This window comes from Streptomyces roseoviridis, assembly GCF_039535235.1.
Classification (GTDB): Bacteria; Actinomycetota; Actinomycetes; order Streptomycetales; family Streptomycetaceae; genus Streptomyces; species Streptomyces roseoviridis.
The window spans coordinates 5,124,109-5,178,982 of record NZ_BAAAWU010000001.1 but is presented as its reverse complement, the minus strand read 5'-3'; the positions used below and the strand labels follow the sequence as shown (position 1 = coordinate 5,178,982).

Genomic DNA, 54,874 nt, shown 5'->3' with positions numbered 1-54,874 from the left:
GTGCGGCTCCTTGCGGGCCTCGGCGAGGGCGACGCGCACCGAAAGCTCGGTGATGTCGGGCAGGAACTCGTGCAGCGGCGGGTCGAGCAGGCGGACGGTGACGGGCAGGCCGTCCATCGCCTCGAAGAGCTCGACGAAGTCCTGCTTCTGCAGCGGCAGGAGGGCCTTCAGCGACGCCTCGCGCTCCTCGTCGGTGTCGGCGAGGATGAGGCGCTCGACGTACTGGCGGCGCTCACCGAGGAACATGTGCTCGGTGCGGCACAGGCCGATGCCCTGGGCGCCGAAGCGGCGGGCGCGCGAGGCGTCCTCGGCGTTGTCGGCGTTGGCGCGCACCCGCAGGCGGCGGACGCGGTCGGCGTAGGCCATGATCCGGTGGACGGCCTGGACCAGCTCGTCGGCGTCGTCGGCGCCGGCGTGCATGCGGCCCTCGAAGTACTCGACGACCGGGGACGGTACGACGGGTACCTCACCGAGGTAGACCTTGCCGGTGGAGCCGTCGATGGAGACGACGTCGCCCTCCTCGACGACCACGCCGGAGGTGGTGGTCATGCGGCGGCGCTTGGTGTCGACCTCGAGCTCCTCGGCGCCGCAGACACAGGTCTTGCCCATGCCGCGGGCGACGACGGCGGCGTGCGAGGTCTTGCCGCCGCGGGAGGTGAGGATGCCCTCGGCGGCGATCATGCCGTCCAGGTCGTCCGGGTTGGTCTCGCGGCGGATGAGGATGACCTTCTCGCCGGAGCGGGACCACTTGACGGCCGTGTACGAGTCGAAGACGGCCTTGCCGACGGCGGCGCCCGGCGAGGCGGCGATGCCGCGGCCGATCTGCTCGACCTTGGCGTTCTCGTCGAACTTGGGGAACATCAGCTGGGCGAGCTGGGCGCCGTTGACGCGCTGCAGCGCCTCGGCCTCGTCGATGAGGCCCTGGTCCACGAGCTGGGTGGCGATGCGGAAGGCGGCACCGGCGGTGCGCTTGCCGACGCGGGTCTGGAGCATCCAGAGCTGGCCGCGCTCGATGGTGAACTCGATGTCGCACAGGTCCTTGTAGTGCGTCTCGAGGGTCTCCATGATCTGCATGAGCTGGTCGTACGACTTCTTGTCGATCGACTCCAGCTCGGCGAGCGGCACGGTGTTGCGGATGCCGGCGACGACGTCCTCGCCCTGCGCGTTCTGCAGGTAGTCGCCGTAGACGCCCTGGTGGCCGGAGGCGGGGTCGCGGGTGAAGGCGACGCCGGTGCCGGAGTCCGGGCCGAGGTTGCCGAAGACCATGGAGCAGACGTTGACGGCGGTGCCGAGGTCGTGCGGGATGCGCTCCTGGCGGCGGTAGAGCTTCGCGCGGTCGCCGTTCCAGGAGTCGAAGACGGCCTTGATGGCCAGGTCCATCTGCTCGCGCGGGTCCTGCGGGAAGTCGCGGCCGGTGGCGGCCTTGACGATCTCCTTGAACGTGGCGACGAGCTTCTTCAGGTCGGCGGCGTCCAGGTCGGTGTCGCTGGCGACCTTCTTGGCGGCCTTGGCCTCGTCGAGGGCGTCCTCGAAGAGCTCGCCGTCGACGCCGAGGACGGTCTTGCCGAACATCTGGATGAGGCGGCGGTACGAGTCCCAGGCGAAGCGCTCGTTGTCGGCCTGGGCGGCGAGGCCCGCGACGGAGGCGTCGGAGAGGCCGATGTTGAGGACGGTGTCCATCATGCCGGGCATCGAGAACTTGGCGCCGGAGCGGACGGAGACGAGCAGCGGGTTGTCGGCCTGGCCGAGCTTCTTGCCCATCTTCCGCTCGAGCGCGTCGAGGTGCGCGCTGACCTCGTCGCGGAGCTCGGCCGGCTCGGAGCCGCTTTCGAGGTAGGTCTTGCACGCCTCGGTCGTGATCGTGAAGCCGGGAGGAACCGGGAGACCGAGGTTGGTCATCTCGGCCAGGTTCGCGCCCTTGCCACCGAGGAGGTCCTTGAGGTCCTTGTTCCCCTCGGTGAAGTCGTACACGAACTTCTGATCATTGTTTTCCGACACGGGTCTCGACTCCTCGACGACTCGGTTGGCTGCCCTGACGGCGAGGAACATACCCAGATCGAAGGCTTCTGGGGAGGTACGCCTACCGGTCACCCGGTCTTAACCACCCATCCGCCAGCGCATCGAAAGTAACTGAGCGGTAGCTTCCGCTTTCAGACCCCGAAGGGCGTTTGAGTCAAAGCAGGGCTTCCGCGCTCACCTGAGCGCCTAAAGCGGCATCTGCGTTCAAGTCTTGAACGCAAAAAGGGTGGCACCCAGTGCCACCCTTCAAGCGGGAGACGGGTCCGTAACCTGCTCATCTGAGCACACCCTCTATCAGGGGTGGCGAGAATCACTCGCCAGGAAGGGCCCGAATCTCACCCGCCGGACGTGTCCAGCTCCGCGTCCTCGCTGATCCCGGCACAGTCGTACGGGTCCTTCAACCAGCCGTCCGGCAGGACGACCCGGTTGTTTCCGGACGTACGGCCGCGCGGTCCGTCCGCACCCACGGGCCACGGCTGGTCCAGGTCCAGCTCGCTCAACTGAGCGCGCAGTTCGTCCAGGGACGAGGTGATCGCGAGCTTCTTGCGCATCTCGGAGCCCACCGAGAAGCCCTTCAGGTACCAGGCCACGTGCTTGCGGAAGTCGATGACACCGCGCGACTCGTCGCCCAGCCACTCACCGAGCAGCCGCGCGTGCCGCACCATCGTGTCCGCGACCGTCCGCAGCTCGGGCTTCGCGTACTCGCCCGTGCCCTCGAAGGCCGCCACGAGGTCACCGAAGAGCCACGGCCGGCCCAGACAGCCGCGGCCCACGACCACGCCGTCACAGCCCGTCTCGCGCATCATCCGCAGCGCGTCGTCCGCCGACCAGATGTCGCCGTTGCCGAGCACCGGGATCTCCGGCACGTGCTCCTTCAGACGGGCGATGGCGTCCCAGTCCGCCGTGCCGCCGTAGTGCTGGGCCGCCGTCCGGCCGTGCAGCGCGATGGCCGTGACGCCCTCCTCGACGGCGATCCGGCCGGCGTCCAGATACGTGATGTGGTCGTCGTCGATGCCCTTGCGCATCTTCATCGTGACCGGCAGGTCGCCCGCGTTCGTCACGGCCTCGTGCAGGATCGCCCGCAGCAGCGGCCGCTTGTACGGGAGGGCCGAGCCGCCGCCCTTGCGCGTCACCTTGGGGACCGGGCAGCCGAAGTTCAGGTCGATGTGATCGGCCAGGTCCTCGTCCACGATCATCCGCACGGCCTTGCCGACGGTCACCGGGTCCACCCCGTACAGCTGGATGGACCGCGGCTTCTCGGTCTCGTCGAAGCGGATGAGCTGCATGGTCTTCTCGTTGCGCTCGACCAGCGCCCGCGTCGTGATCATCTCGCTCACGAACAGGCCCTTGCCGCCGGAGAACTCACGGCAGAGGGTGCGGAACGGGGCGTTGGTGATGCCGGCCATGGGCGCGAGCACCACCGGCGGCTGCACGACGTGCGGCCCGATGGCAAGAGGAGTGAACGCGGTCATGGGCCCATTGTCCCGTACTGCGCACGTCGTGAGACAGCCGTACGATCCGCACATGCCCGGTCCCCCGCAGTCCGAGCCCGCCGCGCAGCCGCCCAGCCCCCGCCGACAACGCGTCGTCCTGGCCGTCTGCTGCATGAGCCTGCTGATCGTCAGCCTGGACAACACCGCGCTCAACGTCGCCCTGCCCTCCCTCCAGCGCGAGCTGCACGCCTCCGTGTCCGGCCTGCAGTGGACGATCGACGCCTACACCCTGGTGCTCGCCTCGCTGCTCATGCTCTCGGGCTCCACCGCCGACCGGATCGGCCGCCGCAAGGTCTTCGTCACCGGGCTCGTGCTCTTCGTCGTCGGCTCGCTCCTGTGCTCCCTCGCGCCCAGCCTGGAGGCCCTGGTCGCCTTCCGGATGGTGCAGGCGGTGGGCGGCTCGATGCTCAACCCGGTCGCCATGTCGATCATCACCAACACCTTCACGGAACCGGCCGCACGCGCGCGTGCCATCGGCGCCTGGGGCGCGGTCGTCGGCGTCTCCATGGCGACGGGCCCGCTGGTGGGCGGACTGCTCGTCCAGTCGGTCGGCTGGCGGGCGATCTTCTGGGTGAACCTGCCGATCGGTCTGGCCGCCCTGCTGCTGACCTTCCGCTACGTCCCCGAGTCCCGCGCGCCCCGCCCCCGCCGCCCCGACCCGGTCGGCCAGGTCCTGGTCACGGTGCTGCTCGGCTCCCTCACGTACGCGATCATCGAGACCAGCGCCCCGTTCGCCGGGCTCGCGGGCCTCGCCCTGGTCGGACTGCTGCTGTACGAGCCGAGGCGCCGCGAGCCGCTGATCGATCTGCGCTTCTTCCGCAGCGCCCCGTTCAGCGGGGCGACGGTGATCGCGGTGTGCGCCTTCTCCGCGCTCGGCGCCTTCCTCTTCCAGAACACCCTCTACCTCCAGGACGTCCGCGGCCTGTCCGCCCTGCACGCGGGGCTCTTCATGCTGCCGATGGCGGCGATGACCTTCGTCTTCGCGCCGCTGTCGGGCCGGCTGGTCGGGGCGCGCGGCCCACGGCCCTCGCTGGTGCTCGCGGGCGCGGCGATGGCGGCGGGCGCACTGCTGTTCGCCGCCTTCCACGCGGAGACCAGCACGCCGATGCTGTTCACCGGCTACGTGGTGTTCGGCATCGGCTTCGGCCTGGTGAACGCGCCGATCACCAACACGGCCGTCTCGGGCATGCCCCGCGCGCAGGCCGGGGTGGCGGCGGCGGTCGCCTCGACCAGCCGCCAGATCGGCCAGACCCTCGGGGTCGCGGTGGCGGGCGCGGTCCTGACCACGGGCCTCGCCTCCGCGACGACGTACTCCATGGAGGGCTTCGTGGAGGCGAGCAAGCCGGTGTACTGGATCGTCACGGGCTGCGGGCTCGCCGTGCTGCTCGCCGGGGCGCTGACCAGCGGTGCGTGGGCGCGCGGCACGGCAGAGCGGACGGCCCGGCGCCTGGAGGCGGAGTGCGGCGGCGCTCACGCGACGGCCAGGGCGTCCTCGGCCTGAGGCCGGCACGCACGCGGGCGACGGCCGGGGCGCCGCGCCGGTGTACGGCGAAGCCCCCGGTTCCGGGAGGGGAACCGGGGGCTTCGCCGTGTGGGTGCGTCGTACGACCGGGGTCAGCAGCCCAGCAGGCGGCCGGCCAGGTAGCCCTGGATCTGGTCGAGGGAGACGCGCTCCTGCTTCATGGTGTCGCGCTCGCGCACGGTCACCGCGTTGTCCTCGAGGGTGTCGAAGTCGACGGTGATGCAGAACGGGGTGCCGATCTCGTCCTGGCGGCGGTAGCGGCGGCCGATGGCGCCGGCGTCGTCGAACTCGATGTTCCAGTTCTGCCGCAGGTCGGCCGCGAGGCCCTTGGCCTTCGGCGACAGCTGCGCGTTGCGGGACAGCGGCAGGACGGCGGCCTTGACCGGGGCCAGGCGGTGGTCCAGGCGCAGCACGGTGCGCTTCTCCATGACGCCCTTGGCGTTCGGGGCCTCGTCCTCGGTGTACGCGTCGAGGAGGAAGGCGAGCATCGTGCGGCCGACACCGGCCGCGGGCTCGATGACGTACGGCGTGTAGCGCTCGCCGGTCTCCTGCTCGTGGAACATCAGGTTGGCGCCGGAGGCCTTGGCGTGGGCGGTCAGGTCGTAGTCGGTGCGGTTGGCGACGCCCTCCAGCTCGCCCCACTCGCTGCCGCCGAACTGGAAGCGGTACTCGATGTCGGCGGTGCGCTTGGAGTAGTGGGAGAGCTTCTCCTGCGGGTGCTCGAACCAGCGCATGTTCTCCTCACGGAGACCCAGGCCGGTGTACCAGTTCCAGCGCTGCTCCATCCAGTACTCCTGCCACTTCTCGTCCTCGCCCGGCTTGACGAAGAACTCCATCTCCATCTGCTCGAACTCGCGGGTGCGGAAGATGAAGTTGCCCGGAGTGATCTCGTTCCGGAAGGACTTGCCCATCTGCGCGATGCCGAACGGCGGCTTCTTGCGCGCGGTGGTCTGCACCTGGGCGAAGTTGGTGAAGATGCCCTGGGCGGTCTCGGGGCGCAGGTACGCGACGGAGCCGGTGTCCTGGGTCGGGCCGAGGTGGGTGGAGAGCAGGCCGGAGAACTGCTTGGGCTCGGTGAAGGTGCCCTTGTTGCCGCAGTTGGGGCAGTTGAGGTCGGAGAGGCCGTTCTCGGGGAGGCGGCCGTGCTTCTCCTCGTACGCCTCCTCCAGGTGGTCGGCGCGGAAGCGCTTGTGGCAGGAGGTGCACTCGGTCAGCGGGTCGGTGAAGGTGGCGACGTGACCGGAGGCCTCCCAGACCTCGGTGGCCAGGATGACCGACGAGTCGATGCCGACGACGTCCTCGCGCGCGGTGACCATGTAACGCCACCACTGACGCTTGATGTTCTCCTTGAGTTCGACACCCAGCGGTCCGTAGTCCCAGGCGGCACGCTGTCCGCCGTAGATCTCGCTGCACGGGTAGACGAAGCCACGGCGCTTGCTCAGGCTGACGATGGTGTCGATCTTGTCGGCGGCCACGGTGCTCTCTTCATTACGACGACGAAGTGCGAATGCCTCAGGTTACCGGCGCCCGCACCCCCCGTATCAAATCGGTTCCCCCTCGCCGATCGGGAAGCGGAGGGAAGCGGGGAGGCGGGCGTCGACGGCGGCGACCAGATCACCTCCGGACTTGTACCAGTCTGCCTCTATATCGATGACTCCGCCCTGCTCCCCGAACACCACCCGCCGCCCCGGGGCCACCCCGACGCCGGCGACCTGGTGCCAGCGCACGACGTGATGACACCTTCCGGTCCAGTGGGCGAGCCCCTCGTCGCTCAGGTACATCCGCGCGTGCCGCCCGGCCGGTCCGAAGAGCCTCGGCCGGTACGCGTACGCCTCGTGCAGGTCCTGGCCCGCGGGATCCGGCTCCGGGACGAAGGGGCTGCCCTCGCCCGGCTCGCAGTGCGCGGGCAGGACGAGCAGGGCGGTCGAGGGGTAGGCGGCGAGGGCGGCGCGGACGTCCCCGGGACCGAACGCGGCGAGCCGGGCCCGCAGGATCGGGGTGTCGAGGAAGTCCAGTCCGCACAGGTGGTCGAGGCCCGCCACGAAGAGCTGCGTCCGCCGCTGCTCCTCACCTTCGAGCCGGTCCGACCAGATCCGTTCGACGCGCCGCACCTCCTCCTCGGCGGGACCGTCCGCGGCGAGTTCCCGGAGCAGGCCGTCGAGCCCGTCGGCGACGGCCTGGACGCCCGGCTCGTCGGTCTCGGCGACCAGCCAGAAGAGCATGCGGCCGCCGCCCGTGTACGAGGAGTGGATCTCGACGTCCCCGGTCAGGTTCCCGGCCACCCGCGGATCGCGCAGGGCCCGCTCCCGGGCGAGCTCCGCCGCGACGTGACCGGCGGGCGAGGCGGGCGCCTCGTACGAGACCGCCACGCGCTCGCCCCATTCGTGCGGGGCCTCCAGCCAGCAGCCGGAGGTCCCCGGCAGCGGCGCGACGACGGGCCTCTCGATGCGCGGCCCGTCCGGCAGGCGTGGATCCAGGGCCTTGGGCGGCGCGCCGGTGAGCACCAGCGCCGCGTTGCCGCGGGTGAAGCGCGCGGCGGCCCAGGCGCGGACGTCGTCCGCGCCGATGCGCTCGACGGCCGGAGCGTCCCAGCCGTTCCTGCCGGGCCCGCGCAGCCCGTAGCGGAAGCTCAGTTCGCGCTCCTGGAACCCCTCCCAGCCGCGCTCGCGGTCCCGCCGCGCCCGCACCCGCCGGGCCGCGCCGGCGAGCCCGTCGACCGGGGGTCCGGCGAGCGCGCGGCACAGCCGGTTCACGGCCTCGGCGACGCGCTCGGGCTCCCCGACGATCCGGAAGCGGGTGTGGTCACCGGCCACGGTGGAGTCGAGTTCGTCGACGTCCCGCCCCGCGTCGGCGACCGCGGTCACCGCGAGCTGCTCGACGAGCTCGGTGATCCCGAAGCGCGGGAACGGGTCGTCCTCCAGCCCCGTGCCGACCAGAAGGTGGGCGGTGAAGGGTCCGGGGACGTCGTCCCAGAACAAGGCCGTTCCGTTGATCTCCGCGCGCTGCATGGCCGAACAGTAGCGATCGGCCGTCGCTGTTCGAACACAGTGGCCCGGAACACAGATGCGGCAATTGACAACCGTTTCCAGTTTTGTTGAAAATGAGTGTCATGAACGTACGTCGCCTGATACCCACCACCGCCGTCGCCGGTGCCGTCACCCTCGGTCTCGTCACCCTCTCCGCCTGCTCCGGCACCTCCGACGCGGCGGACCAGCGGAGCGGCGGCAAGCTGGACGTCGTGGCGTCGTTCTATCCCATGCAGTACCTGGCCGAGCAGATAGGCGGCGACCACGTGTCCGTCACCACGCTCACCAAGCCCGGCGTCGAGCCGCACGACCTGGAGCTCAAGCCGAGGCAGATCGGCGAGCTCGGCGAGGCCGACGTCATCCTCTACCTCAAGGGCATCCAGCCCGCCGTCGACGACGCCATCCAACAGGCCGGCGTCGAGAACACCGCCGACGCCGCCGCCCTCACCACCCTCGAAGAGCACGGCACCGAGGCCGGCCACGAGGGCGAGTCCGCCGAGGAGCACGCCCAGCACGCGGAGCACGCCGCCGAGGAGTCCCACGGCGGCCACGAGGGCCACGACCACGGCTCCGAGGCCGGCGCCGACCCCCACATCTGGCTCGACCCCGTGAAGTACGCCGAGGTCGCCAAGGGATTCGGCAACACCCTCGCGAAGGCCGACCCAGCCCACGCCGCCGACTACGAGAAGAACACCGACGCCCTGGTGAAGAAGCTCGGCGCCCTGGACACCGAGTTCCGGACCGGACTGAAGAACGCCTCCACCCGGACCTTCATCACCACCCACTCCGCCTTCGGCTACCTCGCCGAGCGCTACGACCTGGAGCAGGAGGGCATCTCCGGCGTCGACCCCGAGTCCGAGCCGAGCCCCGCCCGCATCAAGGAACTCCAGGAGATCGCGAAGAAGGACAAGGTCTCCACCGTCTTCTTCGAGACCCTGGCGAGCGACAAGACCGCCAAGACCCTCGCGAACGACACCGGCCTCAAGACCGACGTGCTCGACCCGCTGGAGGGAATCACGGAGCGGTCCAAGGGCGATGACTACATCGAGGTCATGCAGTCCAACCTCGCCGCGCTGAAGAAGGCCCTCGGCGCGAAGTGAAACCCAGCATGCAGGAGGCAGCCGTGCGCGACGAACCCGTCATCTCCGTCCGCGGAGCCACCGCGGCCCTCGGCGCGCGGCCCGTCCTCCGGGGCGTCGACCTCACCGTCCACCGCGGGGAGGTCGTGGCGCTGCTCGGCGCCAACGGCTCCGGCAAGTCCACCGCCGTCCGCTCCGTCATCGGCCAGGTGCCGCTGACCGGCGGCAGCATCGAGCTCTTCGGCACCGAGCAGAAGCGGTTCCGCGACTGGGCCCGCGTCGGCTACGTGCCGCAGCGCACCACCGCGGCCAGCGGCGTCCCCGCCACCATCCGCGAGGTCGTCACCTCCGGCCGGCTCGCCCGCCGCCGCTTCGGCTGGCCGACCAGGGCCGACCGCGCCGCCGTCGACCGGGCCATCGAGCTCGTCGGCCTCACCGACCGCGCCAGGGACTCCGTCTCCGCGCTCTCCGGCGGCCAGCACCAGCGCGTGCTCATCGCCCGTGCGCTCGCCTCCGAACCCGAGCTGCTGATCATGGACGAGCCGATGGCCGGCGTCGACCTGGCCAGCCAGGAGATCCTCGCCGCCACCCTGCGCGAGCAGGTCGCCGGCGGTACGAGCGTCCTGCTCGTCCTGCACGAGCTCGGCCCGCTGGAGCCGCTGATCGACCGCGCCGTCGTACTGCGCGACGGCTGCGTCGTCCACGACGGTCCGCCCCCGAAGGCCGTGGGCCAGCACGCGCTGCCCGGTCACGACCACGTCCACCCCCACGCGGCCGACGAGCCGATCCGTACCGGATTGCTGACCTGATCATGGAACTCCTCCAGCTCCCCTTCATGCAGCGGTCCCTGCTGGCCGCCGTGCTCGTCGGCATCACCGCGCCCGCCGTCGGCATTTACCTCGTCCAGCGCCGCCAGGCGCTCATGGGCGACGGCATCGGCCATGTCGCCATGACCGGTGTCGGCCTCGGCTTCCTCCTCAACACCAGCCCCGTCTGGGTGGCCACCGCCGTCGCCGTCGCCGGCTCCGTCGCCATGGAGCTGATCCGTGCCTACGGCAAGACCCGCGGCGACATCGCGCTCGCCCTGCTCTTCTACGGAGGCATGGCCGGCGGCGTCATGCTGATGGACATCGGCAACGGCTCCAACGCCAACCTGCTCTCGTACCTCTTCGGCTCGCTGACGACGGTCTCCCCCGAGGACGTCACCGCGATCAGCCTCCTGGCCGGCTTCGTGGTCCTCGTCACGGTCGGCCTGCGCCGCCAGCTCTTCGCCGTCAGCCAGGACGAGGACTTCGCCCGCGTCACCGGCCTGCCGGTGCGCGCCCTGAACCTGCTGATCGCCGTCACCGCCGCCGTGACCGTCACGGTCGCCATGCGGGTCGTCGGCCTGCTCCTGGTCAGCGCGCTGATGGTGGTCCCGGTGGCCGCCGCCCAGCAGCTGTCCCGGTCCTTCCGCACGACCTTCGTCCTCGCCGTGCTCATCGGCAGCGGCGTCACCCTGACCGGCACCGTCACGTCCTACTACCAGGACGTGCCGCCCGGCGCGACGATCGTCCTCCTCGCGATCGGCGTCTTCGTCGCCATGACCGCGCTCGCCGCGCCACTGGCCCGCCGGCGGGCGAAAGCGGCCGAAGAGGCGTCGGCGGCCTGCGACGCGCGGTGCCTCCCGACGACCCGCCGCCCCTTTGACGACGTGAAGGTGTGACGCCGGTCCGGCATGAGCGCCACGGGGGGCTGGCAGAATGGCGGGGGCACACAAGCATTCAAGGAGGCCCCCGTGGTGACGGCAGGACCCCCCGTACGAGGCCGCTCGACCAAGCAGCGGGCCGCCGTCTCGGCGGCGCTGAACGAGGTGGACGAGTTCCGCAGCGCTCAGGAGCTGCACGACATGCTGAAGCACCGCGGCGACTCGGTCGGCCTCACCACCGTCTACCGCACGCTGCAGTCCCTCGCCGAGGCCGGCGAGGTCGACGCGCTGCGCACCAGTGACGGCGAGACGGTCTACCGCCGCTGCTCGACCGGCGACCACCACCACCATCTGGTCTGCCGCGTCTGCGGCAAGGCCGTGGAGGTGGAGGGCCCGGCCGTGGAGCAGTGGGCCGAGACGATCGCCGCGGAGCACGGCTTCGTGAACGTGGCGCACACCGTCGAGATCTTCGGCACGTGCGCGGAGTGCGCGGCGAAGTGACGTGACGCGGGCGTACGCCAAGGGCCCGCACCGGAAGCGGTTCCGGTGCGGGCCCTTCGCGTACGCGTCACATGGTCGGGCCGGCGGGCGCGGCCAGGAGCAGAGCGACGACCGGCGCCGCCGGCACGGCGGTGACCGGACCCCACCGCCGCAGTGCCCGGAACGAGCCGTGCCGCAGCTGCACCCGCACGGCGTCGACGACGTCCTCACGCGTCGGCGTACGGGCCGGCTCCACCGCCCCCCGCTCCCGCGTCAGCCCTTGTCGAGGACCGCGAGGTCCGCCGGGTCCACGCCGCCGAAGCGGCGGTCGCGCTGGGCGTACTCGACGCAGGCCCGCCACAGGTCGCGGCGGTCGAAGTCCGGCCACAGCACGTCCTGGAAGACCATCTCGGCGTACGCGCTCTGCCAGATCAGGTAGTTCGAGGTGCGCTGCTCGCCGCTGGGCCGCAGGAAGAGGTCCACGTCCGGCATGTCCGGGTAGTACAGGTACTTCTGGATGGTCTTCTCGGTGATCTTCGACGGGTCGAGCCGCCCCGCCTTCACGTCCTCCGCCAGCGCCTGCGCCGCGTCCGTGAGCTCCGCGCGGCCGCCGTAGTTCATGCAGAAGTACAGCGTGAGCCGGGTGTTGTCCTTGGTCTGCTCCTGGGCGATCTGGAGCTCCTTGGCCACCGACTTCCACAGCTTGGGCATGCGGCCCACCCAGCGCACCCGGACGCCGAGCTCGTCGAGCTGGTCGCGGCTCTTGCGGATGAAGTCCCGGTTGAAGTTCATCAGGAAGCGCACCTCCTCGGGCGAGCGCTTCCAGTTCTCCGTGGAGAAGGCGTACAGCGAGATCGAGCCCACGCCCATCTCGATGGCGCCCTGGAGCACGTCGAGCACCTGCTCGGCGCCGACCTTGTGCCCCTCGGTGCGCGGCAGGCCGCGCTGCTTGGCCCAGCGGCCGTTGCCGTCCATGACGATCGCGACGTGCTCGGGCACGAGCTCCGGCTGGAGCTTCGGCGGGCGGGCACCGGAGGGGTGCGGCTCGGGGGTCCTGTACTCCCGCCGCTGGCGCCCGAGGAGTCGTGCGATGGCCATCCGTGGTCTCTCCTAGCTCTTCTCTACGTACCGCAGCGAGCGCAGCCCGCGCTCCAGGTGCCAGTGCAGATAGGCGGACACCAGTCCGCTGCCCTCCCTGACGTGACGCGGCTCGCACGCGTCCGCCGTCTCCCAGTCGCCGGTGAGCAGCGCGCTGAGCAGGCCAACGGCCTCCGCAGAGGGTACGACGCTTCCGGGCACCCGGCAGTCCGCGCAGATCACACCGCCCGCCGCGACCGAAAAGAAGCGGTTCGGTCCGGGAAGTCCGCATTTCGCGCAGTCTTCGAAGCTGGGCGCGTAGCCGTTGACGGCGAGCGAGCGGAGCAGGAAGGCGTCCAGGATGAGGTGGGGGGGCGTGCTCCCCGCGCGCGAGGGTGCGCAATCCGCCCACCAGCAGCAGGTACTGCTGCACGGCCGGTTCGCCCTCGTGGTCGGTGAAGCGTTCCGCCGTCTCCAGCATGGCGGTGCCGGCGGTGTAGCGCGCGTAGTCGGTGACGATTCCGCTGCCGTACGCGGCGATGGTCTCGCTCTGCGTGCACAGCGGCAGCCCGCGCCCGACCAGCTCACTCCCCCGGGCGAAGAACTGCACGTCCACGTGCGAGAACGGTTCGAGCCGCGCCCCGAACTTCGACTTGGTCCGGCGCACCCCGCGCGCGACGGCGCGTACGCGGCCGTGACCGCGCGTGAGGATGGTGATGATGCGGTCCGCTTCCCCCAGCTTCTGGGTGCGCAGCACGATGCCGTCGTCGCGGAACAGGCTCATGGCCCCATTGTCCCGTACGCGGCGGGTGCCCCTGGCGGGTACCGGGCCGTCCGCCCCCGGTGGCGGACCGGGCCGGGCCCGGAAGCCGGAAAAACGCGTTGGCGCCGTCCGTCCCGGACCGTACCGTCCCCGATGTGGACATCGCCTTCAGAAAGCTCCCGGACGACCGGCACGAGATCCTGGTCCGCGACCGCCAGGGCCCCGACGTCCGCCTGCCCGCGCAACCGACCGGTCCGACCATGCCGCACGACCTCGTGCACGCCGTCGTCGAGCACGCCCTCGGCATCGAGGACGGGTTCTGGGGCGCGATGGCGCGCGGCGCCACCTTCCAGGGTTTCGAGCTCGTCACGCCGGGGCGCCACCGCCGGTCGGGCCTCAAGGTCCTGCGCCGGGGCGGCGACGCGGTCATGGCGGCCGAGCTGTCCGTGAACTGGGCCTACCGGGTCTGGCGCGGGCTGCCCACCGAAGGCCGCGGCGTCGGCCGCCCGCCCCTCACCGCGGAGCAGATCGCCCGCACCACGGCCCCGCTCGACGCGGCGGCGGCCCGGTGGCGGGACGTCGCCGAGGGGGACGTCCTGGAGTGGCGGTGGGGCACCGGGCCCCGCTGATCCTCAGGGCACCTCACCCCGGCTGCGGGCGTTCGCGTGCGCCGTGGCGGCGCTCAGCCGCTCGGCGGCGGTGGCGACCCGCACGCCGTCCGGCTCGCAGTCCCACTCCCGGCCGCCACCGATGGGACGGACCTGGAGGTAGGGCCCCTCGTGTCCCATGACGGTGCCGACCTTCCCGGTGCGGATGTCGACGACGTACGCCCCGATGGGCGGTTTCATCCTCGTCCCCCTTCGTTCGTGGGCGCTCCGGCGAGCGCCGCGGCGAGCAGTCGCGCGGTGGCCGGAGTGCAGCACCCGAGTTCGATCAGCGGCCGGGGAGGATCGGCGGCGAGGGTGATGACGTCCAGCCCGAGCGAGGGCAGCGTGATTCCGGCCCGTGCGAGCGCCTCGCGCAATTCCGTCACTGCCTCTCGCGCTTCTTCAGTTTCCTTCGGTCGCATGCTGTCTTCCTTCACCAACGCGCTCCTTTCCGAATCCATTTCCCGCTTTCCGCATCCAGGGTGAGGGCGGCTCCCTAGAATCGACAGACGCGCTGGGGCAACAACTGCGTTGTGACGTACGGGAGTCAAGCTATGGCCAAGGCCAAGCGGCAGGATGCGTGGGAGTTCTTCGGGGAGCTGCTGAAGGAACGCCGGGAGACGGCGGGGCTCTCACGGAACGACCTGGGTGCACGCGTGTTCGTTTCGGGGACCTATATCGGGCTGTTCGAGCAGGGGGTGCGGAAGCCTCAGCTCGATGTGGCGAAGAGAATCGACGAGGTGCTACAAACCGGCGGTATTTTCGAACGGACGTGTAAGAAGCTCATCGACAGTTCGCCGTATGCGTCGTATTTCCACGCGGTGGCGGAGCTGGAGGCGGTGGCGACGAAGATCTGCGAGTTCGCGCCGACGGTGGTGCCGGGGTTGTTGCAGACGCCGGAGTACATGCGCGCGCAGATCCTCGCGATGTATCCGTTCGCAACGGAGGAGTACATCGAGGAGAAGGTCACAGCGCGCCTCGATCGAGCGAGAATCCTTGAGGGCGCTACAAGGCCCGAGTACTGGGCTGTCCTGCATGAGAACACGCTGCTCACACCTGTGGGCGGTCCAGCCGTCATGGCTTCACAGCTGGAGCACATCGCGACGCTTGCGCGGCAGCGGTGGGTTCTGGTCACGGTGCTACCTCGCTCCGTCGGCGCACATGCGCACATGACCGGCACGCTGAAGCTCATGGAGTTCCAGGACCAGCCACCAACCGCCTATACCGAGACGGAGTTTTCGGGCACTCTCCTCGATGATCCGGCTGTGGTGAAGCAGGCGCAGCGCGCCTACGATCTGCTCAGGGTCGCCACGCTGTCGCCGGAGGCGTCCCTCGCACTGATCGAGTCGGCGGCGGAGGACTACAGACGATGCGCGCGTACGACCTGAGCAACGCCCACTGGTTCAAGAGCAGCTACAGCAACGGCGAGGGCGGCAACTGCGTCGAGGTCTCGTACGACTTCGCCGGCGCCGCCTGGCGCAAGAGTTCCTACAGCAACGCCTCCGGGGGCGACTGCCTGGAAGTCCTCGACGGGGTCCCCGGGGTCGTCCCCGTCCGTGACAGCAAGGTCCCGGACGGTCCCGCGCTCGTCGTCCCGGCCGGTGCCTGGGCCGCGTTCGTGGCCGGGGTCAAGGGATGACGGCTGTCTCCACGCCCATATTGCGCGGCAGCGACGGCGCCGTTCTCCGTCATCAGGACGGGGCGCTGACGCTGCGGCGCGGGGACGAGGAGACGCTGATACCGCTGGAGGCGATTCGTTTCGTCGCACCGGACGGCCCGGCCGTGGTCCTCGAACTGCGGGCGCCGGACGGCGCCCAGGGCGTCGGATACCGGGTGGACGGGGTCAACGAGGCCGCGGCCATGGTGTTCGCAACGGCGGTCAACCACGCCGTGGCGGCGCTGCCGGAGCCCGATCTGTCCCTCGACGGCGCCGCGCTGGTGACGACCCGTTCCCTGCGCACGCCCTCCCCTCCACAGCCCGCCCTCAGCGCCGGCGAGAAGGCCAGGGGTCTGGGCTGGGCTCTGCTGGCGCTCGGCCCCGGGCTCGCGGGGTTCATCACCATGAGCGTGCTGGTCGTCGTCAACGGCGAGCCGGGCGCGCTCATCCTCTCCTTCATGGTGGGGGTCGTGGCGATCCTCCTCAACCTCGTGAGCGCCTACACGCTGGAGCGGGCTTTCCTGATGTGGTGGCTGCCCGCACGCGGCATCACGGTGATGGCAGTGCGCACCAGCCCGTACGGCAAGTCGGGGACCTACAGGTACACCGACCCGAGCGGCAAGACCCATAGCTACTCCCGCCAGGCGTACGCGAGCGAGATCGAGATCAGCTACTCCCCGAGCGCCCCGGGGACGTCGATCGGCGTCTACCCCGCCTTCGTCCGTGTGCTGGTGGCGCTCGTGTCCCTGACCCTGTGGGCCGCGACCCTCGGGCTCCTCTATCTGATGATCCTCATGGGTCAGAACGTCTGACCTGACCGGACCGCCGCAGCCAGTCGGCGATCCGCGCCCTGAGTTCCCGTTCGTAGAACCGGTCGGTCCTGACGAGGTACTCCAGGTAGCGCAGGACGTTGTCGGAGCGGGCGGGATCGCGCACCGCGTAGACGTCGATGCCGGTCTCGCCCGTCGAGGCGGAGAGATAGACGCTGCCGTCCAGGGCCAGCATGCCGAAGCCCGGATGGCCGGCGTACACGCCGAGGAAGGCGGACTGAGCGCCCCTGCCCATGACGTCCCACCGCTCCAGGAGCCGGACGCGGGTCCAGACCCAGGGCGCGCCGCCGCCATGGTTCACCTGGTGGATCGCCTTCCGGTGGGTGTGGGTGCCCTGGGGGAGGTACACGAGGAACTCACGGCGGTGGTCGAAGAGTCCGGTGGAGACGGCGAGCTCGTACCAGTCCTCGTTGAGGCGCTCGATGAGCCTCGGGGCGTCGTACGGATGGGAGAAGCCGCCGACGATGTCGTCCCGCCCGTAGCCGATGACGAAGGGGATCGCGGACTCCGCGACGGCCTCCGGGTCCGGGACGACCTCCAGACCGGCGCGTCGCAGCGGCCGGTGGACCTTGCGGTGGCGCTCTTGTCTTCCCATCGGGCCCCATCCCACACAGGCGTTCGGTGCCCCGCAAAGGGAATTCCCCTTGCCGGAGGGGCCGGACGCTGAGGATGCTGCCCGTATGGATCTCGCAGCGCAGCCCCCGCAAGTGATCGAGCTCGACGACCGTCTCACCCTGCGCCGTTTCGACGGCGAGGCGGACGCCCCGGAGTTTCACCGGGTCATCGACGAGTCGGTCGAACACCTGCGTCCGTGGATGGAATGGGTCGCCGACCACAGTCCGGCCGCGACCACGGCCTTCCTCGCACGGCGGGCGGAGCGGTGGGAGGCCGGGGAGGAGTTCACGTACGCGATCGTGCTCGACGGGGCGATCTCCGGCGCGTGCCAGATCCATCGGCGCGAGGAGACTCCGGTCGACGCCTACGAGATCGGCTACTGGCTCCACCCGGCGGCGACCGGCCGGGGCGTGGCGGTCCGGGCCGCGCGGGGCCTGGCGGAGGCGGCCTTCCGGCTGCCGGGCGTCGAGCAGGTCCTCGTGGTGCACGAGCCGCACAACCACGCGAGTGCGGCCGTCGCCGAGCGCCTCGGCTGCACCGAGCAGGAGCGGCTGTGGGAAGGCGACCACGAGTACCGGCTCTGGCGGCTCACGCGGGCCGATCTGGCACGGGTCCCCGGCCGAGTCAGGGGCTGACCGCGAGGAAGGTTCCGTACCGCCGCGTCTGGCCCGGCGCCGGCTCCTGGGTGAGGCGGGCGGTGACGACGAAACCGGCCTCTTCCAGGAGCCGGACGATCCGGCCCGGGGGCAGGAAGTGGGAGTCGTACGACACGGGGAGCCCACCGTACGCCTCGGTGCGGTGACGGCACTCGCCCTCCCCGTCGTCCTCACCGACATGACCGGCGATCATGAGCCGGCCACCGGGGGCGAGGACGCGGCGGAACTCCGCGTAGACGGTGGGCAGGAGTTCCGGAGGCATGTGGTGGGTCGAGTAGTACGCGAGGACGCCGGCGAGGGCGGCGTCGAGGACCGGGAGGGCGGTCATCGACCCGACGACGAAGGCCAGTTCGGGGTGGGCGCGGCGGGCGAGGGTGACCATACGGGGTGACAGGTCGATCCCGACGACGTCCACGCCCGCCCGCTCGGCCAGGTACGCGGCCACCTTCCCGGGTCCACACCCGACGTCGGCGACGGGTGCCTGTGCCCCTCCCATCTCCTCGGCGAAGGCGCCGAGCATCGCGCGGGAGAGGGGGTCGAGGGCGGAGGGGGGCGGGACGACTTCGGCGTAGGCGTCGGCAACGGTGTCGTAGGAGCCCCGCACGGCGGCGAGGTAGGAGGAAGCGTCACTCACGTCCCGACTTTAGGGGGACGACCTGGCCGTGCGGGTCTTGGGTGCTGGGAGTGGGCGTTGCGGGTGTGCTTCTGGATCGGCCGCCCTCTCTCCGAGTGTGGCCCCCTCCACCGGCCCCTCAAGGGCGCTCCCTGCGGTCGCGTCGCTGCGCGATGGCCTTCGGCCACCCTTGACCGCCCGACTCCGGGGTCCTTTTCACACTCGGAGGGCGGCCGGGGGGCGCGGCCACGCGGCAAGGCCGGGGAGCCCTTCCCGCCGTGGGCGGGTGGCGGGTAGGTGGGTGGGGGCTGGGCTCTTGGCAGGGGTGGGGGAGGACCTTTCCCGCCGTGCGGGGTGCGCGGTCGTGGAATGGGGTGCCCGGTGTCGGTTCGGCGGCGAGCGGCCGTCGTCTGGTCGGGATTCAGGCCCCGCTGGTCACTCCCGGTGGGTGGACGGGCCCGTGTGGTGCAAACCGCCCCGCCGAGACGGCCGAAGTGCCACCCCTGTCACAGCAGTTCACCGCCGTCACATCACAGCCCGCGAGAGGGCAGTTTGCACCGGCGAGAGGACACAACCCCGTCCGGGGACGCCTCTTGAGTCACAGCAATTCACTCGCGTCCCACTCTGACCGGGGAGAGGTGACTTCACTCCTCCCTAGCGGTGCAAACTCCCCCGCCGAGACAGCCGAAGCGCCTCCCTCGTCACACGAGTTCACCCCCGTCACGCCTCGGCTCGCGAGGGGGCAGATTGCACCGCCGGGCCGCCCCCGACCACACTCCCCACCCACCGGGAGTGACCAGCGGGGCTTGAACCCCGACCAGACGACGGCCGGTCGCCGCCGAGCTGGGGTGGAGCACCCCATCCCACTTCGGCGCACCCCCCACGAGGGGAGCGGCCTCCCCCACTCCCGCCACAAACCCGGCCCCCACCCACCAGCCCGCCACTCGCCCACGGCGCCCGGCCGATACCCGGCCTTGCCGCGTGGCCACGCCCCCGGCCGCCCTCCGAGTGTGAAAAGGCACCCGGAGCCGGCCGGTCAAGGGTGGAGCGAAGCGGAATCGCGCAGCGACGCGACGAAGGAGCGCCCTTGAGGGGCCGGCGAAGGGGGCCACACTCGGAGAGAGGGCGGCCGATCCAGAAGCACACCAGAAACCCCCACCCCCAGCACCCAAGACCCGCACCCCAACCACCACCCCCCTGACTTCCACGCACCCGTCAGCAGAGGGCTGGCCCTGGAGCGTCCCTGCGAGGAGCTCACCCCAGACTTCAGTTTGGGATCCCATAAGCTTGCCTTATGAGGCCATAGACCGGGGGCGGGTACCACTCCGCTCGACGCGTTAATTAGGGTGACCTAAGTGGTGGCGATCCTCGCCGCCGCGTCGCTTGCGAAGGGAACCCCGTCATGCCCCGCCCCCTCCGGGTCGCGATCGTCGGCGCCGGCCCCGCCGGGATCTACGCCGCTGATGCGCTGCTGAAGTCCGAGGCCGCCGCCGAACCGGGCGTGTCCATCGACCTCTTCGAGCGGATGCCCGCCCCGTTCGGCCTCATCCGCTACGGCGTCGCGCCGGACCACCCGCGCATCAAGGGCATCATCACCGCCCTCCACCAGGTCCTCGACAAGCCGCAGGTCCGCCTCTTCGGCAACGTCGACTACGGCACCGACATCCACCTCGACGACCTGCGTTCCTTCTACGACGCCGTCGTCTTCTCCACCGGCGCCATGTTCGACCGCGAACTCCGCATCCCCGGCGTCGAGCTCGACGGTTCCCTCGGCGCCGCCGACTTCGCCTCCTGGTACGACGGCCACCCCGACGTCCCGCGCGACTGGGACCTGTCGGCCGAGAAGGTCGCCGTCCTCGGCGTCGGCAACGTGGCCCTCGACATCGCCCGCATCCTCGCCAAGACCGCCGACGAGCTGCTGCCGACCGAGATCCCGCCGAACGTCTACGAGGGCCTGAAGGCCAACAAGGCCGTGGAGATCCACGTGTTCGGCCGCCGTGGTCCCGCCCAGGCCAAGTTCAGCCCCATGGAGCTGCGCGAGCTGGACCACTCGCCGAACATCGAGGTCATCGTCAACCCCGAGGACATCGACTACGACGAGGGCTCGATCGCCGAGCGGCGCAAGAACAAGCAGACCGACATGGTCGCCAAGACCCTGGAGAACTGGGCGATCCGCGACATCGGCGACCGCCCGCACAAGCTCTTCCTGCACTTCTTCGAGTCGCCCGTCGAGATCCTCGGCGAGGACGGCAAGGTCGTCGGCCTGCGCACCGAGCGCACCGAGCTGGACGGCACCGGCAACGTCAAGGGCACCGGCAAGACCACCGACTGGGACGTCCAGGCCGTCTACCGCGCCGTCGGCTACCTCTCCGACGAGCTGCCGAAGCTGCCCTGGGACACCGCCACCGGCACCGTGCCGGACGAGGGCGGCCGGGTGATCGAGGAGGGCGGCTCGCACATGGCCTCCACCTACGTCACCGGCTGGATCCGGCGCGGCCCCGTCGGCCTCATCGGTCACACCAAGGGCGACGCCAACGAGACCGTGGCCAACCTGCTCGACGACCACGCCAACGGGCGCCTGCTCACCCCCGAGTCCCCGGACGCGGAGGCGGTCGTGTCCTTCCTGGAGGGCAAGGGCATCACGTACACGACGTGGGAGGGCTGGTACAAGCTCGACGCCGCCGAGAAGGCGCTCGGCGAGCCGCAGGGCCGCGAGCGCGTGAAGATCGTCGAGCGCGAGGACATGCTCCGCGCGAGCGGCGTCGAACTGGGCTGACCCGGTTCCTCCGGCCGGCCGGGCTCCCCCACCGATCCCGGCCGGTCTCCTCCTCCCTGCCCGCCTCCGTCGCCGCGCTGCCGCCTCCGCCCCGCCCTATTCTGGGAGGGCCGGAAGGGAAGTGAGCGGCGATGTCCGTGCTCATGGCCGACGTGGAGCGGGGGCGGGAAGCGGTGGCCCGGGAGGACTGGGCCGGTGCGTACGCCCTGCTGCACGAGGCCGACCGGCACCCCACCACCGCTCTGCGTGCCGCTGACCTCGACGCCCTCGCCGACGCCGCCTGGTGGTCGGGCCGGGTCGACGAGTCCGTCGCGGCCCGGCTGCGGGCCCATGCCGCGTACGTGGCGGAGGGCGACCGGCGCGGCGCGGGGCGCACCGCCTGGTGGCTCGGCTTCGAGTACCGACGGCTCGGCCGTCCCGCCGCCGCCGCGGGCTGGACGCACCGGGCCCGGCACCATCTGGAGGGCCGGCCCGACTGCCCCGAGCAGTGCCTGCTGGCCCTGACGGACGTGGCGGAGGCCGAGCAGCACCACTCCTCGGCCGCGGCCCTGGCCGCCGCCCGCCGCATGACCCGGCTCGCCGTCCGTTCCGGCAGCCCGGACCTGATCGCCCTGGGCCGGCAGGCCGAGTCCGCCGTGCTGATCGCCCGGGGCCGCCGCCGCGAGGGCCTGGCGCTCCTGGACGAGGCGATGCGGGCGGTGACGGCGGGCGAGCTGAGCGCGCTGTTCACCGGACACCTGTACTGCCTGGCGCTCGACCGGGCCCTGTCCACCGGGGACCTCGCCCGCGCGGTGCGGTGGGCCGACGCGGCGATGGCCTGGTGCACGGCTCCGGCCCGCCCCCACCATCCGTTCCGCGCGCTGTGCCGGATCCGGCACGTCGAGGTGCTCGACCTGCTCGGCGCGTGGGAGCGCGCGGAGGAGGAGGCACGGCTGGTGCCGCACGAGGTTCCCGCCGACTCCCCCGGCACGGCGGCGGCCGCCGCGTACGCCCTCGGGGAGATCCAGCGGCGGCAGGGGCGCCCGGCGGAGGCGGCCCGCTCGTACGCCCACGCCCATGAGCTCGGGCGGATCCCGCAGCCGGGCCTCGCGCTGCTGCGGCTCGCGCAGGGCAGGGCGGACGCGGCTCTGGCCGGGCTGCGCCTCGCCCTGGACTGTCAGAGCGACCCGCTCCACGACCTGTACGGCCGGGCCCGGCTGCTCGCCGCGCTGACCGAGGCGGCGCTCGCCGCCGGCGAGACCGGCGTCGCCGCCGGGGCCGTCCGGGACCTGGAGGCGTTGGCGCGGCCCGGCTCGCCCGAGGAGACAGCCGTGCCCCTCCTCGCCGCCCTGGCCGCCGGCGCGCGCGGAGCGCTCGCCCTGGCCCGTGCCGAGCCGGCCGGCACGCCGCTGGGGCAGGCGCTGGCACTCTGGCGGGAGCTGCGCGTGCCGTACGAGGCGGCGCGGGTACGGCTGCTGCTCGCGCGGGCGGCGGAGGCGACGGGTGACCCGGACGCGGCCCGCCGCGAACGGTCCGCCGCACGCGCGGCCTTCGCACGCCTGGGCGCGCTGCCGGGTCCGTGAGCCGCGGGGCCCCGGCCGTCCTCAGGATCGGCTCCTCGGCCGGCTGCGGATCCCGCCCCGCCGCGAGCGCTACAGCGACGTCGTACGCGCCGACGCCAGCAGCCGTTCCGTGTCGTCCACGCGCAGTGCCAGCGCGTTGCCGACCGTGCCGAGCACTTCGCGTTCGGCCGGGCTGTAGGGGCCGTCCGCGAGGGCGATCCGGGCGCCCTGGAGGAGGATCGATTCGCGGCCGGCGGTGGCGAGGTGCGGGGAGAGGGGTTCGAGGGCCTCGTGGAGCTCGATGGCGAGGGCCGCTCCCCCGCTGGTGACGTCCGGCAGGAAGCGGCCGGTGTCGGCGGCGAGCGCCTCGACCAGTTCGATCAGCTGGAGCGCGGTGCAGTCGGCGAAGCCGGCCGCCCGTACGCCGGTGACGGCGGTGTCCACGGCCGTACGGGAGGAGGTTCCGCCCGCCGCGAGGACGGCGAGCGCGACGGTGTGCACGGCGTCCCGGAGCATCCCCGAGAACCGGCTGGTGGTCGGGTGGGCGAGCGCCTCCGTACCGAAGTGGGTGTGGCAGGCGGCGCACTCGATGACGGGGCCGGTCTCGCCGCGGGGCAGCACGGGCACGCCCAGGAGGGTGAGGCGGCGGCGCCCGGTGCGGCGCCGGTAGTTGCGGTCCCCGCCGCACTCCTCGCAGAAGAACTCGCCGTCGCCGATCGTGTTCCAGGAGGTGCGGATTCCGCAGAGAACCCCGCTCCGGTCCCGTGACTTCCGCGCTGACCGCACGCCGCACCTCCCTCACCGTCCCGGCAACACTGCCGGCGTTGGCGTGATGTTAGCCACATCGATGATGTGGCGTCAGCACCTCGTCAGCAGAACGACGGCGAGATGGCCGAGACCCGACGGACCGCCGCCGGGCCCCGGAGGGCCCGTCCGGGGCCTCAGGAAGCGCGCTTGCGCAGCTTCGCGAAGGCCAGGAAGCCGCCGCCGAGGAGGACGGCCGCTCCGGCGACGCCCGTCGCGGCAGGTCCGAAGGCCGAACCGGTCTCGGCGAGATCACCCTCCGGAGTGGACGACGGCGCGGGCGCCGCGGCCGAGGGTGAGTCCGAGGGGGCCGGAGCGGACGCGGCCGGCGCCGGAGGAGTGGCCGGCCCGGTCGGGGTGGCGGTGGCCGTGGGCGTGGGAGTGGAGGTGGGCGCGGGGACGGGGGCGTCGGTCGGCTTCGGCCTCTCCGGGGGGACGACCGGGCCCGGCCGCGTCGGAGTCGGCAGGCAGCCGGTGAAGTTCATCTGGTGGGTCTCGGCGCCGGGCACGGTGATCAGTTCCTCGGCGATCACGGAGCCGTTGACGTGGCCGGGGCCGATGTTCCGGCCGCCCATGCGGACGGTTGCGTTCGGCGCGAGGAGGGTGCCGGGCCAGGAGGTGTGGTTCTTCCGGACCTGCTCGGCCTGCGGGAAGTTCCACAGCAGCTTGGAGCGGACGCTCGTGAAGGCGTCGCTGCCGGCGGCGTAGTCGTCCTGGACGTAGGCGCCCTTGGTCTGGTCCCACAGCCAGACGCCGTAGGTGGGCTTGCTGTGCATGTCGTACGAGGTGCCGAGGACGTTCACGAGGGTCGAGGAGCCGGCCGGGACCTTGACCGAGACCGCGCCGGCCTTCTCCAGGTCGGCGGCGCTCACGGCGAAGACGTTGAGCTTCGCGTCCGTGCCGGTGAGGAACAGGCCCTGGCCGGAGCGGTCGGCGGTGACGGTGCCGTTGGGCTCGACGCCGGCCCAGGCGGTGGACAGGGCGCGCAGGCCCGCGAACTCCTTGCGGAAGTCGATCGGGGCGGTCGGGGAGGCGCCCTTGCGGTGCGGGCCGTCCACGGCGAAGCCGGCGCCCTGCGCGGAGCGGTCGTCGAGCGAGCCGTAGACGCCGGTGCCCTTGGTGAGCACGACCTGGTGGGCGTGGAGGGTGCCGCCGACGACGAGGCTGTGGCCGCCGGGGAGGGCGGCGAGGTCGGTGGCGGTGAGCTTGTGGCCGATGGAGAAGCCCTGACGGGTTCCGGCGTCGCCGAAGAAGGCGTCGCCGCCGACCGCGACGGCGCCCTCGGAGTCGGAGAAGCGGGTGGAGTCCTTCTCGACGAACTCGGCGTAGCGGCCGGCGGTCCCGAGCGGGTCGGTCGCGCATGCCGTGCCGTCCCGGCCGGGGGCGGCGGAGGCGGCGGGGGCCCAGGTGAGGGCGGCACCGGTCACCGCGAGGACGGCGGCCACGGCAGCGGACGTGCGCATGCGAGCTCCAGGTCGGGAGGGCGAAGGGGAGGGTGTCCGGAGGGGGACGAGCCGACCTTCCGCCACGCGCTGATGTGCCGTCAACTCACCTGATAGCACGCCGATTCCGGCATGTCGCCATGATCTTCCTTAAGCGAACCTGAAGCCGTGACGCGGCTCACACGTGACGCCGCCCCGCACCCCTGGGAAGGGGTGCGGGGCGGCGCGGTGCGGGAGGGGTCAGCGCGCGGAGCGGTTGACCGCCGAGACGACCGCCTTCAGGGAGGCGCGGGTGGTGTTGGCGTCGATGCCGATGCCCCACAGGACCTTGCCGTCGATGGCGCACTCGATGTACGAGGCGGCCTGCGCGGAGGCGCCCTCGCTCATGGTGTGCTCCTGGTAGTCCAGCAGGCGGGCGTCCACGCCGATCGCCTGCAGGGCGGCGAAGAAGGCGGAGATCGGGCCGTTGCCGGAGCCGGTCAGGACCGTGTCGACGCCGTCGACGACGGCTTCGACCTTCAGGGTGTCGGTGCCGTCGGTGTCGGAGGTCGACTGGCCGGAGCGCAGCTGGATGCGGCCCCACGGGTTGTCCGGGTTGGGCAGGTACTCGTCCTGGAAGACGGACCAGATCTCCTTCGGCGTGACCTCGCCGCCCTCGGCGTCGGTCTTGGCCTGGATGATCTTCGAGAACTCGATCTGCATCCGGCGGGGCAGGTCCAGCTTGTGGTCGTTCTTCAGGACGTAGGCGATGCCGCCCTTGCCGGACTGCGAGTTGACCCGGATGACGGCCTCGTAGGAGCGGCCGACGTCCTTGGGGTCGATGGGCAGGTACGGGACGGCCCACTCGATCTCGTCGACGGTCTTGCCCTGGGCGGCGGCGTCCGCCTCCATGGCGTCGAAGCCCTTCTTGATGGCGTCCTGGTGGGAGCCGGAGAAGGCGGTGTAGACCAGGTCGCCCGCGTAGGGGTGGCGCGGGTGGACCTCCATCTGGTTGCAGTACTCGGAGGTCCGGCGGATCTCGTCGATCTGCGAGAAGTCGATCTGCGGGTCGACGCCCTGGCTGAACAGGTTCATGCCCAGGGTGACCAGGTCGACGTTGCCGGTGCGCTCGCCCTGACCGAACAGGCAGCCCTCGATGCGGTCGGCGCCGGCCATGATGGCCAGCTCGGCCGCCGCCACGGCCGTGCCGCGGTCGTTGTGCGGGTGGACGGACAGGCAGATGTACTCGCGGCGGGTCAGGTGGCGGGACATCCACTCGAAGCGGTCCGCGTGCGTGGACGGCGTCGAACGCTCCACGGTGGCGGGCAGGTTCAGGATGATCTCGCGGCCGGGGCCGGGCTGCCAGACGTCGCAGACCGCCTCGCAGACCTCCAGGGCGAAGTCCAGCTCGGTGTCGGTGAAGATCTCCGGGCTGTACTGGTAGCCGAAGGTGGTCTCCGGGCCCAGCAGCTTCTCGGCGTACTCCATCACCAGGCGGGTGCCGTCGACCGCGATCTGCTTGATGTCGTCCTTGGAGCCGCGGAAGACGACCCGGCGGAAGGTGGGCGCGGTCGCGTTGTACAGGTGGACGGTGGCGCGCTTGGCGCCGACCAGGGACTCCACGGTCCGCTCGATCAGGTCCTCGCGGGCCTGGGTCAGTACGGAGATGGTGACGTCGTCCGGGATCGCGCCCTCTTCGATGATGGAGCGGACGAAGGCGAAGTCGGTGTCGCCGGAGGACGGGAAGCCGACCTCGATCTCCTTGTAGCCCATGCGGACCAGCAGGTCGAACATCTCGCGCTTGCGGGCCGGGCTCATCGGGTCGATCAGGGCCTGGTTGCCGTCGCGCAGGTCGGTGGACAGCCATCGGGGCGCCTTGGTGATGCGCTTCTCGGGCCAGGTGCGGTCCGGGATGTCGACGGCTTCGTACGGCCCGTACTTGTGGACGGGCATCCCGGACGGCTTCTGCATGTGCGTCGCGTTGGTCAGGGGCGTGGGCCGGTCGACGAACGGGGACTGCGACTGCTGCCGGGACATTGCGTAGGGCTCCTCGGGGGTCCTGCGGGAGGGACGGCCGACTGTCGAACGCAACACCGAAACCCGCGGGGAGGGGGTCGGCCTACGACTACAGGCCCTCGCCGCGGCAGCTAAGGAGAAGCAGCCCGAAACGCATGATGTGCGTCACCATAGCCCAGGACCGGCGGAGGCGGACGTCCCGTTCCAGTATGCGGGACGGCCCTCACGTCAAGCCTGGAACGTGACCTATCACTCCATTTCGCCAATCGTCGTCGCTGCTCGTGACAGCGTCACCACACAGTGCCACATTGCAGGCATGACTCCCCACGCGCCTGTCTTCTGCTCGATCGTCCCGCCGCACCTCCTGGAGCGGCTCGCCCAGTCCGACAATCCGGCCTTCGCGGCGGCCGCCCGGCGCACCCTCGCGGTCGACGCGGCCCAGCGCGCCGCCCGCGCCCAGGCCGCCCCCGCGGCGCCGGAGGCGCCGGCCGGCGAGGCCGCCGACGGCCCTCGGCGCACGGTGTACGACGCCCGCAACGGCACCGAACTGCCGGGCGTGAAGGTCCGCGGCGAGGGCGAGCCGGCAGGTCGGGACGCCACCGTCAACCGCGCCTACGCCGGGCTCGGCGCCACCTTCGAGCTCTTCCTGAAGGTCTACGGCCGCCGCTCGATCGACGGTGCCGGGATGCCGCTCCTGGCGACCGTCCACTACGACAGGAAGTACGACAACGCCTTCTGGAACGGCGAGCAGATGGTGTTCGGCGACGGTGACGGCGAGCTCTTCCTCGACTTCACCATCCCCGTCGACGTCATCGGCCACGAGCTGGCGCACGGCTTCACCCAGCACACGGCGAACCTCGCCTACTACGGCCAGTCGGGGGCGCTCAACGAGTCCGTGTCCGACGTCTTCGGCGTGCTGGTGAAGCAGTACGCGCTCGGCCAGACCGCGGACCAGGCCGACTGGCTGATCGGGGCCGGGCTGCTCGGACCGGCCGTGGACAAGGGCACGGCGCTGCGGTCCATGAAGGCCCCGGGCACGGCGTACGACGACGACGTCCTCGGCAAGGACCCGCAGCCGGCGACCATGGAGGACTACGTCCGCACCGGCTCCGACAACGGCGGGGTGCACATCAACTCGGGCATCCCCAACCACGCCTTCTACCTCCTCGCCACCGAGCTCGGCGGCGCGGCCTGGGAGCGGGCCGGGCGGATCTGGTACGACGTGATGACCGGCGGCACCCTGAGCGAGGACACCCGCTTCTCCGAGTTCGCGCGGGCGACGGTGGCATCGGCGCGGCGGCTGTTCGGCGACGGCGGCGACGAGGTGGAGGCGGTCCTGAAGGCATGGTCGGTCGTCGGCGTGCCGGCCTCCTGACGCCGGCCTCCTGATACACAGGGTCCATGCGGATTTCAGTGCGGCGCACGGGTGGTTTCGCGGGCATCGAGAAGGCGGAGGAGGTGGACACCGAGGGCCTCGCCGACGCGGGCGACTGGCAGGCGCTGGCCGCGACGGTCCTCGCGGAGCCCCCTGTCGACGAGGAGGCCGCCCGGGGCGTCCCGGACGGCTTCTCGTACGAGATCACGGTCGACGGGTGGACGGTCCGCTGCCGCGACCCCCACCTCACCCAGGCCCAGCGGGCCCTGATCACGAGGGTCCTGAAGGAGGGCGCCTGAAGGCGGGCGCCGGAAGGAAAGGGGGCTCGGGGCCGGTCGCCGGGGCGCGGGGCGCTTCCGGCGGGCCTCCGGCGCGGTGGGGCCGTCCGGGTCCCTGCCCTCGACGCCGAAGTCCCTGCCCCTGACCCGGCCCTCCCGGCTTCCGGCAGGGGTCCGGGCCTTGCCGACGCGCGGCTCCGGCAGTCCCCCGTCTCCGCTAGAAGCCCAGCTTCCGCAGCTGCTTCGGGTCGCGCTGCCAGTCCTTGGCGACCTTCACGTGGAGGTCGAGGAAGACCGGGGTCCCGAGCAGGGCCTCGATGTGCTTGCGGGACTTCATGCCGACCTCCTTCAGGCGGCTGCCCTTGGGGCCGATGATGATGCCCTTCTGGCTGGGGCGCTCGATGTAGACGTTGGCGTGGATGTCGAGCAGCGGCCGGTCGGCGGGGCGGTTCTCGCGGGGCAGCATCTCCTCCACGACCACCGCGATGGAGTGCGGCAGTTCGTCCCGTACGCCTTCGAGCGCGGCCTCGCGGATCAGCTCGGCGACCATGACCATCTCGGGCTCGTCGGTGAGGTCGCCCTCGGGGTAGAGCGGCGGGGACTCCGGCAGGAGCGGGATGAGGAGGTCGGCCACCAGCTGGACCTGCTTGTCGCCGACGGCGGAGACGGGCACGATCTCGGCCCACTCGATGCCGAGCTCCCGGCCGAGCTGGTCGATGGCGATCAGCTGCTCGGCGAGGGTCTTGGAGTCGACGAGGTCGGTCTTGGTGACGATGGCGACCTTGGGGGTCTTGCGGATCTCGGCGAGCTCCTTGGCGATGAAGCGGTCGCCGGGGCCGAGCTTCTGGTCGGCGGGCAGGCAGAAGCCGATGACGTCGACCTCGGCCCAGGTGGTGCGCACGATGTCGTTGAGGCGCTCGCCGAGCAGGGTGCGCGGCTTGTGGAGGCCGGGGGTGTCGACCAGGATCAGCTGGGCGTCCGGGCGGTGCACGATGCCCCGCACGGTGTGCCGGGTGGTCTGCGGCCGGTTGGAGGTGATCGCCACCTTCTGCCCGACGAGAGCGTTCGTGAGGGTGGACTTGCCCGCGTTGGGGCGCCCGACGAAGCAGGCGAAGCCCGCCCGGTGGGGGGCGGTGTTCTCATCGGTGTCTGGGGTGCGAACGCTCATGGGGGTCATTGTCCCCGATGAGCGCCCGCCTCACGTACTCCGTGCCGTCCCCGGCGCCTTCCCGGCCGCGCGACGGCGGCGGATCCGGAGGGCCGCGGCCCCGGCGGCGCCGGTGAGCAGGACGGCGAGCGGCAGCCAGGGCACGGCGAGGAAGGAGACCCGGCCCGTCTCGCGGACGCCCTCGGCCGTGGCGGTCAGGGTCAGCTCGCCCCGGTCGAGCTGCGGCGAGCCGCCCCAGGGCGCGGTGAGCCGGATCTTCTGCCGGGGCAGCAGTTCGGCCGGGATCCGGTCCAGGTCGCGGGAGAGCAGGGTGCGGCCGAAGAGCCCCCGGGCCTTGAGGGCGACCCGGGGGTGCAGGGTGACGTTGCCGCGGTTGTGCAGGGTGTAGGAGACGACGGCGCTGCCGGCGCGGGTGCCGGGCAGCAGCGGCCGGTCCTGGTCGAGGGTGACGTCCTCGACGGCGAGGGCGGGGACGGCGGGGCCGCCGACCCGCAGGTAGACGCGGGCGCCGACGGCCCGCTGCACGCCGAGGGCGACGGCGCCGCCGCCCCGTTCGATCCGCTCGTCGAGGGCGACGAGTGCGCCGGGGTGGTCGCCGGGCTCGGCGTCGGCGGGGACGGTGAGGGTGTACGGGACGGTGACGGCGGAGCGCGGCGGGACGGTGACGCGGTCGCGGGCGGGTCTGATCCAGGCTCCGGCGCCGGTCTGCCGCTCGTGCCGGGTGCGGACGGCGAAGCCGCCGTCGCGTTCGGTGTTGTAGGCGTCGGCTCCGTAGAGGAGGAAGGTGAGCGGCGCGGCGGTCTTGTTGGTGACGGTGACCCGGTCGGTGAGCGTGGTGCCGGGGTCGGCGGAGAGGTAGAAGTACGGGCGGCCGCCGAGCGCGGTGGCGGCCGGGTAGACGGCCCACTCGCCGTTCTCGGCGGCGGCTGCCCTCGGCGGCGGGCCGAGCACGGCCAGGGCGGCGCTCAGCAGGAGGCTCAGGAGGAGGGCGTACGGCGTGCGCACGGGTGCGGACCCCCGGGGTGGAGTGGGGCGGGCCGGCCGGGTGTGCGCCCGGCCCGCCGGGCGGTCAGGACAGCGTGAGCGTGAGCACGCCCGCGTAGGCGCCCGGCGCGGTGAAGGCCGGGACGTCGAGGGAGAGTTCCGCGTCGACGGTGAACTCGCCTCCGGTGAGCGTGCCGTTCGCGGTGGAGGCGAGGGTGGCGCCGTCGGTGCCGACGGGGCCGGGGCTGCCGGGGACGCAGGTGCTGGGGCTGCCGGCCCGGGTGGCGCAGGCCGGGGTCCAGCTGAGCTTTCCGGCGCCGATGGCGCCGCCGGGGCCGGTGAAGTCGGTGACCTTCCCGGTCAGGGACCAGCCGGCGGGGCCGCCGCGGAAGTCCTTGACGGTCACGGTCCGCAGCGCGCCGGTGGCGGCGCCGCCCTGCCCGAAGTCGACGGCGGTGAGCTGGACGGCGTCGCCGGCCTGGGTCATGGACAGTTCACCGGCCCTGACCGAGGTGGTGATCTTCTGGCTGTTCGGCGGGGCCGGGGTGTCGTCGACGACCTGGTACGGGACGGGGCCGGCGCCCTTGGCGGGGTCCCAGGCGGGGCCCTCGTACGCCACGATGCCGGTGGTCGCCTTGTCGTTGACCTTCAGGCGGGCGGCGAAGGCGCCGTCGCTGTCGGTCGTGACGGTCATGCGGTCGGCGGTCTCGGCCGCTCCGGCCCGGCCGGTGACGGTGACCTCGGTGAGCGGGGTGAATCCGCTGCCGGTGACGGTGACGCGGACGCCGGGTGCCCCGGAGGCGTTGTCGAGCCGGAGGGCCCGTTCGTCGGCGTCGGGGCGGTCGGTGGCGGTGACGGTCTCGGAGACGGGCGCGGGCGGGTTCTTGACGGTGCAGGGGGTGTCCAGCTCCATGAGGTAGCTGGTGTGGATGTTGTAGTCCCCGGGCGAGAGGGTGATCGCGCCGGGCGCGGTGACGGTGAAGGTGCCGGTCATGGAGAACGCCGGGAAGGCGCCCTTGCCGGGGACGGGCGGGTTCTTCTTGGGGCCGGTGACGGTGACGGAGCCGGACTGGGCGCCGCCGAGGGCGACCGTGCCGCTCGGGGTCATGATGTCGGCGGGGAGGGCGAGGTCCACCGGGTTGGAGGCGGCGGGCCTGGTGACGGTGTAGGTGACGGTGACGGTGTCGCCGACCTTGGGCGCGGCGTTGTCGACGGTGATCTGTGCGGTGGTGGTGCCGTCGATGGGCGGGATGCCGGCGATCGGCGGGGGGACGCAGCGGGTGGCGAACTCCACGGGCGCGGCGGCCGTGGTGAGGGCGCCGGCCGGGGTGGCGAGTGCTCCGCCCGCGGTGAGGGCGAGCGCGCCGGCGCCGAGGGCGGCGGTCCAGCGACGCCGTCTTCGCGCCGCGGCTCGGGGTGGGTCGAGTGCCATGGGGCCCCTCCTGAGGGATGAGAGGGCGCCATTGACGGCTGGCGGCCGAGAGAAGTCAAGGGAGTCGAAACGCACCGACTGATGACCCATCAGATGCTGTCAGGTTCGGTCGGCGGGTGGGGTTTCCCCAGGTCACAACGGTGGCCGGTGCCGCCGTCGGCGGCACCGGCCGGTCGTGCGGGACGAGCTCAGCCGAACACGAAGGGCCCGGGGGACTGAGAGGTGAGCGCGTCGCAGTTCACTGTGACCCCGAAGATCACCATCTTGAGCGCGGTACCCGCGAAGAAGGAGTTGAGCCTGTCACCGGAGGCGACGGTCCCACCGAGCGGGCCGATGGTGACCGACTGGTTCGCGGCGAGCGGCGGGTTCTTCTTGCCGGTGAAGACCCGGGTGCCGCCGCCGGCCTTGGCCATCGTGAGTGTGGCGCCGATCTGGTCGGCGCCGACCGCGATCGGCGTCTTCACGGCGGAGGTGATCGTGATCGTGGCGGCGGTGCCGTTCTGCGTGGCGGTGAGGGTGGCACCGCCACCGCCCCACGACCCGCAGTCGTAGGTCGCCGTGGCCGTGCCCGGCGAGACGGCGGCGGCGCCCGGCGCGAGGGCGAGGCCGGCGGCGGCGAGCGCTCCGGAGAGCACCGCGAGGATCCCCAAGGTGCTGCTGCTTCTCATGGTGTGGTCGTACCCCTTCCGATGACGAACGCAGGGGTGCGGGCACTGCGTGAGGACGCGTTTCTGACGGACCGTCGGACGGCCGCGCTGCCATTGACGCGCATTCTTCACAAGAGCACAAGGGCCGTGCGGCAGTCGTGCGCGAGGGGCCCGGCGCATGCCGCCGCCGGGCCCCTCCCGCGTCCGTACGGTGTTCAGCCCGCCGTGACCGCCACCCGAAGCCGCCCGTCGGGACCCGCGAGCAGCACCGGGGTCTCCGGCCCGCCCAGGTCCCGCACCGCCGCGCGGTCCGCGTCGGACGCGGCCTCGGCGGTGGAGACGACGGCCGCGGCCTCCAGCGACTGGGCGCCACTGGCCACGGCCATGGCGACCGCCGTCTGGAGCGCGCTCAGCTTGAGCGACTCCAGGGCGACGGTCCCGGCGACATACGTCCGCCCGGTCTCGTCCCGTACCGCCGCGCCCTCCGCGACCCCGTTGCGGGCGCGGGCGCTGCGCGCCAGCGTGATGATCTTGAGGTCCTCTGCGCCGAGGTCGTCGTGCTCGCGGTTGAGTGTCATGATCCGAGGATAGGGCGGGGCGCTACGGGCGGTGCGGGGGCTCAGCCCTGCGCGGCCTTGACGAACTTGTCGGTGGCGAGCCCGGCGAGGGCGTCGTACTCCTTCTTTCCGGCCGCGTCCGCGAGGTGCAGGAAGCGCAGGACGCCGGTGCCCTGGCGGACGAAGACCAGGTTCGGCTTGATCGTGATGCCGGGCGTGACCTCCATGCCGATCTCGAAGGCGTGCGCCTCCTCGGCTCCCTGCGGGGCGGCGATCTTCTTCACCGTGAACTTCATCTTCGCGCCGTCGGCCGTGACGGCGAAGTCGGGGCAGCCGTCCAGGGCCGTGGTGAGCTTCTTGGTGAAGTCGGCCGCGCCGGTGCCGGGGAAGGTGACGACGTCCTCGCTGATCTCGGAGGCGTTGTTGCCGAGGGCGAAGTCGACGCTCGGGCCCTTGGTGGCACCGTCCAGGTCGCCGCTCATCAGCGCGGCGATCGGCTGGCACTCGGGCTTCTCGGCCTTGTAGACCACGCTGCCCGTCTGCCGCTTGGTGGTCTTCCACCCCGACGGCAGATCCTTCAGCTCCAGTGCACCGGCCTTCATCTGAGCGTCGGTCAGCGGCGCCGCCGCGGCCTCCGACGTGGGCGCCCCGGGCGAGGTCATGCCGGCGGACGGCTTGTCGGCGCCGTCCTTCTTGGCGCCGTCCGTCTCACCGCCGCCGCACGCGGCGGTCAGCGAGAGGGCGGAGACGGCGAGGGCGGCGGCCAGGCCGCGGCTGATGCGAGTACGCATGGTGAACTGCCTCTTGAGGGTGGGGAGATGACCGGAAGAGCCTGGTCGCGCACAGGTGCGACCGAGCGGCGAGCAGCCTATACGGCCCGGGTGACAGCCCTTCGCCGCGCGGGAGTTCGCTCAGCCCGCCACCGGACACATCGCCTCGCGCCGGCCCTCCGGCGACGCCAGCCACTCCAGCTTCGCCGCCGTGTCGGCCTCCGGCAGCGGGGTGTGGAGCACGATCGCCAGGTCGGGGCGGGCGGGGATGCGCAGTTGGGTGGACTCCAGGTGGAGCGGGCCGACCAGCGGATGGTCGAGGACCTTGCGGATCTGCCCGCCCGGCATGACGTCCCGCCGCTCCCACAGCTCCGCGAACTCGGCGCTGGCCGCCCTCGCCTCCTCGGCCACCGTCCGGAACCCGTCGTCGTCGGGGCGCTCCGAGCAGGCGGCGCGGAACTGGGCGACGATCTTGGGCGCCAGCTCCTCCCAGCCGCCCGCCCGGGAGCGGTAGATCGGGTCGGTGAAGAAGGAGATCAGGCAGTTCTGCACGATCTCCGGCCGCATGCCGAGGACGAAGGACGCCGCGTCGTTGTACATGAGCGTGTTCCAGTAGGCGTCCATGATGTGCGCCGGGAACGGCATCCACGCCTCGATGAGCCGTCTGAGGCCCTGGCACATGTCCGCGGACTGCGGATCGACCTCCGGCGCGGGCGGGTTGAGCCCCGCCAGGACGTACAGATGGCGCCGCTCCGCCGGGCTGAGCCGCAGCACCCGCGCCACCGCGTCGATCACCTGCGGGGAGACGGTGATGTCCCGCCCCTGCTCCAGCCACTGGTACCAGGACACCCCGACCCCGGCGAGGACGGCGACCTCCTCGCGGCGCAGGCCCGGCGTGCGGCGGCGGGCGCCGCCGTCCGGCAGACCGGCCTCGGCGGGCGTCACCCGGGCCCGGCGGCTCATCAGGAACTCGCGGAGCTCGGCCCGCCGGTGCGCCTTCCTGTCCGTGCTCCCCACTGCCGTGGCCACGTGCGCTTCCTCCCCCTGGATGCCTGGTGGTGCGACCAACAGGATAAGTTCCCGCTCCCCAGCGGCATTCCCGCGCCGGGAGAGTCGTGGCCATGGCAACCACGACCCCTCCTCCGGCCGGCCCCGGAACCTCCCCCGCGACGGATCCCACGCCCGCCCCCGTACCGGATCCCGCCCTCTCCCCCGTGACCGCCCCGGCCTCCTCGGCGATCACCGGCCGCGCCCGGCTCATCCTTCTCGTCCTGTGCGCCGCCCAGTTCATGGTCGCCCTGGACTTCTCCGTCCTGAACGTGGCCCTGCCCGTCCTCGGCGCCGACCTCGGAATGAGCCCCGCCGCCCTCCAGTGGGCGGTGACCGCGTTCGCCCTGCCCTCCGGCGGCTTCCTGCTGCTGTCCGGCCGCGTCGGCGACCTGTACGGGCGCCGGAAGCTGTTCCTCATCGGCCTCGCGCTCTTCGGCTCGGCCTCCCTGCTGGCCACCTTCGCCTGGGACCCGGCCTCCTTCCTGGCCGGCCGCGCCTTCCAGGGCGTCGGCGCCGCCATGATCGTCCCGACCGGCATGTCCCTGCTGACCACCACCTTCCCCGAGGGCCCGCAGCGCGACCGGGCGCTCGGCATCTCCGGCACCCTGCTCTCGCTCGGCTTCACCGTCGGCATGATCCTCGGCGGGGTCATGACCGACACCCTCGGCTGGCGCTCCACCATGGGCCTGCTCGCCCTGTTCACCCTGATCGTGCTGCCGCTGGCGCCCGGTCTGCTGCCCGAGTCGCGCACCCCCGAACGCCCCCGGCTCGACGTGCCGGGCGCGGTGACCGTCACCGGCGGTCTGCTCGCCCTGATCTACGCCCTGTCGACGGCGGCCGAACGCGGCTTCGGCGGCCTGGACGTCCAGCTCACCCTGGTCGCCGGCGTGGCGCTGCTCGTGTCCTTCGGCCTCGTGGAGTCCCGCAGCGACGCCCCGCTGGTGTCGCTGCCGATGCTGAAGCGGCGCACGATCGCCTTCGGCAACCTGGGCGGTCTGGTCACCTTCTCGATGATGTCGACGGTCATCTTCGCCCTGACGCTCTACCTCCAGGAGACGCTGGGCCTGTCGTCCTTCGTCACCGGGCTCCTCTTCGGGATCCAGGGCGTCCTGTCGGTCCTCGCGGGCACGCTCGTGCCGAAGGTCATCGGCCGCTTCGGCGCCCGCCGCACCCTGGTCGCCGGGCTCGCCGGACAGGGGCTGCTGACCGCCGCGCTGCTCGGCATCGGCACCGGCTCGGGCGCGGTCCTCGCCGGGGTCGCCGTCTCCCTCGCCTCCATGTTCCACCTGGGCGCGATCATCGCGTACGGGGTGACCGTCACCTCCGGGGTCCCCGACGAGGAGCAGGGCCTGGCGACCGGCCTGGTCACCACGACCCAGCAGGTCGGCCTCACCGTCGGCATCCCGATGCTCGGCGTCCTCGCCACCACCGGGAGCAGCCTGTACGCGGGCGTGCGCACGGTGCTCGCGCTGGACGCGGCGATCGTGCTGGCGGCGGCGGTGCTGGTCGCCGTGGGGCTGCGGCGCGCGAAGTGAGCTACGGCCGGTCGAGACGGAGCCGTACGGCCTTCGGCAGGCCGGCGACGACCAGGTCGTAGGAGTCCTCGACCAGCTCCCGGACCATCCGGTCCGGGAGCTCGGCCACGGTCACGGTGTTCCAGTGCCGCTTGTTCATGTGATAGCCGGGGGCGATCGCCGGGTGCTCCTCCCGGAGCCGTACGGCGTCCTCCGGATCGCACTTCAGATTGACCCGCAGCGGCTCGGCGTCCAGCCAGGACAGCGCGAACACCTTCCCCGCGACCTTGAAGACGGACACGTCCGGGCCGAACGGGAACTCCTCGCTCGCGTCGTTGAACTCCAGACACAACGCGCGCAGCTGGTCGGGCGTCATCGCTCGGCCGTCTCCTCCCCCTCGCCGCCCTTGCCGACCGGTTCGACGAGCACGGTCACGATCTTGTTCCGGCGGCCGGCGGGCGATTCGGCGGTCAGCCTCAGCGCCCGCCCGTCGGGCAGCTCCACGACCGCGTTGGCACCGGCGATCGGCACGCGGCCGAGGGCCTTGGCGAGCAGTCCGCCGACGGTCTCCACGTCCTCGTCGTCGTACTCGTCGGGCCCGAACCCGTACAGCTCGCCGAGGTCGCCGATGTCCAGGCGGGCGGTGACCCGGTAGCGGTCCTCGCCGAGCTCCTCGACGGGCGGCAGCTCCCGGTCGTACTCGTCGGTGATCTCGCCGACGATCTCCTCCAGGATGTCCTCGATGGTGACGATCCCGGCCGTGCCGCCGTACTCGTCGATGACGACGGCGACGTGGTTGCGCTCCTGCTGCATTTCCCGCAGCAGATCGCCCGCGTTCTTGGTGTCGGGCACGAAGGCCGCCGGGCGCATCGCGGTGGACACCAGGTCGGCCTCGGCCTCCCGGTTGATGTGCGTCTTGCGGACCAGGTCCTTCAGATACACGATGCCGACGATGTCGTCCTCGTTCTCCCCGGTCACCGGGATGCGCGAGAAGCCGGAGCGCAGCGCCAGGGTGAGGGCCTGGCGGACGGTCTTGTACCGCTCGATGCAGACGAGGTCGGTGCGCGGCACCATCACCTCCCGCACCAGGGTGTCGCCGAGCTCGAACACCGAGTGCACCATCCGGCGCTCCTCGTCCTCGATCAGCGACTCCTGCTCGGCGAGGTCGACCATGGCCCGCAGCTCGGCCTCGGAGGCGAAGGGGCCCTTGCGGAAGCCCTTGCCGGGAGTGAGCGCGTTGCCGATGAGGATGAGCAGCTGCGGGACCGGGCCCATGATCCGGGCCAGCGGCAGCAGCACGTACGCGGCGGCGGTCGCCGTGTTCAGCGGGTGCTGGCGGCCGATGGTGCGCGGCGAGACGCCGACGGCGACGTACGACACGAGCACCATGACGGCCATCGCGATGAGCAGCGCTTCCCAGGTCTCGGGGAACTCCTCCAGACAGGCGTACGTGACGAGGACGCCGGCCGACATCTCGCAGGCGACGCGGACGAGCAGCGCCACGTTGAGGTAGCGGGTGGGGTCGGAGGCGACCTGGGCGAGCTTGTCGGCGCCGCGCCGGCCGGACCGTACGGCCTCGGCGGCGCGGAAGCTGGAGACGCGGGCGATGCCGGCCTCCGCGCAGGCGGCGAGCCAGGCGACGATGACGAGGGCGACCGCGCCCAGGATCAGCTGAGCAGTCATGGTGTCCCGCTCAGGAGACGGTGGGCGCCGGCGACGGGCCGGTGAGGCCCTTCTCCGCGCGCCAGCCGTCCACGATGGCGGCCTGGAGGCCGAACATCTCGGCCTTCTCGTCCGGCTCCTCGTGGTCGTAGCCGAGCAGGTGCAGCACTCCGTGGACGGTCAGGAGCTGGAGCTCCTCGTCCATGGAGTGCTGCGTCGGGGCGTCCTCGCCCTGCTTCTTGGCCACCTCGGGGCAGAGCACGATGTCGCCGAGGAGCCCCTGCGGGGGCTCCTCGTCGTCCTTCGCCGGCGGGCGCAGCTCGTCCATCGGGAAGGACATGACGTCCGTCGGGCCCGGCAGGTCCATCCACTGGATGTGGAGCTGCTCCATCGCCTCGGCGTCCACGACGATCACCGAGAGCTCGGAGAGCGGGTGGATGCGCATGCGGCCGAGCGCGTAGCGGGCGATGTCGAGGATCGCCTGCTCGTCGACCTCGGTTCCGGACTCGTTGTTGACGTCGATCGACATGTGCTGCTGCTTCTACTTCCCGTTGCGGCTCTCGTGACGGCCGCCGTCCCGGCCGCCGCCCTCGCGGCCGCCGTTGCGGCTGTCGTACTGCTCGTACGCGTCGACGATACGGCCGACGAGCTTGTGCCGTACGACATCCTGCGACGTGAGGGCCGAGAAGTGGACGTCGGGGACCCCTTCGAGGATGTCCCTGACCTGACGCAGACCGCTCTTCGTGCCGCCGGGGAGGTCGACCTGGGTGATGTCACCGGTGATGACGATCTTCGAGTCGAAGCCGAGGCGGGTGAGGAACATCTTCATCTGCTCGGGGTTCGTGTTCTGCGCCTCGTCGAGGATGATGAACGCGTCGTTGAGCGTGCGGCCTCGCATGTACGCCAGCGGCGCGACCTCGATCGTCCCGTTGGCCATGAGCTTGGGGATCGTGTCGGGGTCGAGCATGTCGTGCAGCGCGTCGTAGAGCGGCCGCAGATACGGGTCGATCTTCTCGTAGAGCGTGCCGGGCAGGAAGCCGAGCCGCTCGCCCGCCTCGACGGCCGGGCGGGTCAGGATGATCCGGGTGACCTGCTTGGACTGCAGGGCCTGGACCGCCTTGGCCATGGCCAGATACGTCTTGCCGGTGCCGGCGGGGCCGATGCCGAAGACGATGGTGTGCTTGTCGATGGCGTCGACGTAGCGCTTCTGGTTGAGCGTCTTGGGGCGGATGGTGCGACCGCGGCTGGAGAGGATGTTCTGCGTGAGCACCTCGGAGGGCGTCTCGGCCGCCGGGTCTCCGGTCTCCTCCCGCAGCATGGCGATCGAACGTTCCACGGCATCCTCCGTCATCGGCTGTCCGGTGCGGAGCACCAGCATCATCTCGTCGAACAGACGCTGGATCAGTGCGACTTCCCTCGCGTCACCGATCGCGCTGATCTCGTTTCCCCGGACGTGGATGTCCGTCGCCGGGAACGCCTTCTCGATCACGCGCAGCAAGGAGTCGCCGGAACCCAGCATCGTCACCATCGGGTGCTTCGCGGGGACGGTGAACTGTGCGCGTGCCTGCCCCGGCGCGGGGGCGTGGGCTGTGGGTGGCTGAGTCATGGGCCGGCACTATGGCCTGCGCATACCTCCTGTCGCAGGGTTCTCGCTGCTCGACAACCTCTCGGAGACCAAGCCTACGACTCGGGCCGGACAACCCAGAAGCCTTTTACCGGCGGCCGCCCCGGCGCGGGGGCGGGGCGGGGCCGTGTCAGGGGGCGGGAGCGGGGCGGAAGCCGATGGTGGGGACCGCGCGGCGCAGCGGCCAGGGGCGGTCCTGGCCCGGCAGGAGCCGCTCCAGGAAGGCGTAGCGGGCGCGGAGGGCGGCGGGGTCCTGGCCTTCGTGGCCCTGGACGTGCTGCCACCAGGCGGCGATCTCGCCCCAGGTGGGCGCGGAGAGGGAGCCGCCGAACTCCTGCACGGACAGGGCGGCGGTGAGCCCGGCGAAGGCGAGCCGGTCGGCGAGGGGCCAGTCGGCCAGGGTGCCGGTGACGAAGCCGGCGACGAAGACGTCCCCGGCTCCGGTGGGGTCGAGGGCGGAGACCTGGATGGCGGGGACCTCGGCCGTCTCGCCGGTGGCCCCGTCGACGGCGTAGGCGCCCTCGGAGCCGAGGGTGACGACGGCGTAGCGGACCTTGTCGGCGAGGGCGTGGGCGGCGGCGCGCGGGCAGTCGGTGCGGGTGTAGCGCATCGCCTCGGCGGCGTTGGGCAGGAAGGCCTCGCAGTGCTCCAGGTCGGTCAGGCCGGCCAGGTCCCAGCGGCCGGTGTCGTCCCAGCCGACGTCGGCGAAGATCTTGGCGCCGCCGCGGGCGGCGCGGGCCACCCACTCCTCGCTGCGGCCGGGGACCAGGGAGGCGACGGCGGCGCGGGCGCGGGGCGGGTAGGCGGGCGGGGCGCCGTCGACGGGCGGGGCGGCGTGGCCGTGGGAGACCATGGTCCGCTCGCCCTCGTACGCCATGGAGACGGTGACGGGCGAGTGCCAGCCGGGGACGGTGCGGGAGAGGCCGAGGTCGATGCCCTCGCCCTGCTCCAGGGCGTCCCAGCAGTACTCGCCGTAGTGGTCGTCGCCGAAGGCGGCCGCGAGGGAGGTGCGCAGGCCGAGGCGGGCGAGCGCGGTGGCCATGTTGGCGACGCCGCCGGGGCTGGATCCCATGCCGCGGGCCCAGGACTCGGTGCCGCGCACGGGTGCGCTGTCGAGGCCGGTGAAGATGATGTCGAGGAAGACCGTGCCGGTGAGGAAGACGTCGCAGTCGGGATCGCTGGGCTCGCGCAGGCGCACCAGCGGGTCGACGTCGGCGAGGTCGATGTCGCGGTCGGTCACGGCAGGCTCCCCGGTCGTGGTGCTGATGCGGACAGTGTGCCGGAAGGGGCCGGGGAGAGGGGCTCGGCACAACGAATTCGCCGCCGGTTACCCGTGATCATCGCGCGTCAAACCTCTCCCCTGTCGATGGTGACTCGGATCACAGAATGAATCGGGGGATAACGGCTTCTCCGCCCACTCGGATGCTTGATACACATGGTGCCGCGACCCCGTGGCTCACCGGGCGCCGTCTCACTTTCTCGTCCGGTTCCTGGAACGCCCATGCCGTCGCGCCGCCCGCGTGCCCTGGGGGCGCGTGCCGCTCTCGCCGCCCTCGTCGCCCTCTTCACCGCGGGCTATCTCGCCCCGTATCTGCTGCCGACGGTCGTCGGCCGGCTGTCGGCCGGGCTCGGCCTCGGTGCGACCCAGGCCGGCCTGGTCGGCTCGGTCCTGCTGCTCGGCTCGGCCTCGGCGGGCTTCACGCTGGCCGCGCACGGGGAGCGGATCGGTCCGCGCCGGGCGGCGCGCCTCGGACTCGCGGCGATGGCCGTGGGTTACGGCACGGCGGCGGTGACGGACGCGGTGCTGCCGGTCGTGGCGGGCGCGGTCGTCGGCGGCTTCGGGTCCGGTACGGCGACGGCGGTGGCGGCGGCCGGGATCGCGGGCCGCCCCGATCCCCACCGGGCCTCGGCACTCGGCCTGTTGTCGGTCTCGGCGGCGGCGGGCGCGCTGTATCTGACGCTGCCGCACCTGGGCGGCGGCCACGCGCTGCCGTTCGCGGCGATCGGGGGCACGGCGCTGCTGGTGTGGCCGGTGACGGCGTGGCTGCCGAACGGAACGCCCGTGGTGCGCGAGGCGCCGGTGACGGGGCCGCTGCCGCAGCGGCCGGCGGGGACGGTCCTCGCGTGCGGGATCCTGCTGTGGTCGATGGCGCAGAACGCGCTGTGGGGCGTCAGCGGCCGGATCGGTCTGACCCAGGCGGGGCTGTCCGAGGTGTCGCTGGGCATGGTGTTCGCGGCCGCGCTCGGCGCCGGGCTCGTGGGCGTCATCGCGGCCGGCGCGCTCGGCTCGCGGCTCGGGCGCGCGGTGCCGATCGGGGCGGGTACGGCGCTGATCGCCGGCTGCGTGCTGCTCAGTTCGGCCGCCGAGGGGCCGGTCACCTTCGCGACGGGCGAGATCCTGTGGAACGCGGCCTACCCGGTCGTCCTGTCGTACCTGCTCGGACTCGCCGCCTCGCTCGATCCGCGCGGGCGGTGGGCCGTCATGGTCGGCTCGGCGTCCTCACTGGGCGTGGCCTGCGGCCCCGTGACGGGCAGCGTCCTGTCGGAGGCGGCCGGTTACCGCGGCATGGGCGCGACCCTGTGCGTGCTGCTGCTCCTGGTGGCCGTTCCCATGACCGCCGTCGCGCGGCACGTCGCCGGGCGCCCGCTCGTCCCCGGTTCCATCCGCCGCCGCGGCGGCGCCCCGGCCGCCGTGCTCGCGGCCACGACCGCCACCCCTCCCTCCCTGCTCCCGCAGCTGGGCGCACCGGAGCAGGAGGTCACGGAGATCCCGGTCGCGACCGCACGCCGCCGGGCGGCGAAGTCGGCGTTCCGTCTGGCGAGGCCGGCGGACCGGGGGTAAGCGCCCCAAGGGCCGGGGCTGGGCGTCCTTTTCGGCCGGGGCTGGGCGCCGCTTTCGCGGGCCGGGGTCGGGCGTCCGCTCCGGGCCGGGGCCGGGCGCCGTTCCCGCGGGCCGGGGCCGGGCGCCGTTCTCGCTAGCCGGGGCCGGGCGCCGTTCTCGCTAGCCGGGGCCGGACGCCGTTCTCGCGGACCGGGGCTACTCGCCGCAGACGTGGTCGGCCGCGTCCACCACGATCCGGTCCAGCAGGCTGCGTAGGAGGGCCTGTTCGGCCTCGGTGAGGTCGCCGAAGATCTCGCGCTCGGCGGCGCTCACGGCCGCGTCGACGCGTTCCAGGACCGCCGCGCCGGCGTCGGTGATCTCCACGATGTGACGGCGCCGGTCGGCAGGGTCGCGCCGCCGCTCGGCGAGCCCGTCGGCCTCCAGCTCATTGAGGATCGCCACCAGCTGGCTGGGGTCGACCTCCATCGCGGCGGCCAGGTCGCGCTGGCTCATGGCCGCGGGAGCGAGTCGCATCAGCGTCATCGCGTGGCGGGGGTGCAGCCCGGCGACGCCCAGGGCGGCACGGATGCGGGCACCGGTGAGCTCTCCGCGGAAGGAGAGGAGGAAGCCGAGGCGGTCGGTCGGGAGAGCTGCCATGCCGTCCACGGTAACAGCGGCTTTATTATGGAGCGCCAAAAATCATTGATACTGTTCAATGGTTTTCTTGACGACAGCATTGGAGCAGCTCCACCATGTTCATCGCCTACGCCGCCCTCGCGACACTCCTCGCACTCGCCACTTCCGGATCCGCCTTCATGACCCTCACCCGCAAGCCGGCGATCGTCGACAACATGACGAAGCTGGGCGTACCCGCTTCCTGGCTGCCGTGGCTGGGGGCGGCCAAGGCGGCGGGCGCCCTCGGCCTGCTCGTCGGCCTGGCCGTACCCCTCCTGGGCGAGGCGGCGGCCGCGGGCCTCGTGCTCTATTTCGCGGGCGCCGTCGTGACCCACATCCGCGCGAAGGACTACGCACTGGCTCCGGCGGCCGTCCTGACGCTCCTGTCGGCGGTGGCGCTCGCCCTGCGCATCGCGTCCGCCTGACCGGCGGCACGGACAGTCACCCCTCCTCGATCGAGGCAATACGAGACGTCTCGTCTTGCAATGGCGTCGCCTCTGCCGTACCGTCGAGATGTCCTCGCGAGACGATCCGTCTCGCGAAGGTCATCGCCATCGAGTCGACGCCAGGAGACCGCCCTTGTTCCGTGCCCAACTCACCGAGGTCACCAAGCGCTACGACGACCGGCACGTCCACCACCGCACCGTGCTCGACCGCGTCTCCCTCACCGTCCGGCCCGGCGAGCGCCTCGGCGTCATCGGGGACAACGGTTCGGGGAAGTCCACCCTGCTCCGGCTCCTCGCCAGCCTCGAGAGCGCCGACAACGGCACCGTGGCCGTCGAGGCCCCCGGCGGCCTCGGCCATCTCGCCCAGACCCTCGACCTCCCGCCGGCCGCCACCGTCGGCGAGGCCGTCGAACGGGCACTGGCGGAGATACGGGCGCTGGAGCGGGCGATCCGCGCGGCGGAGGCGGCCCTCGCGGACACCGGCGACCTCGCCGGGTACGCGGAGCTGCTCGCCGCCTACGAGGCGCGCGGCGGCCCCGAGGCCGACCGCCGGGTCGAGACCACCCTCCGCCGGCTCGGCGAACCCGGCCCGCTCGACCGCGACCGCCCCCTCGGCACCCTCTCGGGCGGTCAGCGCTCCCGGCTCGCCCTCGCCGCCGTCCTCGCGGCCGAGCCCGAACTGCTCCTGCTCGACGAGCCCACCAACGACCTCGACGACGAGGCCGTGGCCTGGCTGGAGGAGCGGCTGCGCACCCACCGGGGCACGGTCGTGGCCGTCTCGCACGACCGCGTCTTCCTCGAACGGGTCACCACCGCCGTCCTGGAGGTCGACGAGGACCGCCACACCCTGCGCCGGTACGGCAACGGCTATGCCGGCTACCTCGCCGGCCGCGCCGCCGAACGGGCCCGCAGGCAGCGGGAGCACGAGGAGTGGAAGGCCGAGCTGGCCCGGTACACGGCGCTCGCGGACAGCACCATCGACCGCTTCAGCGCCATCCCGCGCAAGGCCCCCGCCTCGTTCAGCGGGGCCGGCGCCTTCCGCGCCCGGTCACGGGCGCACGGGGCGATGAGCCGCATCCGTGCCGCCCGCGAGCGGCTCGCCCGGCTCACCTCCCACCCGGTGCCCCCACCCCCCGAGCCGCTGCGCTTCCGTGCCGCCCCGCAGGGCGAGGGCGGCCCCGTCGAGCTGACCGGGCTCCGGGTGGCCGGCCGGCTCCGGCTGGACGCCCTCCACTTGGACGCGGGCGAACGGCTCCTGGTGACCGGCCCGAACGGCGCCGGCAAGACCACCCTCCTGAAGGTCCTCGCGGGCGAGGTCCTCCCCGACACCGGCACGGTGAAGGCCCCTGCCCGCGTCGGGCTGCTCCGCCAGGACACCGCCGCGCCCACCGATCCCCGCACCGTCGCCGAAGCCTTCGGCGAGGGCCGCGAGGACGAACTGCTCGCCCTCGGGCTCTTCGCCGCCCGGGACCTGGCGACCCCGGTACGGCTCCTGTCGACCGGCCAGCGCCGCAAGTTGGAACTGGCCCGGCTCGTGACGGCACCCGCCGACCTGCTGCTCCTCGACGAGCCGACCAACCACCTGGCCCCCGGCCTGGTGGAGGAGATCGAGGCCGCCCTCGCGGCCTACCGGGGCACGCTGGTGGTCGTCAGCCACGACCGGCGCCTGCGGGAGGGCTTCCGGGGCCGCCGCCTGGAACTGGCCCCGGCCGAACCCCCGGCCCTGGCTTCCGCGTCCGCTGCGGCGGGTGCGGGGAAGGGGGCGGGGGCGGGGGCTACGCCCCGAAGTCGTACGCGCTGACCTCCGCCAGGTACCGCTCCCGCCGTGCCTCGTCGTCCTCCAGGAAGGAGGCCAGGAAGGAGTTCCGCGCGAGGGTCCGCAGCTGCTCCGGCGTCAGGGACAGCGCGTCCCGCACCGCGTCGAAGGTGTCGCCCACGTAGCCGCCGAAGTACGCGGGGTCGTCGGAGTTGACCGTCGCCACGAGTCCCGCCTCCAGCATCGCCCGCAGTGGGTGCTCCTCCAGGACGTCGACCGCCCGCAGCCGCACGTTGGACAGCGGGCACAGCGTCAGCGGCACCCGCTCGCGGACGAGCCGCTCGACGAGCGACGGATCCTCCAGGCAGCGCAGACCGTGGTCGATCCGCTCCACGCCGAGAACGTCGAGGGCCTCGCGGACGTACTCCGCCGGGCCCTCCTCCCCCGCGTGCGCGACCCGCCGCAGACCGAGCCGGGCGGCCTCCTCGTACACCTCGCGGAACTTCGCCGGCGGATGACCGACCTCCGCCGAGTCCAGGCCCACGCCGGTGATCCGGTCCAGATACGGCTTCGCGGCCTCCAGCGTCGCCATCGCCGACTCGGCCGGCTCGTCGCGCAGGAAGCACATGATGAGCCGCGTGGAGATCCCGTGCCGCTCCTCGGCCCGGTCCAGGGCCGCGCCGAGCCCCTCCACCACGACACCGATCGGCACCCCGCGCGCCCGGTGCGCCTGCGGGTCGAAGAAGATCTCGGCGTGCCGCACGCCCTGCTCCGCGGCCCGCGCCAGATAGGCGTCGGCGAGGTCGGTGAAGTCCTCGGCGGTGCGCAGGACCGCCATCAGGGCGTAGTACAGGTCCAGGAAGGACTGCAGATCGCTGAAACGGTACGCCTCACGCAGCGCCTCGGTGTCCGCGTACGGCAGGGTGACGCCGTTGCGCTCGGCGAGCGCGAAGGCGAGCTCGGGTTCGAGCGTCCCTTCGATGTGGAGGTGCAGTTCGGCCTTGGGTACGGGCACGGTGCTCGTCTATCTCTTCGGTACGGGGACCCTCATCAGGTCCTGGGCAATGCTCAGCTCCCCCTCGAACCCCGCCGCCCGCGCCTGCCGCTCGAACTCCTCCGGATCGGTGTACCGCTGCGAGAAGTGCGTCAGCACCAGGTGCCGCACGCCGGCGTCCCGGGCGACCGCCGCCGCCTGGCCGGCCGTCAGATGGCCGTGGTCCACGGCGAGCTGCACGTCCTCGTCGAGGAACGTCGATTCGATCACCAGCATGTCGGCGCCCTCGGCGAGCGCGTGCACCCCGTCGCACAGCCGGGTGTCCATGACGAAGGCGAACCGCTGTCCGCGCCGGACCTCGCTCACCTGCTCCAGGGTGACGCCGTCCAGGACGCCCTCGCGCTGGATGCGGCCCACGTCGGGGCCCTTGATGCCGTGCGCCGCCAGCCGCTCGGGCAGGATGCGGCGCCCGTCCGGCTCGACGAGCCGGTAGCCGTACGACTCCACGGGGTGGGAGAGCCGGTGCGCCTCGAGCGTGTACGACTCGGTGACCGCGAGCGGCCCGTCCGCGGCGACCGGGACCTCGGCCAGCTTCACCGTCTCCCGGTAGGCCGTGGCGTACCGCAGCCGCTCGAAGAAGCGCTGCCCGCTCGCGGGGTAGTGCGCGGTGACCGGGTGCGGGACCTGGTCGAGGTTGATCCGCTGGATCACCCCGGCCAGACCGAGGGAGTGGTCGCCGTGGAAGTGCGTGACACAGATCCGGTCCAGGTCGTGCGCCGCCACCCCGGCCCTGAGCATCTGCCGCTGGGTGCCCTCGCCGGGGTCGAAGAGGATGCCCTGCCCGTCCCAGCGGAGCAGATAGCCGTTGTGGTTGCGGTGCCGGGTCGGGACCTGGCTGGCCGTGCCGAGGACGACCAGTTCGCGTACGGACAAGGGAGCGATCCGTCCTGCCCTATCCGGGCGGCCAGTTGAGGCCGCGGCCGCCGAGCACGTGCGCGTGGGCGTGGAAGACGGTCTGCCCCGCGCCCGCGCCCGTGTTGAAGACGATCCGGAAGCCGCTGCCGTCGACCTTCTCCTGCGCGGCGACCTCGCCGGCCTCGCGCAGCACGTCCGCGGCGACGGTCGGCGCGGCGGCGGCCAGGGAGGCGGCGTCGGGGTAGTGCAGGCGCGGGATGACCAGGACGTGCGTCGGCGCCTGGGGGTTGATGTCGCGGAACGCCACCGTCGTCTCGGTCTCGCGCACGATCGTCGCCGGCACCTCCCCCTCCGCGATCTTGCAGAACAGGCAGTCGCTCTGCGGCTCTCCGGCCATGGCCCGGGCCTCCTCGCCTCTGTCGATCAGTTCACCCCGCATGCTATCGGGGGCCGCCGACAGCGACCGCCGACCGGGCCCCCCGACCCGCTCGCCGTCCCTGGGGCGCCTACGACCAGCGTCCCGTGCGGCCGAGCACCAGCGCGGCGGCCGCCGTGCCCGCCGTGGAGGTGCGCAGCACGCTCGGCCCGAGGCGGTACGGCTTCGCCCCGGCCTCCTCGAACAGCGCCAGCTCGTCCGGGGACACCCCGCCCTCGGGCCCCACCACGAGGACGATCGAGCCCTCCCGGGGCAGGTCGGCGGTGGCCAGGGCCCCGCTCGGGTGCGCGCGGTCCTCGTGCAGGACGGCGGCGAAGTCGGCGTCCGCGAGGAGGGTCGCGACCTGCTTGCCGGTCATGAGCTCGGCGACCTCGGGGAAGCGGCTGCGGCGCGACTGCTTGCCGGCTTCGCGGGCGGTGGCGCGCCACTTGGCGAGGGCCTTCAGACCGCGCTCGCCCTTCCACTGGGTGATGCAGCGGGACGCGGCCCACGGCACGATCGCGTCCACGCCGGTCTCCGTCATGGTCTCGACGGCCAGCTCGCCGCGGTCGCCCTTGGGCAGGGCCTGGACGACGGTGACACGGGGCGCGGGCTCGGGGTCCTCGTGGACGGCGGTGACGTCGACGGTCAGCTGGTCCTTGCCCTCGGCGGCGGCCACCACGCACTCGGCCCAGGCGCCCCGCCCGTCGGTGAGCACCAGCTCCTCCCCCGCGCGCAGCCGCTTCACGGACACGGCGTGGCGGCCCTCGGGCCCGTCGAGGAGGAACCCGCCGACGGCGGGCACGGCGTCGACGACGAAGACGGGTGCGGTCACGATGTGCTCCTGGTGCTGTCGGGCCGCCCGGCGAGGGCGGCGTCGAGTTCGGCGGCGAGGACCTCCACGAGCCGGCCGGCCGGCAGGTCCCGCGCCAGACGGTGGCCCTGCCCGGCCCACAGGGCCATGCCCTGCGGGTCCCCCGCGGTCGCGGCGGCCTTGCGCAGCGGGGCGGTGAGGTGGTGGACCTCGGGGTAGGCGGCGGGCGCGTACGGGCCGTGCTCGCGCATGAAACGGTTCACCAGGCCCCGGGCCGGCCGACCGGAGAAGGCCCGGGTGAGCTCGGTGCGGACGAAGAGGGGGTCGGTCAGGGCCCGCTTGTGCAGCGGGTGCGCGCCCGACTCGGGGCAGACGAGGAAGGCGGTGCCGAGCTGGGCGGCGTCGGCGCCGGCCGCGAGGACGGCGGCGATCTGCCGGCCGCGCATGATGCCGCCGGTCGCGACGACCGGCAGCCGGACGCTCTCCCGGACCTCCGTGAGCAGCGGCAGCAGGCCGCGGCCGATGCCGGCGCAGGGTCCGTCGGCCGGATCGTCGCGGTGGGTGCCCTGGTGCCCGCCCGCCTCGGTGCCCTGCACGCAGACCGCGCCCGCGCCGGCGCGCTCGGCGGTCCGGGCCTCGTCGACGGAGGTGACGGTGACGATCGTGAACGTACCGGCCCGTGCGAAGGCGTCGAGCGCGTCGCGGTCGGGGCAGCCGAAGGTGAAGGAGACGACCGGCACGGGGTCGTCGAGGAGGATCGCCAGCTTGGCCTCGTACCCGTCGTCCCTGCCCTGCTCGGCGTCGCCGAGCTCGGTCTCGTACCAGGTGGCCTCACCGGCCAGCTGGTGGCGGTAGACCTCGACGGCGGCGGGGTCGGCGGGCTGGCCGCTCGGCGGCATGAACAGGTTGACCCCGAAGGGCCGGCCGGTGAGCGCGCGGACCTGCTTGATCTCCTGGTACAGCCCGCCCGCGGTCTTGTAGCCGCCGGCCAGGAACCCGAGCGCTCCCGCCTCGCACACGGCACCGACGAGCTCCGGGCAGGAGGCGCCGCCCGCCATGGGGGCCTGCACGATCGGGTGGCGGGAGAGACCGCTCAGCGAGCTGGACATGCGGGCAATCGTGTCATGCCCGTCCGGCCCGCCGAACGCCGACGGGGCCCCGCACACGTGCGGGACCCCGTCGCATATGCCTGCGGCCCAGGACACCTTCGCGGCACCCCCGGCAGAGCGCCTAGCGCCCGTTGAACGCGTCCTTCAGGCGCGAGAACAGGCCCTGCTGGCCCGGCTGGAACTGTCCCAGCGGGCGCTCCTCGCCGCGCAGCTTGGCCAGCTCGCGCAGCAGGCGCTCCTGCTCCGCGTCGAGCTTCGTCGGGGTCTGGACCTCGACGTGGACGATCAGGTCGCCCCGGCCGTTGCCCCGCAGGTGGGTGACGCCGCGGCCGTGCAGGGGGATCGACTGGCCGGACTGGGTGCCCGGACGGATGTCCACGTCCTCCAGACCGTCGAGGGTCTGCAGCTGCACCTTCGTACCGAGCGAGGCCGCCGTCATCGGGATGGTCACCGTGCAGTGCAGGTCGTCGCCGCGCCGCTGGAAGACCTCGTGCGGGACCTCGTGGATCTCGACGTACAGGTCACCGGCCGGGCCGCCGCCGGGGCCGACCTCGCCCTCACCGGCGAGCTGGATCCGCGTGCCGTTGTCGACACCGGCCGGGATCTTGACCGTGAGCGTGCGGCGGGAACGGACCCGGCCGTCACCCGCGCACTCCGGGCACGGGGTCGGGACGACGGTGCCGAAGCCCTGGCACTGGGGGCAGGGCCGGGAGGTCATGACCTGACCCAGGAAGGACCGGGTGACCTGGGAGACCTCACCGCGGCCGCGGCACATGTCACAGGTCTGCGCGGAGGTGCCGGGCGCGGCGCCCTCGCCGGAGCAGGTGGTGCAGACGACGGCCGTGTCGACCTGGATGTCCTTCGTGGTGCCGAAGGCCGCCTCGTCGAGCGTGATCTCCAGCCGGATCATCGCGTCCTGGCCGCGCCGGGTGCGCGAGCGCGGGCCGCGCTGGGACGCCGTACCGAAGAAGGCGTCCATGATGTCCGAGAAGTTCCCGAAGCCGCCCGCGCCGAAGCCGCCGGCCCCGCCGCCCCCGGAGGAGGACAGGGGGTCGCCGCCGAGGTCGTAGACCTGCTTCTTCTGCGGGTCCGACAGGACCTCGTACGCGGCGTTGATCTCCTTGAACCGCTCCTGCGTCTTCGGGTCCGGATTCACGTCCGGGTGAAGCTCGCGGGCGAGTCGGCGGAAGGCCTTCTTGATCTCGTCCTGCGAGGCGTCGCGACGCACGCCGAGGACGGCGTAATAGTCCGTGGCCACTTACGACTCCGCCAGGATCTGTCCGACGTAACGTGCCACTGCGCGTACCGCTCCCATCGTTCCGGGGTAGTCCATGCGGGTCGGTCCGACCACGCCGAGTTTGGCGACTGCCTCGCCGCCGGAACCGTAGCCGACCGAGACGACGGACGTGGACGTCAGGCCCTCGTGGGCGTTCTCGTGCCCGATCCGTACGGTCATGCCCGATTCCTTGGCCTCGCCGAGCAGCTTGAGGAGCACGACCTGCTCCTCAAGGGCTTCCAGGACGGGCCTGATCGTCAGGGGGAAGTCGTGCCCGAAGCGGGTCAGATTGGCGGTTCCGCCGATCATGAGCCGCTCCTCGTGCTCCTCCACGAGGGTCTCCAGGAGGGTCGCGAGCACCGTCGAGACCGTGCCGCGGTCCTCGCTGTCCTCGAAGGACTCCGGCAGGTCCTGCACCAGCTGCGGCACGTCCGCGAAGCGGCGGCCGACGACCCGGCTGTTGAGCCGGGCCCGCAGGTCGGCGAGGGAGGTCTCGCCGAAGGGCGCCGGGCAGTCGATCACCCGCTGCTCGACGCGGCCGGTGTCGGTGATCAGCACCAGCATCAGCCGCGCGGGCGCCAGCGACAGCAGTTCCACGTGCCGCACCGTCGAACGGGTCAGCGAGGGGTACTGCACGACGGCGACCTGACGGGTCAGCTGCGCGAGCAGCCGGACCGTGCGGCCCACGACGTCGTCGAGGTCGACGGCCCCGTCGAGGAAGTTGTGGATCGCCCGCCGCTCGGGGGTCGACAGCGGCTTGACACCGGCCAGCCGGTCGACGAAGAGGCGGTAGCCCTTGTCGGTGGGGATGCGCCCGGCGCTGGTGTGGGGCTGGGCGATGTACCCCTCCTCCTCCAGGACCGCCATGTCGTTGCGCACGGTGGCCGGCGAGACGCCGAGCTTGTGGCGCTCGGTCAGCGCCTTGGAGCCGACCGGCTCCTCCGTCCCGACGTAGTCCTGGACGATGGCGCGCAGCACCTCGAGTCTGCGTTCGCTGAGCATCGCGCGCACCTCCAGCTGTCGATCCGGTTCCGGTTGCTCCGCTTTTGGCACTCGCCCTGCCCGAGTGCCAGGAATCCCCGGCCAGTGTACGGCGGCGGACATCGCTCCTGGCAAGGAGGCGGCGTCGGCGTCGGCACAGCCGCTAGGGTCGCGGCATGGACGTGGACGGCGGGAACGGTCGTACGGGACGGTGGGCGGAGCTGGGCTGGGAGCGGCTCACGGACAGCGTGGGCAGGCGCCGATTGCCTGGTTGGGACGCCACCGTCGGCCTGGTCGTGGCCCCCGAGGCGGTCCTGCTGTACGACACGGGAGCCACCCTCGCGCAGGGCGCCGAGCTGGGCGCCCAGGTGGCGGAGCTCACGGGCGGCCGCGAGGTGACACATGTCGCACTGAGCCATCCGCACTTCGACCACGTGCTCGGCACGGCGGTCTTCGCCGGCGCCGAGGTCTTCGGGGCGGTGGGCATGGACACGCTGCTGCCGCGCGAGCGCGAGGAGCTGCGCAAGGACGCGGTACGGCAGGGGGTGGACGCGCGGGAGGCGGCGGAGGCCGCCGAGGCCCTGGTCGCCCCGCGCCACACCGTCTCCGGCGAGTGGACCCTCGACCTGGGCGGCCGGCAGGTCCTCCTCGCCAACGTCGGCCCCGGTCACTCGGGCCACGACCTGGTGCTGCTCGTCCCGGGTGAGCGGGAGATCGTCTTCTGCGGCGACCTGGTCGAGGAGTCCGGCGAACCTCAGGCCGGCCCCGACGCCGTCCCCTCCCGCTGGCCGGACGCCCTGGACCGTCTGCTGTCCCTGGGCGGCGAGGACGCCCTGTACGTGCCGGGCCACGGGGCGGTGGTCGACGCGGCGTTCGTGCGACGCCAGCGCGATGAACTGGCACGGCGCTTCTCCGTCGCATAACGTCCCCCGAATGCGCAGCTACAACCCGGATCTGACACCTCCCTGGAAGCGCTCGGCGCCCGTGCCGGAGGTCCCGGCGGACCGTGACCTCGTGGTCGAGGAGGTCACGACGGGCTTCTGCGGGGCGGTGATCCGCTGTGAGGCGGGCACGGTGACCCTGGAGGACCGCTTCGGCAAGCACCGGGTCTTCCCGATGGAGCCGCGCGGCTTCCTCCTGGAGGGCCGGGTCGTCACCCTGGTCCGCCCCTCGCGCCCGGCGCCCGAGCGGCCCGCCCGCACCGCCTCCGGCTCGATCGCCGTCCCCGGCGCCCGGGCGCGGGTCGCCCGTGCGGGCCGGATCTACGTCGAGGGCCGCCACGACGCGGAACTGGTGGAGCGGGTGTGGGGCGACGACCTGCGGATCGAGGGCGTGGTGGTGGAGTACCTGGAGGGCGTCGACGACCTTCCGGCCATCGTCGCCGAGTTCGCCCCCGCCCCGGACGCCCGTCTCGGCGTCCTGGTCGACCACCTGGTGCCGGGCTCCAAGGAGTCCCGCATCGCCGCCCAGGTCTCCTCCCCCGACGTCCTCGTCGTCGGCCACCCCTACGTCGACGTCTGGCAGGCCGTGAAGCCCGCCGCCCTGGGCATCCCCGCCTGGCCGACGGTCCCCCGCGGCCAGGACTGGAAGACGGGCGTCTGCCGCGCCCTCGGCTGGCCGGAGAACACCGGCGCGGCCTGGCAGCACATCCTGTCCCGCGTCCGCTCCTACAAGGACCTGGAACCGGAGCTGCTGGGCGCGGTCGAGCACTTGATCGACCATGTGACCGTGCCATGACGGCGAGCCGTCCGTCGAACCCTTCGACGGCTGTTCTCCGCTCTCCGCGCGCCGGCGGCCGGGCCTCGCCCTAGTCCACCAGGTCCCGCACCACCGCGTCCGCCAGCAGCCGCCCCCGCAGGGTCAGGACCGCGCGGCCCCGCGCGTACGGTTCCGGGTCCAGCAGGCCGTCCGAGAGGGCACGCCGGGCCGCGGCCAGGCCCGCCGGGTGGAGCAGGTCCAGGGGGCAGCCCTCCCGGAGCCGGAGCTCCAGCAGGATCCGCTCGACCCGCCGGTCCTCCTCCGACAGCACCTCGCGCCCGGCGCCGGGGGACCGTCCTTCGCCCAGGGCCGCCGCGTAGGCGCCGGGGTGCTTGACGTTCCACCACCGCACGCCGCCCACGTGGCTGTGCGCGCCCGGTCCGGCGCCCCACCAGTCGGCGCCGCGCCAGTAGAGCTCGTTGTGGAGGCAGCGGCCGGCCTCGGAGGTGGCCCAGTTGGACACCTCGTACCACTCGAACCCGGCCCCGGAGAGCGCCTCCTCGGTCATCAGGTACCGGTCGGCGTGCACGTCGTCGTCGGTCATCGGTATCTCGCCGCGCCGGATGCGCCGGGCCAGCTGGGTGCCCTCCTCCACGATGAGCGCGTAGGCGCTGACGTGGTCGGGCCCGGCGCCGATCGCCGCGTCGAGGGAGGCCCGCCAGTCGTCGTCGGACTCGCCGGGCGTGCCGTAGATGAGGTCGAGGTTGACGTGATCGAAGCCGGCCGCACGCGCCTCCGCGACGCATGCCTCGGGGCGGCCGGGGGTGTGGCTGCGGTCGAGGATCTTCAGGACGTGCTGACGGGCGCTCTGCATGCCGAAGGAGATCCGGTTGAAGCCGCCCGCCCGCAGCTCCTCCAGATAGGCCGGGCTCACGGACTCCGGGTTGGCCTCGGTCGTCACCTCGGCGTCGTCGGCGAGCCCGAACTCGTCGCGGACGGACGCCAGCATCGACACGAGGTCGGCCGCGTCCAGCAGCGTGGGGGTGCCGCCGCCGACGAAGACGGTCCGCACCGGGCGCGGGTCGTCGCCGAGGACCTTGCGGGCGAGCCGTATCTCCTCGGCCACCTGCCCGGCGTAGTTCTCCCGGGAGGCGAGCACGCCGCCGGCGCCGCGCAGCTCGCTCGCGGTGT

At 72.4% G+C, this 54,874-nt stretch carries 54 protein-coding genes and 1 pseudogene (2 of these 55 running past the window's edge); 20 read left to right on the top strand and 35 right to left on the bottom strand.

The window, feature by feature from the left end; translation table 11 throughout:
- Together ppdK and dusB are read right to left on the bottom strand one after the other, a co-directional pair.
- Positions 1 to 1,998 carry the 5' portion of a pyruvate, phosphate dikinase gene (gene ppdK / locus ABD954_RS23410; protein ID WP_345488524.1) on the bottom strand. Its footprint begins 714 nt before the window's first position, so only the first 1,998 of its 2,712 coding nucleotides appear in the window; the start codon lies at positions 1,996 to 1,998; its stop codon lies beyond the left edge, outside the window.
- 356 nt (positions 1,999 to 2,354) lie between these two features.
- Entirely contained in the window at positions 2,355 to 3,491 is a 1,137-nt protein-coding gene (gene dusB / locus ABD954_RS23405; protein WP_345488522.1) for a tRNA dihydrouridine synthase DusB, read from the bottom strand.
- Positions 3,492 to 3,543: 52 nt separating this feature from the next.
- Here dusB and ABD954_RS23400 point away from each other — a divergent pair, with 52 nt between their 5' ends.
- On the top strand, positions 3,544 to 5,013 hold the full coding sequence (locus ABD954_RS23400) for an MFS transporter (RefSeq protein WP_345488520.1): 1,470 nt from the start codon (positions 3,544 to 3,546) through the stop codon (positions 5,011 to 5,013).
- 113 nt (positions 5,014 to 5,126) lie between these two features.
- On the opposite strand, the gene ABD954_RS23395 is transcribed toward ABD954_RS23400, so the two are convergent.
- Together ABD954_RS23395 and ABD954_RS23390 are read right to left on the bottom strand one after the other, a co-directional pair.
- Positions 5,127 to 6,509 (bottom strand): glycine--tRNA ligase, encoded by a 1,383-nt coding sequence (locus ABD954_RS23395; protein ID WP_345488518.1) that lies wholly within the window; start codon positions 6,507 to 6,509, stop codon positions 5,127 to 5,129.
- A 66-nt stretch (positions 6,510 to 6,575) separates the two neighbouring features.
- Complete coding sequence (locus ABD954_RS23390) at positions 6,576 to 8,042, bottom strand: peptidase M16 family protein (protein WP_345488516.1); 1,467 nt, start codon at positions 8,040 to 8,042, stop codon at positions 6,576 to 6,578.
- Positions 8,043 to 8,143: 101 nt separating this feature from the next.
- Between ABD954_RS23390 and ABD954_RS23385 the strand changes: the two genes are divergently transcribed.
- From ABD954_RS23385 to ABD954_RS23370, 4 genes are all read left to right on the top strand, one after another.
- The gene (locus tag ABD954_RS23385; protein ID WP_345488514.1) at positions 8,144 to 9,160 is read left to right on the top strand and encodes a metal ABC transporter substrate-binding protein; all 1,017 of its coding nucleotides are present in this window, start codon (positions 8,144 to 8,146) and stop codon (positions 9,158 to 9,160) included.
- Positions 9,161 to 9,168: 8 nt separating this feature from the next.
- Positions 9,169 to 9,948, top strand: coding sequence for a metal ABC transporter ATP-binding protein (locus ABD954_RS23380; protein WP_382745787.1), 780 nt, complete (start codon positions 9,169 to 9,171; stop codon positions 9,946 to 9,948).
- A 2-nt stretch (positions 9,949 to 9,950) separates the two neighbouring features.
- A complete protein-coding gene (locus tag ABD954_RS23375) occupies positions 9,951 to 10,844 on the top strand; it encodes a metal ABC transporter permease (protein ID WP_382745790.1) in 894 nt (297 codons plus the stop codon).
- A 72-nt stretch (positions 10,845 to 10,916) separates the two neighbouring features.
- On the top strand, positions 10,917 to 11,327 hold the full coding sequence (locus ABD954_RS23370; protein WP_345488510.1) for a Fur family transcriptional regulator: 411 nt from the start codon (positions 10,917 to 10,919) through the stop codon (positions 11,325 to 11,327).
- A 67-nt stretch (positions 11,328 to 11,394) separates the two neighbouring features.
- Here the strand turns inward: ABD954_RS23370 and ABD954_RS23365 are convergent, their stop codons facing one another.
- The 3 genes and pseudogenes from ABD954_RS23365 to recO form a co-directional block, all read right to left on the bottom strand.
- On the bottom strand, positions 11,395 to 11,562 hold the full coding sequence (locus ABD954_RS23365; RefSeq protein WP_345488508.1) for a hypothetical protein: 168 nt from the start codon (positions 11,560 to 11,562) through the stop codon (positions 11,395 to 11,397).
- 17 nt (positions 11,563 to 11,579) lie between these two features.
- A complete protein-coding gene (locus tag ABD954_RS23360) occupies positions 11,580 to 12,404 on the bottom strand; it encodes an isoprenyl transferase (RefSeq protein WP_345488506.1) in 825 nt (274 codons plus the stop codon).
- A gap of 12 nt (positions 12,405 to 12,416) precedes the next feature.
- Positions 12,417 to 13,167: pseudogene (recO, locus tag ABD954_RS23355) on the bottom strand (DNA repair protein RecO).
- Positions 13,168 to 13,301: 134 nt separating this feature from the next.
- Here recO and ABD954_RS23350 point away from each other — a divergent pair.
- Complete coding sequence (locus ABD954_RS23350) at positions 13,302 to 13,775, top strand: hypothetical protein (protein ID WP_345488504.1); 474 nt, start codon at positions 13,302 to 13,304, stop codon at positions 13,773 to 13,775.
- Positions 13,776 to 13,778: 3 nt separating this feature from the next.
- Here the strand turns inward: ABD954_RS23350 and ABD954_RS23345 are convergent, their stop codons facing one another.
- Together ABD954_RS23345 and ABD954_RS23340 are read right to left on the bottom strand one after the other, a co-directional pair.
- Positions 13,779 to 13,994: a hypothetical protein gene (locus ABD954_RS23345; protein WP_345488502.1), complete on the bottom strand. Its 216-nt coding sequence runs from the start codon at positions 13,992 to 13,994 to the stop codon at positions 13,779 to 13,781.
- Positions 13,991 to 14,230, bottom strand: coding sequence for a hypothetical protein (locus tag ABD954_RS23340; RefSeq protein WP_382745794.1), 240 nt, complete (start codon positions 14,228 to 14,230; stop codon positions 13,991 to 13,993). The genes ABD954_RS23345 and ABD954_RS23340 overlap by 4 nt, the downstream gene beginning before the upstream one ends.
- A 117-nt stretch (positions 14,231 to 14,347) precedes the next feature.
- On the opposite strand from ABD954_RS23340, the gene ABD954_RS23335 reads away from it, so the two are divergent.
- From ABD954_RS23335 to ABD954_RS23325, 3 genes are read left to right on the top strand one after another with little or no spacing between them, the layout of a single operon-like run.
- Positions 14,348 to 15,181, top strand: a complete 834-nt coding sequence (locus ABD954_RS23335; protein ID WP_345488500.1) for a helix-turn-helix domain-containing protein — start codon at positions 14,348 to 14,350, stop codon at positions 15,179 to 15,181.
- Complete coding sequence (locus ABD954_RS23330) at positions 15,163 to 15,432, top strand: DUF397 domain-containing protein (protein ID WP_345488498.1); 270 nt, start codon at positions 15,163 to 15,165, stop codon at positions 15,430 to 15,432. Before ABD954_RS23335 ends, ABD954_RS23330 begins: the two co-directional genes overlap by 19 nt.
- Positions 15,429 to 16,262 carry a hypothetical protein gene (locus tag ABD954_RS23325; RefSeq protein WP_345488496.1) on the top strand — a complete coding sequence of 278 codons (834 nt, stop codon included), beginning with the start codon at positions 15,429 to 15,431 and terminating at the stop codon, positions 16,260 to 16,262. The genes ABD954_RS23330 and ABD954_RS23325 overlap by 4 nt, the downstream gene beginning before the upstream one ends.
- Here ABD954_RS23325 and ABD954_RS23320 read toward each other — a convergent pair.
- A complete protein-coding gene (locus ABD954_RS23320) occupies positions 16,243 to 16,875 on the bottom strand; it encodes a hypothetical protein (RefSeq protein ID WP_345488494.1) in 633 nt (210 codons plus the stop codon). The genes ABD954_RS23325 and ABD954_RS23320 overlap by 20 nt on opposite strands.
- A gap of 85 nt (positions 16,876 to 16,960) precedes the next feature.
- On the opposite strand from ABD954_RS23320, the gene ABD954_RS23315 reads away from it, so the two are divergent.
- Positions 16,961 to 17,530, top strand: coding sequence for a GNAT family N-acetyltransferase (locus ABD954_RS23315; protein ID WP_345488492.1), 570 nt, complete (start codon positions 16,961 to 16,963; stop codon positions 17,528 to 17,530).
- On the opposite strand, the gene ABD954_RS23310 is transcribed toward ABD954_RS23315, so the two are convergent.
- The gene (locus tag ABD954_RS23310) at positions 17,520 to 18,185 is read right to left on the bottom strand and encodes a class I SAM-dependent methyltransferase (RefSeq protein ID WP_345488490.1); all 666 of its coding nucleotides are present in this window, start codon (positions 18,183 to 18,185) and stop codon (positions 17,520 to 17,522) included. The two genes, ABD954_RS23315 and ABD954_RS23310, sit on opposite strands and share 11 nt — an antisense overlap.
- Positions 18,186 to 19,566: 1,381 nt before the next feature.
- On the opposite strand from ABD954_RS23310, the gene ABD954_RS23305 reads away from it, so the two are divergent.
- Both ABD954_RS23305 and ABD954_RS23300 read left to right on the top strand, forming a co-directional pair.
- The gene (locus ABD954_RS23305; RefSeq protein ID WP_345488488.1) at positions 19,567 to 20,940 is read left to right on the top strand and encodes an FAD-dependent oxidoreductase; all 1,374 of its coding nucleotides are present in this window, start codon (positions 19,567 to 19,569) and stop codon (positions 20,938 to 20,940) included.
- A gap of 131 nt (positions 20,941 to 21,071) precedes the next feature.
- A complete protein-coding gene (locus ABD954_RS23300; protein ID WP_345488486.1) occupies positions 21,072 to 22,502 on the top strand; it encodes a LuxR family transcriptional regulator in 1,431 nt (476 codons plus the stop codon).
- Positions 22,503 to 22,571: 69 nt separating this feature from the next.
- Here ABD954_RS23300 and ABD954_RS23295 read toward each other — a convergent pair whose 3' ends face one another.
- The 3 genes from ABD954_RS23295 to leuA all read right to left on the bottom strand — a co-directional run bounded on the left by ABD954_RS23295 (position 22,572) and on the right by leuA (position 26,743).
- Positions 22,572 to 23,267 carry a tellurite resistance TerB family protein gene (locus ABD954_RS23295; RefSeq protein ID WP_345488484.1) on the bottom strand — a complete coding sequence of 232 codons (696 nt, stop codon included), beginning with the start codon at positions 23,265 to 23,267 and terminating at the stop codon, positions 22,572 to 22,574.
- A gap of 155 nt (positions 23,268 to 23,422) precedes the next feature.
- Positions 23,423 to 24,748 carry a choice-of-anchor A family protein gene (locus ABD954_RS23290; RefSeq protein WP_345488482.1) on the bottom strand — a complete coding sequence of 442 codons (1,326 nt, stop codon included), beginning with the start codon at positions 24,746 to 24,748 and terminating at the stop codon, positions 23,423 to 23,425.
- Positions 24,749 to 24,967: 219 nt separating this feature from the next.
- Positions 24,968 to 26,743 (bottom strand): 2-isopropylmalate synthase, encoded by a 1,776-nt coding sequence (gene leuA / locus ABD954_RS23285; RefSeq protein WP_345488480.1) that lies wholly within the window; start codon positions 26,741 to 26,743, stop codon positions 24,968 to 24,970.
- Positions 26,744 to 27,038: 295 nt separating this feature from the next.
- On the opposite strand from leuA, the gene ABD954_RS23280 reads away from it, so the two are divergent.
- Both ABD954_RS23280 and ABD954_RS23275 read left to right on the top strand, forming a co-directional pair.
- Positions 27,039 to 28,097 carry a M4 family metallopeptidase gene (locus ABD954_RS23280; RefSeq protein ID WP_345488478.1) on the top strand — a complete coding sequence of 353 codons (1,059 nt, stop codon included), beginning with the start codon at positions 27,039 to 27,041 and terminating at the stop codon, positions 28,095 to 28,097.
- Between the two features lie 26 nt (positions 28,098 to 28,123).
- On the top strand, positions 28,124 to 28,396 hold the full coding sequence (locus tag ABD954_RS23275; RefSeq protein WP_345488476.1) for a protealysin inhibitor emfourin: 273 nt from the start codon (positions 28,124 to 28,126) through the stop codon (positions 28,394 to 28,396).
- 196 nt (positions 28,397 to 28,592) lie between these two features.
- On the opposite strand, the gene era is transcribed toward ABD954_RS23275, so the two are convergent.
- From era to ABD954_RS23240, 7 genes are all read right to left on the bottom strand, one after another.
- Positions 28,593 to 29,552, bottom strand: coding sequence for a GTPase Era (gene era, locus ABD954_RS23270; protein WP_382745796.1), 960 nt, complete (start codon positions 29,550 to 29,552; stop codon positions 28,593 to 28,595).
- Positions 29,553 to 29,573: 21 nt separating this feature from the next.
- Positions 29,574 to 30,548 (bottom strand): WxL protein peptidoglycan domain-containing protein, encoded by a 975-nt coding sequence (locus ABD954_RS23265; protein WP_345488473.1) that lies wholly within the window; start codon positions 30,546 to 30,548, stop codon positions 29,574 to 29,576.
- A 64-nt stretch (positions 30,549 to 30,612) separates the two neighbouring features.
- Complete coding sequence (locus ABD954_RS23260; RefSeq protein ID WP_345488471.1) at positions 30,613 to 31,959, bottom strand: beta-xylosidase; 1,347 nt, start codon at positions 31,957 to 31,959, stop codon at positions 30,613 to 30,615.
- A gap of 188 nt (positions 31,960 to 32,147) precedes the next feature.
- A complete protein-coding gene (locus ABD954_RS23255; protein WP_345488469.1) occupies positions 32,148 to 32,627 on the bottom strand; it encodes a hypothetical protein in 480 nt (159 codons plus the stop codon).
- 194 nt (positions 32,628 to 32,821) lie between these two features.
- On the bottom strand, positions 32,822 to 33,184 hold the full coding sequence (locus ABD954_RS23250; RefSeq protein WP_345488467.1) for a cytidine deaminase: 363 nt from the start codon (positions 33,182 to 33,184) through the stop codon (positions 32,822 to 32,824).
- 41 nt (positions 33,185 to 33,225) lie between these two features.
- Positions 33,226 to 33,954 carry a hypothetical protein gene (locus ABD954_RS23245; protein ID WP_345488465.1) on the bottom strand — a complete coding sequence of 243 codons (729 nt, stop codon included), beginning with the start codon at positions 33,952 to 33,954 and terminating at the stop codon, positions 33,226 to 33,228.
- Positions 33,955 to 34,074: 120 nt separating this feature from the next.
- Complete coding sequence (locus ABD954_RS23240; protein WP_345488463.1) at positions 34,075 to 34,962, bottom strand: helix-turn-helix transcriptional regulator; 888 nt, start codon at positions 34,960 to 34,962, stop codon at positions 34,075 to 34,077.
- A 92-nt stretch (positions 34,963 to 35,054) separates the two neighbouring features.
- Between ABD954_RS23240 and ABD954_RS23235 the strand changes: the two genes are divergently transcribed.
- Entirely contained in the window at positions 35,055 to 36,518 is a 1,464-nt protein-coding gene (locus ABD954_RS23235; RefSeq protein ID WP_345488461.1) for an MFS transporter, read from the top strand.
- A 1-nt stretch (position 36,519) separates the two neighbouring features.
- Here the strand turns inward: ABD954_RS23235 and ABD954_RS23230 are convergent, their stop codons facing one another.
- The 5 genes from ABD954_RS23230 to ABD954_RS23210 all read right to left on the bottom strand — a co-directional run bounded on the left by ABD954_RS23230 (position 36,520) and on the right by ABD954_RS23210 (position 41,050).
- Entirely contained in the window at positions 36,520 to 36,873 is a 354-nt protein-coding gene (locus ABD954_RS23230; RefSeq protein WP_345488459.1) for an MmcQ/YjbR family DNA-binding protein, read from the bottom strand.
- Positions 36,870 to 38,180 carry a hemolysin family protein gene (locus ABD954_RS23225; protein ID WP_345488457.1) on the bottom strand — a complete coding sequence of 437 codons (1,311 nt, stop codon included), beginning with the start codon at positions 38,178 to 38,180 and terminating at the stop codon, positions 36,870 to 36,872. Before ABD954_RS23225 ends, ABD954_RS23230 begins: the two co-directional genes overlap by 4 nt.
- A gap of 10 nt (positions 38,181 to 38,190) precedes the next feature.
- A complete protein-coding gene (gene ybeY, locus ABD954_RS23220) occupies positions 38,191 to 38,688 on the bottom strand; it encodes an rRNA maturation RNase YbeY (RefSeq protein WP_345488455.1) in 498 nt (165 codons plus the stop codon).
- 12 nt (positions 38,689 to 38,700) lie between these two features.
- Entirely contained in the window at positions 38,701 to 39,765 is a 1,065-nt protein-coding gene (locus ABD954_RS23215; RefSeq protein ID WP_345488453.1) for a PhoH family protein, read from the bottom strand.
- A gap of 148 nt (positions 39,766 to 39,913) precedes the next feature.
- Positions 39,914 to 41,050, bottom strand: coding sequence for a carbohydrate kinase family protein (locus ABD954_RS23210; RefSeq protein WP_382745828.1), 1,137 nt, complete (start codon positions 41,048 to 41,050; stop codon positions 39,914 to 39,916).
- Positions 41,051 to 41,284: 234 nt separating this feature from the next.
- On the opposite strand from ABD954_RS23210, the gene ABD954_RS23205 reads away from it, so the two are divergent.
- Entirely contained in the window at positions 41,285 to 42,625 is a 1,341-nt protein-coding gene (locus tag ABD954_RS23205) for an MFS transporter (protein WP_345488449.1), read from the top strand.
- Positions 42,626 to 42,820: 195 nt separating this feature from the next.
- Here the strand turns inward: ABD954_RS23205 and ABD954_RS23200 are convergent, their stop codons facing one another.
- Positions 42,821 to 43,261, bottom strand: coding sequence for a MarR family winged helix-turn-helix transcriptional regulator (locus ABD954_RS23200; RefSeq protein WP_345488447.1), 441 nt, complete (start codon positions 43,259 to 43,261; stop codon positions 42,821 to 42,823).
- A 95-nt stretch (positions 43,262 to 43,356) separates the two neighbouring features.
- Between ABD954_RS23200 and ABD954_RS23195 the strand changes: the two genes are divergently transcribed.
- Both ABD954_RS23195 and ABD954_RS23190 read left to right on the top strand, forming a co-directional pair.
- Positions 43,357 to 43,704 (top strand): DoxX family protein, encoded by a 348-nt coding sequence (locus tag ABD954_RS23195; RefSeq protein WP_345488445.1) that lies wholly within the window; start codon positions 43,357 to 43,359, stop codon positions 43,702 to 43,704.
- Between the two features lie 154 nt (positions 43,705 to 43,858).
- Positions 43,859 to 45,526: an ABC-F family ATP-binding cassette domain-containing protein gene (locus ABD954_RS23190; RefSeq protein WP_345488443.1), complete on the top strand. Its 1,668-nt coding sequence runs from the start codon at positions 43,859 to 43,861 to the stop codon at positions 45,524 to 45,526.
- Here the strand turns inward: ABD954_RS23190 and ABD954_RS23185 are convergent.
- The 7 genes from ABD954_RS23185 to hrcA all read right to left on the bottom strand — a co-directional run bounded on the left by ABD954_RS23185 (position 45,501) and on the right by hrcA (position 52,006).
- Positions 45,501 to 46,496, bottom strand: coding sequence for an adenosine deaminase (locus tag ABD954_RS23185; protein WP_345488441.1), 996 nt, complete (start codon positions 46,494 to 46,496; stop codon positions 45,501 to 45,503). The two genes, ABD954_RS23190 and ABD954_RS23185, sit on opposite strands and share 26 nt — an antisense overlap.
- A 9-nt stretch (positions 46,497 to 46,505) precedes the next feature.
- Positions 46,506 to 47,408 carry a ribonuclease Z gene (locus tag ABD954_RS23180; RefSeq protein WP_345488439.1) on the bottom strand — a complete coding sequence of 301 codons (903 nt, stop codon included), beginning with the start codon at positions 47,406 to 47,408 and terminating at the stop codon, positions 46,506 to 46,508.
- 19 nt (positions 47,409 to 47,427) lie between these two features.
- On the bottom strand, positions 47,428 to 47,787 hold the full coding sequence (locus tag ABD954_RS23175; RefSeq protein ID WP_345488437.1) for a histidine triad nucleotide-binding protein: 360 nt from the start codon (positions 47,785 to 47,787) through the stop codon (positions 47,428 to 47,430).
- Between the two features lie 109 nt (positions 47,788 to 47,896).
- A complete protein-coding gene (locus ABD954_RS23170; protein ID WP_345488435.1) occupies positions 47,897 to 48,640 on the bottom strand; it encodes a 16S rRNA (uracil(1498)-N(3))-methyltransferase in 744 nt (247 codons plus the stop codon).
- Positions 48,637 to 49,728 carry a nitronate monooxygenase gene (locus tag ABD954_RS23165; protein ID WP_345488433.1) on the bottom strand — a complete coding sequence of 364 codons (1,092 nt, stop codon included), beginning with the start codon at positions 49,726 to 49,728 and terminating at the stop codon, positions 48,637 to 48,639. The genes ABD954_RS23170 and ABD954_RS23165 overlap by 4 nt, the downstream gene beginning before the upstream one ends.
- Positions 49,729 to 49,849: 121 nt before the next feature.
- The gene (dnaJ, locus tag ABD954_RS23160) at positions 49,850 to 50,986 is read right to left on the bottom strand and encodes a molecular chaperone DnaJ (RefSeq protein ID WP_345488431.1); all 1,137 of its coding nucleotides are present in this window, start codon (positions 50,984 to 50,986) and stop codon (positions 49,850 to 49,852) included.
- A complete protein-coding gene (gene hrcA, locus ABD954_RS23155) occupies positions 50,987 to 52,006 on the bottom strand; it encodes a heat-inducible transcriptional repressor HrcA (protein ID WP_345488429.1) in 1,020 nt (339 codons plus the stop codon). It abuts the gene before it with no gap.
- A 155-nt stretch (positions 52,007 to 52,161) separates the two neighbouring features.
- Between hrcA and ABD954_RS23150 the strand changes: the two genes are divergently transcribed.
- On the top strand, positions 52,162 to 52,908 hold the full coding sequence (locus ABD954_RS23150) for an MBL fold metallo-hydrolase (protein ID WP_345488426.1): 747 nt from the start codon (positions 52,162 to 52,164) through the stop codon (positions 52,906 to 52,908).
- Between the two features lie 10 nt (positions 52,909 to 52,918).
- Complete coding sequence (locus ABD954_RS23145) at positions 52,919 to 53,722, top strand: DUF3097 domain-containing protein (RefSeq protein ID WP_345488424.1); 804 nt, start codon at positions 52,919 to 52,921, stop codon at positions 53,720 to 53,722.
- A 70-nt stretch (positions 53,723 to 53,792) separates the two neighbouring features.
- On the opposite strand, the gene hemW is transcribed toward ABD954_RS23145, so the two are convergent.
- Positions 53,793 to 54,874, bottom strand: partial view of a radical SAM family heme chaperone HemW gene (gene hemW / locus ABD954_RS23140; RefSeq protein WP_345488422.1) — the 3' portion only. Its footprint extends 151 nt past the window's final position; only the last 1,082 of its 1,233 coding nucleotides appear in the window; its start codon lies beyond the right edge, outside the window — the gene reads right to left on this strand; the stop codon is at positions 53,793 to 53,795.

What these genes read in the sequence shown, in the direction of transcription:
- ABD954_RS23345 (WP_345488502.1), bottom strand. Translation starts at nt 13,994, where the DNA reads ATGAAACCGCCCATCGGGGCGTACGTCGTCGACATCCGCACCGGGAAG.
- ABD954_RS23245 (WP_345488465.1), bottom strand. Translation starts at nt 33,954, where the DNA reads ATGCGTACTCGCATCAGCCGCGGCCTGGCCGCCGCCCTCGCCGTCTCC.
- ABD954_RS23360 (WP_345488506.1), bottom strand. Translation starts at nt 12,404, where the DNA reads ATGGCCATCGCACGACTCCTCGGGCGCCAGCGGCGGGAGTACAGGACC.
- ABD954_RS23195 (WP_345488445.1), top strand. Translation starts at nt 43,357, where the DNA reads ATGTTCATCGCCTACGCCGCCCTCGCGACACTCCTCGCACTCGCCACT.
- dusB (WP_345488522.1), bottom strand. Translation starts at nt 3,491, where the DNA reads ATGACCGCGTTCACTCCTCTTGCCATCGGGCCGCACGTCGTGCAGCCG.
- ABD954_RS23235 (WP_345488461.1), top strand. Translation starts at nt 35,055, where the DNA reads ATGGCAACCACGACCCCTCCTCCGGCCGGCCCCGGAACCTCCCCCGCG.
- ABD954_RS23320 (WP_345488494.1), bottom strand. Translation starts at nt 16,875, where the DNA reads ATGGGAAGACAAGAGCGCCACCGCAAGGTCCACCGGCCGCTGCGACGC.
- ABD954_RS23300 (WP_345488486.1), top strand. Translation starts at nt 21,072, where the DNA reads ATGTCCGTGCTCATGGCCGACGTGGAGCGGGGGCGGGAAGCGGTGGCC.
- era (WP_382745796.1), bottom strand. Translation starts at nt 29,552, where the DNA reads ATGACCCCCATGAGCGTTCGCACCCCAGACACCGATGAGAACACCGCC.
- ABD954_RS23380 (WP_382745787.1), top strand. Translation starts at nt 9,169, where the DNA reads ATGCAGGAGGCAGCCGTGCGCGACGAACCCGTCATCTCCGTCCGCGGA.
- ABD954_RS23200 (WP_345488447.1), bottom strand. Translation starts at nt 43,261, where the DNA reads ATGGCAGCTCTCCCGACCGACCGCCTCGGCTTCCTCCTCTCCTTCCGC.
- ABD954_RS23215 (WP_345488453.1), bottom strand. Translation starts at nt 39,765, where the DNA reads ATGACTCAGCCACCCACAGCCCACGCCCCCGCGCCGGGGCAGGCACGC.
- ABD954_RS23205 (WP_345488449.1), top strand. Translation starts at nt 41,285, where the DNA reads ATGCCGTCGCGCCGCCCGCGTGCCCTGGGGGCGCGTGCCGCTCTCGCC.
- ABD954_RS23305 (WP_345488488.1), top strand. Translation starts at nt 19,567, where the DNA reads ATGCCCCGCCCCCTCCGGGTCGCGATCGTCGGCGCCGGCCCCGCCGGG.
- ABD954_RS23330 (WP_345488498.1), top strand. Translation starts at nt 15,163, where the DNA reads ATGCGCGCGTACGACCTGAGCAACGCCCACTGGTTCAAGAGCAGCTAC.
- ABD954_RS23400 (WP_345488520.1), top strand. Translation starts at nt 3,544, where the DNA reads ATGCCCGGTCCCCCGCAGTCCGAGCCCGCCGCGCAGCCGCCCAGCCCC.
- ABD954_RS23230 (WP_345488459.1), bottom strand. Translation starts at nt 36,873, where the DNA reads ATGACGCCCGACCAGCTGCGCGCGTTGTGTCTGGAGTTCAACGACGCG.
- ABD954_RS23325 (WP_345488496.1), top strand. Translation starts at nt 15,429, where the DNA reads ATGACGGCTGTCTCCACGCCCATATTGCGCGGCAGCGACGGCGCCGTT.
- ABD954_RS23260 (WP_345488471.1), bottom strand. Translation starts at nt 31,959, where the DNA reads ATGGCACTCGACCCACCCCGAGCCGCGGCGCGAAGACGGCGTCGCTGG.
- ABD954_RS23290 (WP_345488482.1), bottom strand. Translation starts at nt 24,748, where the DNA reads ATGCGCACGTCCGCTGCCGTGGCCGCCGTCCTCGCGGTGACCGGTGCC.
- ABD954_RS23250 (WP_345488467.1), bottom strand. Translation starts at nt 33,184, where the DNA reads ATGACACTCAACCGCGAGCACGACGACCTCGGCGCAGAGGACCTCAAG.
- ABD954_RS23275 (WP_345488476.1), top strand. Translation starts at nt 28,124, where the DNA reads ATGCGGATTTCAGTGCGGCGCACGGGTGGTTTCGCGGGCATCGAGAAG.
- hrcA (WP_345488429.1), bottom strand. Translation starts at nt 52,006, where the DNA reads ATGCTCAGCGAACGCAGACTCGAGGTGCTGCGCGCCATCGTCCAGGAC.
- ABD954_RS23385 (WP_345488514.1), top strand. Translation starts at nt 8,144, where the DNA reads ATGAACGTACGTCGCCTGATACCCACCACCGCCGTCGCCGGTGCCGTC.
- leuA (WP_345488480.1), bottom strand. Translation starts at nt 26,743, where the DNA reads ATGTCCCGGCAGCAGTCGCAGTCCCCGTTCGTCGACCGGCCCACGCCC.
- ABD954_RS23375 (WP_382745790.1), top strand. Translation starts at nt 9,951, where the DNA reads ATGGAACTCCTCCAGCTCCCCTTCATGCAGCGGTCCCTGCTGGCCGCC.
- ABD954_RS23225 (WP_345488457.1), bottom strand. Translation starts at nt 38,180, where the DNA reads ATGACTGCTCAGCTGATCCTGGGCGCGGTCGCCCTCGTCATCGTCGCC.
- ABD954_RS23315 (WP_345488492.1), top strand. Translation starts at nt 16,961, where the DNA reads ATGGATCTCGCAGCGCAGCCCCCGCAAGTGATCGAGCTCGACGACCGT.
- ABD954_RS23255 (WP_345488469.1), bottom strand. Translation starts at nt 32,627, where the DNA reads ATGAGAAGCAGCAGCACCTTGGGGATCCTCGCGGTGCTCTCCGGAGCG.
- ABD954_RS23145 (WP_345488424.1), top strand. Translation starts at nt 52,919, where the DNA reads ATGCGCAGCTACAACCCGGATCTGACACCTCCCTGGAAGCGCTCGGCG.
- ABD954_RS23335 (WP_345488500.1), top strand. Translation starts at nt 14,348, where the DNA reads ATGGCCAAGGCCAAGCGGCAGGATGCGTGGGAGTTCTTCGGGGAGCTG.
- ybeY (WP_345488455.1), bottom strand. Translation starts at nt 38,688, where the DNA reads ATGTCGATCGACGTCAACAACGAGTCCGGAACCGAGGTCGACGAGCAG.
- ABD954_RS23165 (WP_345488433.1), bottom strand. Translation starts at nt 49,728, where the DNA reads ATGTCCAGCTCGCTGAGCGGTCTCTCCCGCCACCCGATCGTGCAGGCC.
- ABD954_RS23280 (WP_345488478.1), top strand. Translation starts at nt 27,039, where the DNA reads ATGACTCCCCACGCGCCTGTCTTCTGCTCGATCGTCCCGCCGCACCTC.
- ABD954_RS23150 (WP_345488426.1), top strand. Translation starts at nt 52,162, where the DNA reads ATGGACGTGGACGGCGGGAACGGTCGTACGGGACGGTGGGCGGAGCTG.
- ABD954_RS23175 (WP_345488437.1), bottom strand. Translation starts at nt 47,787, where the DNA reads ATGGCCGGAGAGCCGCAGAGCGACTGCCTGTTCTGCAAGATCGCGGAG.
- ABD954_RS23390 (WP_345488516.1), bottom strand. Translation starts at nt 8,042, where the DNA reads ATGCAGCGCGCGGAGATCAACGGAACGGCCTTGTTCTGGGACGACGTC.